45 protein-coding genes and 1 pseudogene are annotated in these 53,957 nt (G+C 60.3%); 20 read left to right on the forward strand and 26 right to left on the reverse strand.

The features are described 5' to 3' along the window. Window positions 1-331 precede the first annotated feature (331 nt). The gene (locus tag KL786_RS23740) at window positions 332-3,643 is read left to right on the forward strand and encodes a DUF8038 domain-containing protein (RefSeq protein WP_215519168.1); all 3,312 of its coding nucleotides are present in this window, start codon (window positions 332-334) and stop codon (window positions 3,641-3,643) included. Window positions 3,644-3,699: 56 nt separating this feature from the next. Here the strand turns inward: KL786_RS23740 and KL786_RS23745 are convergent, their stop codons facing one another. From KL786_RS23745 to KL786_RS23760, 4 genes are all read right to left on the reverse strand, one after another. Further along, window positions 3,700-5,370, reverse strand: coding sequence for a response regulator (locus tag KL786_RS23745; RefSeq protein WP_215519169.1), 1,671 nt, complete (start codon window positions 5,368-5,370; stop codon window positions 3,700-3,702). Continuing rightward, window positions 5,367-6,869 carry an ATPase domain-containing protein gene (locus tag KL786_RS23750; RefSeq protein WP_215519170.1) on the reverse strand — a complete coding sequence of 501 codons (1,503 nt, stop codon included), beginning with the start codon at window positions 6,867-6,869 and terminating at the stop codon, window positions 5,367-5,369. Before KL786_RS23750 ends, KL786_RS23745 begins: the two co-directional genes overlap by 4 nt. A gap of 143 nt (window positions 6,870-7,012) precedes the next feature. Continuing rightward, window positions 7,013-8,071, reverse strand: coding sequence for a tetratricopeptide repeat protein (locus KL786_RS23755; RefSeq protein ID WP_215519171.1), 1,059 nt, complete (start codon window positions 8,069-8,071; stop codon window positions 7,013-7,015). A 75-nt stretch (window positions 8,072-8,146) separates the two neighbouring features. Further along, window positions 8,147-9,040, reverse strand: a complete 894-nt coding sequence (locus tag KL786_RS23760) for a bestrophin family protein (protein ID WP_215519172.1) — start codon at window positions 9,038-9,040, stop codon at window positions 8,147-8,149. A gap of 253 nt (window positions 9,041-9,293) precedes the next feature. On the opposite strand from KL786_RS23760, the gene KL786_RS23765 reads away from it, so the two are divergent. The 6 genes from KL786_RS23765 to KL786_RS23790 all read left to right on the forward strand — a co-directional run bounded on the left by KL786_RS23765 (window position 9,294) and on the right by KL786_RS23790 (window position 15,255). Next, a complete protein-coding gene (locus KL786_RS23765) occupies window positions 9,294-10,946 on the forward strand; it encodes an AMP-binding protein (protein ID WP_215519173.1) in 1,653 nt (550 codons plus the stop codon). Between the two features lie 21 nt (window positions 10,947-10,967). Beyond that, on the forward strand, window positions 10,968-11,735 hold the full coding sequence (locus KL786_RS23770) for an SDR family NAD(P)-dependent oxidoreductase (protein WP_032860531.1): 768 nt from the start codon (window positions 10,968-10,970) through the stop codon (window positions 11,733-11,735). Window positions 11,736-11,747: 12 nt separating this feature from the next. Continuing rightward, complete coding sequence (locus tag KL786_RS23775; RefSeq protein ID WP_215519174.1) at window positions 11,748-12,941, forward strand: acetyl-CoA C-acyltransferase; 1,194 nt, start codon at window positions 11,748-11,750, stop codon at window positions 12,939-12,941. Between the two features lie 9 nt (window positions 12,942-12,950). Further along, window positions 12,951-14,078, forward strand: a complete 1,128-nt coding sequence (locus KL786_RS23780; protein ID WP_215519175.1) for an acyl-CoA dehydrogenase — start codon at window positions 12,951-12,953, stop codon at window positions 14,076-14,078. Window positions 14,079-14,092: 14 nt separating this feature from the next. Next, on the forward strand, window positions 14,093-14,866 hold the full coding sequence (locus KL786_RS23785) for an enoyl-CoA hydratase (protein WP_215519176.1): 774 nt from the start codon (window positions 14,093-14,095) through the stop codon (window positions 14,864-14,866). 194 nt (window positions 14,867-15,060) lie between these two features. After that, complete coding sequence (locus tag KL786_RS23790; RefSeq protein ID WP_032860524.1) at window positions 15,061-15,255, forward strand: hypothetical protein; 195 nt, start codon at window positions 15,061-15,063, stop codon at window positions 15,253-15,255. Between the two features lies 1 nt (window position 15,256). Here the strand turns inward: KL786_RS23790 and KL786_RS23795 are convergent, their stop codons facing one another. Further along, entirely contained in the window at window positions 15,257-15,637 is a 381-nt protein-coding gene (locus tag KL786_RS23795; RefSeq protein ID WP_154842175.1) for a fe2+ zn2+ uptake regulation protein, read from the reverse strand. Window positions 15,638-15,890: 253 nt separating this feature from the next. Between KL786_RS23795 and pvdQ the strand changes: the two genes are divergently transcribed. Further along, the gene (gene pvdQ / locus KL786_RS23800) at window positions 15,891-18,179 is read left to right on the forward strand and encodes a bifunctional acylase PvdQ (RefSeq protein ID WP_215519177.1); all 2,289 of its coding nucleotides are present in this window, start codon (window positions 15,891-15,893) and stop codon (window positions 18,177-18,179) included. Window positions 18,180-18,184: 5 nt separating this feature from the next. Here the strand turns inward: pvdQ and KL786_RS23805 are convergent, their stop codons facing one another. The 4 genes and pseudogenes from KL786_RS23805 to KL786_RS30180 all read right to left on the reverse strand — a co-directional run. After that, window positions 18,185-18,709 (reverse strand): AAA family ATPase, encoded by a 525-nt coding sequence (locus KL786_RS23805; protein ID WP_215519178.1) that lies wholly within the window; start codon window positions 18,707-18,709, stop codon window positions 18,185-18,187. Beyond that, the gene (gene pnuC / locus KL786_RS23810; protein WP_032860515.1) at window positions 18,706-19,269 is read right to left on the reverse strand and encodes a nicotinamide riboside transporter PnuC; all 564 of its coding nucleotides are present in this window, start codon (window positions 19,267-19,269) and stop codon (window positions 18,706-18,708) included. Before pnuC ends, KL786_RS23805 begins: the two co-directional genes overlap by 4 nt. Before the next feature lie 205 nt (window positions 19,270-19,474). Continuing rightward, entirely contained in the window at window positions 19,475-20,209 is a 735-nt protein-coding gene (locus KL786_RS30175; RefSeq protein ID WP_421527299.1) for a methyl-accepting chemotaxis protein, read from the reverse strand. Between the two features lie 120 nt (window positions 20,210-20,329). Then, a pseudogene (locus KL786_RS30180) lies at window positions 20,330-21,115 on the reverse strand (cache domain-containing protein); the annotation flags it as partial. Window positions 21,116-21,359: 244 nt separating this feature from the next. Here KL786_RS30180 and KL786_RS23820 point away from each other — a divergent pair. Together KL786_RS23820 and KL786_RS23825 are read left to right on the forward strand one after the other, a co-directional pair. Then, window positions 21,360-22,190 carry an undecaprenyl-diphosphate phosphatase gene (locus KL786_RS23820; protein ID WP_215519179.1) on the forward strand — a complete coding sequence of 277 codons (831 nt, stop codon included), beginning with the start codon at window positions 21,360-21,362 and terminating at the stop codon, window positions 22,188-22,190. A gap of 5 nt (window positions 22,191-22,195) precedes the next feature. After that, window positions 22,196-22,588: a DUF1294 domain-containing protein gene (locus tag KL786_RS23825; protein ID WP_050593368.1), complete on the forward strand. Its 393-nt coding sequence runs from the start codon at window positions 22,196-22,198 to the stop codon at window positions 22,586-22,588. Window positions 22,589-22,634: 46 nt separating this feature from the next. On the opposite strand, the gene KL786_RS23830 is transcribed toward KL786_RS23825, so the two are convergent. Further along, entirely contained in the window at window positions 22,635-22,985 is a 351-nt protein-coding gene (locus tag KL786_RS23830; protein ID WP_032860509.1) for an MmcQ/YjbR family DNA-binding protein, read from the reverse strand. Window positions 22,986-22,996: 11 nt separating this feature from the next. Then, on the reverse strand, window positions 22,997-23,905 hold the full coding sequence (locus KL786_RS23835) for a LysR substrate-binding domain-containing protein (RefSeq protein WP_215519180.1): 909 nt from the start codon (window positions 23,903-23,905) through the stop codon (window positions 22,997-22,999). 126 nt (window positions 23,906-24,031) lie between these two features. Between KL786_RS23835 and KL786_RS23840 the strand changes: the two genes are divergently transcribed. Next, window positions 24,032-24,643, forward strand: coding sequence for an FMN-dependent NADH-azoreductase (locus KL786_RS23840; RefSeq protein ID WP_215519181.1), 612 nt, complete (start codon window positions 24,032-24,034; stop codon window positions 24,641-24,643). A gap of 202 nt (window positions 24,644-24,845) precedes the next feature. Continuing rightward, window positions 24,846-25,883, forward strand: a complete 1,038-nt coding sequence (locus tag KL786_RS23845) for an alpha/beta hydrolase family protein (protein WP_215519182.1) — start codon at window positions 24,846-24,848, stop codon at window positions 25,881-25,883. On the opposite strand, the gene KL786_RS23850 is transcribed toward KL786_RS23845, so the two are convergent. Further along, complete coding sequence (locus KL786_RS23850) at window positions 25,877-27,049, reverse strand: MFS transporter (protein WP_215519183.1); 1,173 nt, start codon at window positions 27,047-27,049, stop codon at window positions 25,877-25,879. The genes KL786_RS23845 and KL786_RS23850 overlap by 7 nt on opposite strands. A 167-nt stretch (window positions 27,050-27,216) precedes the next feature. Next, window positions 27,217-28,803, reverse strand: a complete 1,587-nt coding sequence (locus KL786_RS23855; protein WP_082445592.1) for an ABC-F family ATPase — start codon at window positions 28,801-28,803, stop codon at window positions 27,217-27,219. A gap of 468 nt (window positions 28,804-29,271) precedes the next feature. Between KL786_RS23855 and KL786_RS23860 the strand changes: the two genes are divergently transcribed. Then, entirely contained in the window at window positions 29,272-30,084 is an 813-nt protein-coding gene (locus tag KL786_RS23860; protein WP_215519184.1) for a class I SAM-dependent methyltransferase, read from the forward strand. Window positions 30,085-30,201: 117 nt separating this feature from the next. Here KL786_RS23860 and KL786_RS23865 read toward each other — a convergent pair whose 3' ends face one another. Beyond that, window positions 30,202-30,612 carry a TIGR03067 domain-containing protein gene (locus tag KL786_RS23865; protein ID WP_215519185.1) on the reverse strand — a complete coding sequence of 137 codons (411 nt, stop codon included), beginning with the start codon at window positions 30,610-30,612 and terminating at the stop codon, window positions 30,202-30,204. A gap of 405 nt (window positions 30,613-31,017) precedes the next feature. On the opposite strand from KL786_RS23865, the gene KL786_RS23870 reads away from it, so the two are divergent. From KL786_RS23870 to KL786_RS23885, 4 genes are all read left to right on the forward strand, one after another. After that, window positions 31,018-32,361, forward strand: a complete 1,344-nt coding sequence (locus tag KL786_RS23870; protein ID WP_215519186.1) for a Wzz/FepE/Etk N-terminal domain-containing protein — start codon at window positions 31,018-31,020, stop codon at window positions 32,359-32,361. A 279-nt stretch (window positions 32,362-32,640) separates the two neighbouring features. Continuing rightward, window positions 32,641-33,540, forward strand: coding sequence for a lipid A hydroxylase LpxO (lpxO, locus tag KL786_RS23875; RefSeq protein WP_032860500.1), 900 nt, complete (start codon window positions 32,641-32,643; stop codon window positions 33,538-33,540). Window positions 33,541-33,699: 159 nt separating this feature from the next. Continuing rightward, window positions 33,700-34,017, forward strand: a complete 318-nt coding sequence (locus KL786_RS23880; RefSeq protein ID WP_215519187.1) for a hypothetical protein — start codon at window positions 33,700-33,702, stop codon at window positions 34,015-34,017. A 19-nt stretch (window positions 34,018-34,036) separates the two neighbouring features. Then, window positions 34,037-35,206: a PQQ-dependent sugar dehydrogenase gene (locus KL786_RS23885; RefSeq protein WP_215519188.1), complete on the forward strand. Its 1,170-nt coding sequence runs from the start codon at window positions 34,037-34,039 to the stop codon at window positions 35,204-35,206. 93 nt (window positions 35,207-35,299) lie between these two features. On the opposite strand, the gene KL786_RS23890 is transcribed toward KL786_RS23885, so the two are convergent. Next, on the reverse strand, window positions 35,300-35,779 hold the full coding sequence (locus KL786_RS23890; protein ID WP_215519189.1) for a nuclear transport factor 2 family protein: 480 nt from the start codon (window positions 35,777-35,779) through the stop codon (window positions 35,300-35,302). A gap of 32 nt (window positions 35,780-35,811) precedes the next feature. Next, window positions 35,812-36,375, reverse strand: coding sequence for a TetR/AcrR family transcriptional regulator (locus KL786_RS23895; protein ID WP_215519190.1), 564 nt, complete (start codon window positions 36,373-36,375; stop codon window positions 35,812-35,814). A gap of 125 nt (window positions 36,376-36,500) precedes the next feature. Here KL786_RS23895 and pssA point away from each other — a divergent pair, with 125 nt between their 5' ends. After that, complete coding sequence (gene pssA / locus KL786_RS23900; RefSeq protein ID WP_215519191.1) at window positions 36,501-37,844, forward strand: CDP-diacylglycerol--serine O-phosphatidyltransferase; 1,344 nt, start codon at window positions 36,501-36,503, stop codon at window positions 37,842-37,844. Here the strand turns inward: pssA and KL786_RS23905 are convergent. The 5 genes from KL786_RS23905 to efeU all read right to left on the reverse strand — a co-directional run bounded on the left by KL786_RS23905 (window position 37,841) and on the right by efeU (window position 43,490). Further along, window positions 37,841-39,043, reverse strand: a complete 1,203-nt coding sequence (locus tag KL786_RS23905; protein ID WP_215519192.1) for an MFS transporter — start codon at window positions 39,041-39,043, stop codon at window positions 37,841-37,843. The two genes, pssA and KL786_RS23905, sit on opposite strands and share 4 nt — an antisense overlap. 252 nt (window positions 39,044-39,295) lie before the next feature. Beyond that, window positions 39,296-40,114 (reverse strand): iron uptake system protein EfeO, encoded by an 819-nt coding sequence (gene efeO / locus KL786_RS23910; RefSeq protein WP_215519193.1) that lies wholly within the window; start codon window positions 40,112-40,114, stop codon window positions 39,296-39,298. A 26-nt stretch (window positions 40,115-40,140) separates the two neighbouring features. Then, window positions 40,141-41,430 (reverse strand): iron uptake transporter deferrochelatase/peroxidase subunit, encoded by a 1,290-nt coding sequence (efeB, locus tag KL786_RS23915; protein ID WP_215519194.1) that lies wholly within the window; start codon window positions 41,428-41,430, stop codon window positions 40,141-40,143. 17 nt (window positions 41,431-41,447) lie between these two features. After that, on the reverse strand, window positions 41,448-42,647 hold the full coding sequence (efeO, locus tag KL786_RS23920) for an iron uptake system protein EfeO (RefSeq protein ID WP_215519195.1): 1,200 nt from the start codon (window positions 42,645-42,647) through the stop codon (window positions 41,448-41,450). A gap of 9 nt (window positions 42,648-42,656) precedes the next feature. Continuing rightward, complete coding sequence (gene efeU / locus KL786_RS23925) at window positions 42,657-43,490, reverse strand: iron uptake transporter permease EfeU (RefSeq protein WP_215519196.1); 834 nt, start codon at window positions 43,488-43,490, stop codon at window positions 42,657-42,659. Window positions 43,491-43,691: 201 nt separating this feature from the next. Here efeU and KL786_RS23930 point away from each other — a divergent pair, with 201 nt between their 5' ends. Next, complete coding sequence (locus KL786_RS23930; RefSeq protein WP_215519197.1) at window positions 43,692-44,699, forward strand: AraC family transcriptional regulator; 1,008 nt, start codon at window positions 43,692-43,694, stop codon at window positions 44,697-44,699. A gap of 196 nt (window positions 44,700-44,895) precedes the next feature. Here the strand turns inward: KL786_RS23930 and KL786_RS23935 are convergent, their stop codons facing one another. From KL786_RS23935 to mexE, 3 genes are read right to left on the reverse strand one after another with little or no spacing between them, the layout of a single operon-like run. Next, a complete protein-coding gene (locus KL786_RS23935) occupies window positions 44,896-46,311 on the reverse strand; it encodes an efflux transporter outer membrane subunit (protein WP_215519198.1) in 1,416 nt (471 codons plus the stop codon). Continuing rightward, the gene (locus tag KL786_RS23940) at window positions 46,308-49,487 is read right to left on the reverse strand and encodes an efflux RND transporter permease subunit (protein ID WP_215519199.1); all 3,180 of its coding nucleotides are present in this window, start codon (window positions 49,485-49,487) and stop codon (window positions 46,308-46,310) included. The genes KL786_RS23935 and KL786_RS23940 overlap by 4 nt, the downstream gene beginning before the upstream one ends. 15 nt (window positions 49,488-49,502) lie before the next feature. Next, on the reverse strand, window positions 49,503-50,750 hold the full coding sequence (gene mexE / locus KL786_RS23945) for a multidrug efflux RND transporter periplasmic adaptor subunit MexE (protein ID WP_065943309.1): 1,248 nt from the start codon (window positions 50,748-50,750) through the stop codon (window positions 49,503-49,505). A gap of 262 nt (window positions 50,751-51,012) precedes the next feature. On the opposite strand from mexE, the gene yddG reads away from it, so the two are divergent. Further along, complete coding sequence (gene yddG, locus KL786_RS23950; RefSeq protein ID WP_215519200.1) at window positions 51,013-51,903, forward strand: aromatic amino acid DMT transporter YddG; 891 nt, start codon at window positions 51,013-51,015, stop codon at window positions 51,901-51,903. On the opposite strand, the gene KL786_RS23955 is transcribed toward yddG, so the two are convergent. Then, entirely contained in the window at window positions 51,900-52,862 is a 963-nt protein-coding gene (locus tag KL786_RS23955; RefSeq protein ID WP_215519201.1) for an arsenic resistance protein, read from the reverse strand. The two genes, yddG and KL786_RS23955, sit on opposite strands and share 4 nt — an antisense overlap. Window positions 52,863-52,883: 21 nt before the next feature. Next, window positions 52,884-53,510 carry a LysE family translocator gene (locus KL786_RS23960; RefSeq protein WP_215519202.1) on the reverse strand — a complete coding sequence of 209 codons (627 nt, stop codon included), beginning with the start codon at window positions 53,508-53,510 and terminating at the stop codon, window positions 52,884-52,886. Between the last annotated feature and the right edge of the window lie 447 nt (window positions 53,511-53,957).

Raw genomic sequence — 53,957 nt, forward strand, 5'->3', positions numbered from 1 at the left:
TAAAAGTTGCGCTAGGTGGTATGCCGGGGAAATACATGGCTACTTCAGACCATCCCAAGGCCTTCAGGAAGGAGTTAAAACAGGCACGGTAACGCAGACCCTTGATAATATTTCTAAAGACTCGATATTTGGCAAGTGGTGGTCGCACTTTAATGATGCGGTTACAAGTCCGACGTTTACCACCTGGGCAAAAACCAAAAAAATTGATCTTTCAAAGCCCATTCATATATATCCTGGCTACAACCAGATAGTTTGTACTATCAACGGCAAGCGTGAGACGTTACAGGGATCTAAGCAAGACAACAGTTGGTCGGCAGCTACGGAGTCCTTGATGCAGGCTGCTAGAGTCGTTGGGGCGCAGGGGCCGGGGTTAGCAGCACCTACCTCCAGCTCATCCGCACCTTTTTCGGTGGTGGCCCACTTCTATGGCGAACATGGGTTTAGCGCATCGCCGGAAATGCAGGCTAAACGCGTGGGCGAACTGCAACACAACAGTCGCTTTGCGGATATACCTCCCAGCGATACAACTCGTACCGCACAATCGCGTTCTGATAGTGCACTGGATTCAGCTAACACCGCTTTGCGGGATGGCCAGGATAAGCAGGCGCTGCTGGAAAAGTTGCAGGGTTTTCCCAGCAACGGATCACGGCGGCTTGATGAGTATTTGAAGAACACCACTTTGCCAGTTCATCCTCAGGGAACCTATGCCCAACTGAAGGAAGCACACGAAACCAATACCGTCAGTCTTGAGGCATTCATCGGCAACAGTGGCTGGACGGTGCCCAAAAACGAGGATGAGCTTGCCAACCTGATCCGTGTCCTGAGCACTCCGAAGTTGCCCACGGTGCGCCTTGGCAACTTCGGTGGTGCACTTTCATGGAGTGTTCCGCTTGAGAACGATAAACAAAAGCTGACCTATAGCCATGTCATTCACAATAACCTGCGACTGCCTGGCTTGGGGGACCAGTTCAGACGATCAGGAGCCCTGGGTTACCTCAGTCATAACCTGCACTGGTCCACCAATACCATGCGTAATCCTGAGTGGATCGTTGAGCAGATCATTGATTCGCCCAAGGCTAAGGCGCTGGGTAAAGCCTTGCAGGAAAAGATGGGGGCACTCTCGACCACGACGAGCAACCAGGACTGGGTTCTCGCGGCCATTGCCACTACGCTGGATAGTGAAAGTGTGTTTCACCCGAAAAAAAACCATGTGGCGGGGTTCAACCTGGCTGCGGACCAACACTACGGACGACCTCTGGCGACAATCAAACAGGGCTTGATTGATCACTTGAGCAGTACACGCAAAACCACAATGGAAATGGCCCCAGTGGCGGCTCATCTGCTGCTCTCCCGGGTGGCACCCGAACTGCTGGTCAAAGATATTCCGCAAAGCGTGACCTATGGCTCTATCGCGTGGGCCAGCCTCAAGGCTGCGGTTGCGCGGATTGAGGCGCAAAGCTCCGGTGCCAGTACTAGGATGACCTTTGTGGAGGTGGTTTCACGAGATGCAAACGATCCGATTTCAGCCGCAGACGAGTTGATTCAGAGTCAAACGCTCAAGGCCGTGCTCAGTGAGTGGGGGGAGATCAATGGGGTGCTGCCAAAGATCGAGAGAGGTAACCATTCGTCATCGGAAATTGAGTCTGCGCAAAAAATGATGGCTGAAAAACGAGACCTGTTGAGCCAGGTTCCTGCGGCGCTGAATACCGAAATGCCTACACAGAAAAGTATTGCGTTAAAAGTACTGAGGGAGACCTTTGGAGAGCACATCCCGTTTGAAAGAAAGTGCATCACCAGTCATGTTGTGACGCAAGACAGTTACAAGTTGACCCCTTCACTGACCACCGACCCCGTCGGCAACTACTCACTCCTCGATCTCTACCTGTCCGGTCGCTCTAATGATCCAGTAGGGTGGACCACAACTGACAGCGGCGTGCCTATCAATGACATGCTCAGCAAGCTTTCCAGGCTCGCAAAGCCGGACGAACTGCACATCGAAGCGTTTGCCAAGTACCGGAGCGGTATAGAGAGAGCCTACGCCATATCCACCAGGAACCTGATCTCACAGCTACCCCTGGAAGATAGAAAGAACCTTGAATATGGAGCAATCAAGGTGTATGTCGAAGGCGAGGTCAGCCGCACGACAAACACTCTGCCAACAGGTACTGTCGTCCATGGGCCGCATTTTCCCGAACAAACACTGAAAGAGCGTGCGTTACTGATCAAAGCCACGCGCAACGGTAATGATGAGTTCTATGAGATCTCGCCACAGCAAGGAAGGATTCGCAAGCGCGACGAGTTCAAGATCAATTTCAAGGAAGGCGTACAAGACCAATGGGTTGTACGTCCCAGCGATATAGGCAAGAAAGAAGTCAATAGGAGCATCGAGGAGCAAAAGCCAAAAACAACTCAGGATAAAGCTCTCAGGGCTCCCCAGTCTGAATTGAGCATTGCGCCGGAATCTTTTACCAGTCAGCGTAGTCTTTATCTTGGTGAGCTACTGTCGAAACACACCACTAATGCATTTCAATTTGACGATTTATTTGAGTCATCCAAGGCTGTTACAACCTTTGATGAGGAAGAAGCCAGGAAGAGACTGGCCACTGAGGTTTTCCTGGGGGTTATTCCGGGCGCCTCGGCAATTCGTCATCTGATCCAGGGCAAACCGCTTGAGGCGCTGGGGGATGTGATTTTCGATGGTGTCATGTATGCGACAACCCTTGGATTTGGCAAGGTTGCCGGTAGTTTCAAAGCCTTCAAGTCGGTGAAGTCCTTTGGTCGTGCCCTAGCCAAGGGCGCAAAAGTTGGATTAAGACGCCTCGGCGGTTTTTCATCGGATGTAGCACAGGCTGCAGGGCGTGGGGTAGGAGCGACGGTGGCACGTGTGCGTCAGGGCTTGCGCAACTCTGACGTGCTCAAAATCGCTAAGAGGACAGATGTTGCCGAGGGCACTATTAAGATGGGCAACAACATCGATATCATGAAGGGCACGGCAAAACTCGATGAGGCCACCGGGAAGTGGTTTCACTATGATCTGAAAACAGGTAAGTCATATGGCCTGCCCATCAACTTTACGCCCGATGATATTTCCAGTTCCAGCTTACAGAAAAACCTCGATATTTTAAGCGCCAATCCGAAAACAGATTTTATTGACAGTATCTGTTATGCGAATGCATTACTCGTTGGGTCGGCAGAGAAGAAATTGTCAAAGACTGCTGTCGATACTGTACTGCGAGCAACTAAAGAGGCACCTGGAAGTGGTACAAATTACACAGCAGGTTATAAGCGGCTGATGGGGATTACAGACGAAAGCCCTAAAAAGGCACTTGATCTCGGCGAGATCACTGAGTCTGGAATTGTCAACTTCAAGTATGGACACGAGGGCGGAAATTATTTCCATACGGCCTATATCCATAAAACCGACACTGGAGAGTTTTTTCTCTATCACAGCAATTCATTTACTCTGGATGTCGCACTTTCGGAAAAAAATACGCTACCCACCGTGGTTGGTCGCTCAAACATCTATCCGCTTGATAGGGTCCGGTTGGAGAAACTTCAGCAGTGGATCGTCGAGAACAAACATGAGGTTGTCTTCACCAAATCCAGCGTGCTGGAGGCCAATGTGCGTGCGCCCGCTGCCTGATCGTTGTGCGCTGCGCGAACATTACTTTGAAAATGCTCGCGCAGTGTTTATACGCCTCATGCTCGAATCATCTCCCGCACCTTCGCGGTCAACAGATCAAACGTAAATGGCTTGGTGATCAATTGCATCCCAGGATCCAGGAACCCCCCGCGCACCGCCGCATGCTCGGCATACCCGGTAATAAACAACACCTTCAGGTCTGGGCGAATCTGCCTGCCTATCTCCGCCAGTTGCCGTCCGTTCATCCCCGGTAACCCCACGTCACTGATCAGCAGATCAATGCGCTGGCTGGATTCAATAATCGGCAGCGCGCTGTCGGCATCCGAGGCTTCGACAAAGGCATAGCCCAATTCACTCAGCACCTGGCTGACCAGCACCCGTACCGCCGGATCGTCCTCGACGATCAGCACGGTCTCACCGCAATTGGCGAAAGGCAGCAGGGCAGGGTCTAGGGGTGTATCGGCGGTGATTTCGCCGATAAAACGCGGCAGGAACAGGCTCACCGTGGTGCCTTTGCCAACCACACTGTGGATGGTCACATGGCCATGGGACTGGCGAGCGAAGCCGTAGATCATCGATAACCCCAGGCCGGTGCCCTGGCCGATGGGCTTGGTGGTGAAGAAGGGGTCGAAGGCCCGGCTGATCACGGTGTCCGGCATCCCGCAGCCAGTATCGCTGACGCTCAGCTCCACGTAGTCGCCCGGCGTCAGGGTGCCGTAGACCGCAGTGAATACACTGTCCAGGTGACGGTTACGGGTTTCGACCACCAGCCGGCCGCCATCCGGCATGGCGTCCCGGGCATTCAGGGCCAGGTTGAGCAGGGCGCTTTCCAGTTGGTTGGGGTCCGCTTCGGCGGTCCACAGTTGCCCACTCAGTTGCATGTCCAGCACGATGCTTTCGTTCAGGCTGCGTTGCAGTAGCTCGCCCATGGCCGTCACCAGTTGGTTGATCTCCACCGGTTTGGAGTCCAGCGACTGGCGGCGAGAGAACGCCAGCAGGCGGTGGGTCAGGCCGGCGGCGCGGTTGGCTGAGGTGACGCCGAGGTCGATCAGGCTGTCGAGGTCATCCAGGCGCCCGCGCGCCAGGCGCCGACGCAGCAGTTCCAGGCTGCCGATAATGCCGGTGAGCATATTGTTGAAGTCGTGGGCGATGCCGCCGGTCAATTGGCCGACGGCTTCCATTTTTTGCGACTGACGCAAGGCTTCTTCGTTAGTGCGCAACTGTGCGGTGCGTTCCTCGACTTGCTGCTCAAGGGTTTCCAGGGTGCGTTGCAGGCGCAGTTCGCTCTGGCTCAAGTCGATCAGGCGGTCCCGGGCCTCGTACTGCCTTCGGCGGCCACGCAGGGCGGTGCTCACCAGGCTGATCAAGGTCACCGGATGAAACGGCCGCTCCAGCAAAGTGATATTGCCCAGCCTGGCGCTCAGGTGCGAGGACGCGTTCTGTTCGCAGCCGCCGTGGTGAGTCAGCAGCACGATCGGCAGGTCCGACCAGGCCGGCTGCTGGTGCAGGTAGTCCAGCAGTGGTTCCAGGCCGACCCCAAGCAAGGCTTCGGCGGCAATAATGAGCAGGCCCGCACCTTGTTCCGCCTCCTCGCAAAGCATCGGCAGGTTGGTGGCAGCGATACCACTGAAACCTGCCTCGTTGAGCATCATCAGCGCCAGCGAGCTGTCCCGTCCCAAGGGCGCGAGAATGATCGCGCGCTCGGAAACGGCCGGCAGGCTACTCACAAGCTCTCATCCTTGAGCAACGGGTTGCCAGCACCCATGTAGGTAGGGACGCCACGTAGCACGCCCTGGAAGGCTTCGAGAGGTTCGCCGATAGTCATGCCCTTGCTGGCGATGCGGTACTCGCGAATAGTCGACTCATGGCTGCCGGTGCGTTTCTTGATGATCGAAATGGCCCGTCGCACCTTGCCCAACGCTTCGAAGTAGCGCAGCAGGATCACCGTGTCTGCCAGGTAGGTGATATCCACCGGCGCCTGCATATCGCCGACCAGGCCGTGTTGGGCCACGGTCATGAAGGTCGCCGCGCCCCGGCGGTTGAGGTACAGCAACAGCTCGTGCATGTGCAGCACCAGGGCGTTTTCCTCGGGCATGGCCGCCTGATAGCCGTTGATGCTGTCGATGACCACGGTCTTGATCTGGCGTTCGTCCACACAGCGCCGCACCCGGTGGGAAAACTCGCCCGGCGACAGCTCGGCGGCATCCACCTGTTCGATCAACAGGTTGCCAGTGGCTTGCAGGGCGGCCAGGTCGATGCCCATGTTTTTCATGCGGTCGAACAACAGGCCCAGCTCTTCATCGAAGATGAACAGTGCAGCTTTTTCACCACGGGCCACAGCTGCGGCGGCGAAGATCATCGAAATCAACGATTTGCCAGTACCAGCCGGGCCCAGGATCAGGGTGCTGGAGCCGGTCTCGATACCGCCCCCCAGCAGCGCGTCCATCTCTCGAATGCCGCTGGTCAGGGTCTGGCGGTTGTAGCCGCCCCGGTGCTCGGCCGCCACCAGGCGCGGGAACACATGCACGCCGTCCTGCATGATGGTGAAGTCGTGAAAGCCGCCACGGTATTTCTGCCCACGGTACTTCACCACCCGCACACGGCGCCGCTCCGCGCCGTAGTTGGGGGTCAGTTCTTCCAGGCGGATCACCCCGTGGGCAACGCTGTGTACGGTTTTGTCCAGGGACTCGGTGGTCAGGTCGTCCAACAGCAGCACGGTGGCGTCGTAGCGCACGAAGTAGTGCTTGATCGCGAGGATTTGCCTGCGATAACGCAATGAGCTTTGTGCCAGCAGGCGGATCTCCGAGAGGCTGTCGATCACCACGCGGGTGGGCTTGACTCGTTCCACCACTTCGAAGATCTGCCGGGTGGCCTCGCCCAGCTCCAGGTCGGAGGAGTACAGCAGGCTTTGCTGATGCTCGGCATTGAGCAGGCTTTCCGGTGGGGTCAGTTCAAAAATGTGGATGTGTTCGTCCAGGTCCCAGCCATGGGACTTGGCACCCTGGCGCAGCTCGCGCTCGGTTTCCGACAGGGTGATGTACAGCGATCGTTCGCCGGCCTTGGCCCCGGCCTGGAGAAAGTGCAGGGCCACGGTGGTCTTGCCGGTGCCGGGTTCACCTTCGAGCAGGAACAGGTGGCTACGCGATAGGCCCCCGCAAAGAATGTCATCAAGACCTTCGATGCCGGTGGCCGCTTTTGCTGTGAACAGCTCTTTGGATGTAGACAAGAAGTGCCCTCGGGTCACGTATCAAATGGAGGGGCGTGCCGGCTAAGGCACGCCATATTCACTTGACCGTTGGGCTATGGGGCGGTTCAACGTTTTCTATCAAATGTGTAATCCAGCGCGCAGTTCTTAACCGCTTGAGCGCTTCAAAGCCCTTGTTGCAGCGCCGGATCGTCGGGGTTTTGCTGTTCCAGCTGTGCTAACAGCACCTGCACGTTCTGCAACTGGCCGCTTTCCTTCCAGTAGTTGATCAACAGTACCCGGGCCTTGCGGTTGGCGGGGTGGCGCTGGACGATTTCTTCCAACTGGCGCTGGGCGGCTTCCAACTCCTCCTGATCATGCAGGGTGGTGGCCAGGTCGTAGCGGTAATCCTGATTGTCGGGTTCCAGTTCCACGGCCTTGGACAGGCCCAGCAGGGCGTACTCGCGCTCGCCATGGTGCAGCAGCCACATGCCCAGGGCATGTTGCAGGTAGGCCGACTCGGGATGGGCTTGCAGTTGGGCCGCCAGCACTTGGCGCGAATCATCGACCTTGCCTTGCTTATCCAGCAACTCGATGCGCGCCACCACGGCTGGCAGGTTCTCCGGGTCCAGGCGCAAGGCCTGTTCCAGGGCATGCTGTGCCTCGGGCAACAGGGCGCTGTGGATGTACAGGCGTGCCAGCTGGATCCAGCCTTCGGGGCTTTCGGGTTGGGACTTGAGGTATTTCACATATTCATCCAGCACCTGCTGCAAGGGGCCGAAGTACAGGCCCAGGGTGTCGGGAGACAGCCCCAACAGGGCATTGGCGGCGGCAAACCGCACGCTTTGCTCGTCATCGTCGAGCAAGGGGCCGAGCAACAAGGTGCGCTGGCCGCTGGGCACCAGGCCGACGATGCTGGCAATGGCTGCCTGGCGCACCAGTGGTGCCGGGTGGCTCAGGTCCTTGTCCGCCAGTTTCAATGCCTGGGGGCTTGGGTAGTTGTGCAGCTCACTGTGCAGGGCCGCGCGGCGCACATCGGACAGGTCCGGCCGGGCCAATTGCTGATACAGCACCCGCGCCGCGCCAGGTTCACCGTTATGCGCCTGTTTCATTGCTTTGGAGTAACCGTGGGCAATAGCCGGGGGGACAGACACGCTGGGAATGCGGGAGAAATACCAAATGATCAGTACGACAAACAACAGGGCGCTCAGGCCGATGATCGCGTAACGGCGTGACTTTGACATGCAGGCGTCCGAAAGCTGGGCAGCTAGTGCAAAGTGCTCAGCTTCGGTCAGACACCGGCGAGTGTCAAACCTGTGTCACGTCAGTACGTAGTCCACGGGTTCCAGGGGCGCGGGCAGCTCGGTTTCGCCCAGCGCCGCAAGGATCTCGCGCTCCAGGGTACGCACGATGGCATTGCAGGGCAGGTCGTTTTCGTCGAAGCCGAACGGGTCTTCCAGGTCATCGCCGATCTCATCCAGGCCAAAGAAGGTGTAGCTGACGATGGCGGTGAAAATCGGCGTCAGCCAACCCAGTGGCTCGGCCATGGCAAACGGTAGCAGGATGCAGAACAGGTAGATGGTGCGGTGCAGCAACAGGGTGTAGGGAAAGGGCAGTGGCGTGCTCTTGATTCGCTCGCACGCGGCTTGCACCTGGCTCAGGCCCACCAGGCGGGTTTCCAGCTGGGTGTAGCGCCAGTCACTGATCCGGCCCTGTTGCGCAGCGTTTGAGCAGTGCGCGCCGAGAGATTGCAGGATGCTGTCGGGCAGGTTCGGGTGGCTGGGCTCAACGCGGGTCCACGGCTTGATGGCGCGGGCCTCGTCTTCGTGGCGCAGGCGGGCAACCAGGCCGTGGGCAAAACCACACAAACCACGCAACAGGCCTTCACGCTCGCCAGGCTGTGTGAACACCTGGGTTTCACGGATCAGCGAGCGGATCTCAACGATCATCTGCCCCAGTTGCTTGCGGCCCTCCCACCAGCGGTCGTAGCAGGCGTTGTTGCGAAAGCTCATGAAGATCGACAGCGACAACCCCAGCAACGTGAACGGCGTGGCGTTGACCTTGGAAAAATAGGCCGGATGCAGGGTCTCGACCAGCACGATCACCGAGGCCAGCAGCGTGACCAGTAGGCTGCGCAGGGCAATACGCTTGGCAATCGAGCCCTTGAGGGAGAACAGGATGCCGAACAGATTGGGTTTGGGGCGAACAATCATCGAGGAGCTTCTTCGGTGGCGCAGGCCCTCAGATTAGAAGCAGGCGGGCAGGGCGTCCAATCGCTTGCGTTGACTGGATGATTGTCGGCCTCTATGACGGAGCCGTTTTTGCCAGGCGTCATTGGCCAAACCAGTCAGCCACATTGAAAGCTTTGACCATTGTCCCTGTGCCGCTCTGGCGCCACTATTTGCGCAGGTTCACCCCGCAAAAGCACGCCCCCAAAAACAACAAAAGACACAGGGATTTGCCACGATGCGCGATTATTTGGCTGCTACCACCCAGTTCAACTACCAGCAAACCGTCGAGGCCGCACTGGCCGGCCACCTGCAAGGGCTCAACGCTTGCATTGAATGCTGCGACCGGCACGCGCTGCCGGGGCGGATTGCCTTGTTCTGGGAGGGCAAGGATGGCCGTAGCGCCACGTCCACCTTCAGCGACCTGCAAGACCAGGCGGCACGTTTGGCCAACTTCCTGCTGGCCCAGGGCGTCAAGCGCGGCGACAAGGTTGCCGGCCTGTTGCCGCGTACCGCCGAACTGCTGGTGACGGTGCTCGCCACCTGGCGCATCGGCGCGGTCTATCAACCATTGTTCACCGCGTTCGGTCCCAAGGCCATCGAGCATCGCCTGAACAGTTCCGGTGCGGCACTGGTGGTGACCGACGCAGGCAACCGCAGCAAGCTGGCCGAAGTCGCCGATTGCCCGACCATCGTTACCGTGGCCGGTGCCAAGGGCGAAGGTATCGTGCGTGGCGATTTCAGCTTCTGGGCCGAGTTGCCCAACTATTCCAATGTTTGCGAGCCGGTCCTGCTGGGCGCCGATGATCCCTTCCTGCTGATGTTCACCTCCGGCACCACCGGCCCGTCGAAAGCCCTGGCCGTGCCGCTCAAGGCCCTGGTCGCGTTCCAGAGCTACACCCGCGACGCCGTGGACTTGCGCCCTGAAGATGCATTCTGGAACGTCGCCGACCCAGGCTGGGCCTACGGCATCTATTTCGGCGTGGCCGGGCCGTTGTCCATGGGCCATCCGATCACCTTCTACGATGGTCCGTTTACCCTCGAAAGCACCTGCCGGGTCATCAACAAATACGGGATCACCAACCTCACCGGCTCACCCACGGCCTACCGCCTGTTGATTGCCGGCGGCGAGCAGTTCGCGCGCTCGATCAAGGGCCGGCTGCGCATCGTCAGTAGCGCGGGCGAGCCGCTGAACCCGGAAGTGATTCGCTGGTTCGCCGATAACCTGGGCGTGACCATCCATGATCACTACGGCCAGACCGAGTTGGGCATGGTCCTGTGCAACCACCATGGCCTGGAGCACCCGGTGCATGTCGGTTCCGCCGGCTTTGCCTCGCCGGGGCACCGCATCGTGGTGCTGGACGACAACTATCAAGAATTGCCCGCCGGCCAGCCGGGCATCCTGGCGATCGACCGCGAGCAGTCGCCGATGTGCTGGTTCGCCGGCTACGAGGGAGTCAAGACCAAGGCTTTTGTTGGCAAGTACTACTTGAGCGGCGACACCGTGGAGCTCAATCCCGATGGCAGTATCAGTTTTGTCGGGCGCAGTGACGATGTGATCACGACCTCCGGCTACCGCGTGGGGCCGTTCGATGTGGAAAGTGCATTGGTCGAGCACCCGGCGGTGGTCGAAGCGGCGGTGGTCGGCAAGCCGGATGCGGAACGCACCGAGCTGGTCAAGGCGTTCGTGGTCATCAACAGCCAATACCGTGCCGACGCCGAGTTGGCCGAAGAGCTGCGCCAGCATGTGCGCAAGCGCCTGGCAGCACATGCTTACCCACGGGAAATCGAATTTGTCAGCGACTTGCCCAAGACCCCGAGCGGCAAGCTGCAACGTTTTATTTTGCGTAACCAGGAAATCGCCAAGGTCCAGGCAGCGACCACGGCTTGAACCCTCTTTAAGGAAACAATGATGCAGATTGAAAACAAGGTATTTATGGTCAGCGGCGGCGCGTCGGGCCTCGGCGCGGCGACTGCCGAAATGCTCGTGGCCGCTGGTGCCAGGGTGATGCTGGTGGACCTGAATGCCGAGGCCGTGGCGGCCCAGGCCACAAAACTGGGCGCGCAGGCGCGCAGCGTGGTGGCGGATATCAGCCAGGAAGCAGCCGCCGAAGCGGCCGTGCAAGCGACCGTTGCGGCGTTTGGCGGCCTGCATGGGCTGGTCAACTGCGCAGGCGTGGTACGTGGCGAGAAAATTCTCGGCAAGAACGGGCCGCATGCCCTGGCCAGTTTTGCCCAGGTGATCAACGTCAACCTGATCGGCAGTTTCAACCTGCTGCGCCTGGCTGCGGCAGCCATCGCTGAGTCCGAGGCCAATGCTGAGGGGGAGCGCGGCGTGATCATCAACACCGCTTCGGTGGCGGCCTTCGACGGCCAGATCGGCCAGGCTGCCTACGCGGCGTCCAAGGGTGCGATTGCCAGCCTGACCCTGCCTGCCGCACGGGAGTTGGCGCGCTTCGGCATTCGGGTGATGACGATTGCCCCGGGCATTTTTGAAACGCCGATGATGGCTGGCATGACCCCAGAGGTCCGCGACTCGCTGGCGGCCGGTGTACCGTTCCCGCCACGCCTGGGCAAACCGGCCGAGTACGCTGCACTGGCACGGCATATCATTGAAAACAGCATGCTCAATGGCGAGGTGATCCGTCTCGACGGTGCCTTGCGCATGGCGGCCAAGTAAGGAGGATTTGTCATGACTCAGCTCCACGATCCGATTGTTATCGTCAGCGCCGTGCGCACCCCCATGGGCGGCTTCCAGGGCGACCTCAAGGGCCTGACCGCGCCGCAACTGGGCGCCGCTGCGATTCGCGCCGCTGTCGAGCGCGCCGGTATCGCCACTGACGCAGTAGATGAAGTGCTGTTCGGTTGCGTACTGCCCGCAGGCCTCGGCCAGGCCCCGGCCCGCCAGGCTGCACTGGGCGCCGGGCTGGATAAGTCGACGCGTTGCACCACCCTCAACAAGATGTGCGGGTCAGGCATGGAAGCGGCGATTCTTGCCCATGACTCGCTGCTGGCCGGCAGCGTGCAAGTGGTGATCGCCGGCGGCATGGAGAGCATGTCCAACGCGCCGTATCTGCTGGACCGTGCGCGCAGTGGCTACCGCATGGGCCATGGCCGGGTTCTTGACCATATGTTCCTCGACGGCCTTGAAGATGCCTATGACAAGGGTCGCCTGATGGGCACTTTTGCCGAAGATTGCGCCGAGGCCAATGGCTTCACCCGTGAAGCCCAGGACGCATTTGCCATTGCTTCGCTGACCCGTGCGCAGCAGGCGATCAAGGCTGGCAGCTTCAGTGCCGAGATCGTCCCGGTGCAGGTCACCGTGGGCAAGGAACAAAAAACCATCACTGACGACGAGCAGCCGCCCAAGGCCAGGCTGGACAAGATCGCCACTCTCAAACCAGCGTTTCGCGAAGGCGGTACGGTGACGGCGGCCAACTCCAGTTCGATCTCCGATGGCGCGGCAGCCTTGCTCATGATGCGCCAGAGTGAAGCACAGCAGCGTGGGCTCAAGCCGTTGGCGGTGATCCATGGTCACGCCGCGTTTGCCGATGAGCCTGGGCTGTTTCCGGTGGCACCGGTGGGGGCGATCCGCAAGCTGTTGAGCAAGACTGGCTGGAGCATGGGCGATGTCGATCTGTTTGAAATCAACGAAGCCTTTGCCGTGGTCAGCCTGGTCACCATGAGCAAGCTGCAAATCCCCCACGACAAGGTCAACGTTCACGGTGGCGCTTGCGCCTTGGGGCATCCGATTGGCGCATCGGGCGCACGCATCCTTGTGACCCTGCTCTCGGCCCTGCGCCAGAAAGGCCTCAAGCGCGGTGTCGCGGCAATCTGCATCGGTGGCGGCGAAGCTACGGCCATGGCTGTCGAGTGCCTGGATTAAGGAATTGATATGTTGCCCAATGACGAACAACTGCAAATCAGCGACGCGGCCCGGCAATTTGCCCAGGAACGACTGAAACCGTTCGCTGCCGAGTGGGACCGCGAGCACCGTTTTCCCAAGGAGGCCATTGCTGAAATGGCCGATCTGGGCTTTTTCGGCATGCTCGTGCCGGAACAGTGGGGCGGTTGCGACACCGGTTACCTGGCCTATGCCATGGCCCTGGAAGAAGTCGCAGCGGGGGATGGCGCGTGCTCGACCATCATGAGCGTGCACAACTCGGTCGGTTGCGTGCCCATCCTCAAGTTCGGCAATGACCAGCAGAAAGAGCAGTTCCTCAAGCCCCTGGCCAGCGGCGCAATGCTCGGTGCATTCGCCCTGACCGAGCCCCAGGCCGGGTCTGACGCCAGCAGCCTGAAAACCCGGGCCCGCCTTGAGGGCGATCACTACGTGCTCAATGGCTGCAAGCAGTTCATCACGTCCGGGCAGAACGCCGGGGTGGTGATTGTGTTTGCCGTGACGGACCCGGCAGCCGGCAAGCGCGGGATCAGCGCGTTTATCGTGCCGACCGATTCACCGGGCTACTCGGTGGCGCGGGTCGAGGACAAGCTTGGCCAACATGCATCCGATACCTGTCAGATTCTGTTTGAGGATGTGAAGGTGCCAGTGGCCAACCGCCTGGGCGAAGAGGGCGAGGGGTACCGGATTGCCCTGGCCAATCTGGAGGGCGGTCGCGTGGGCATTGCCTCGCAATCGGTGGGCATGGCCCGCGCGGCGTTTGAAGCCGCTCGTGACTACGCGCGTGAGCGTGAGAGTTTTGGCAAGGCCCTGATCGAGCATCAGGCCGTGGCGTTTCGCCTGGCAGACATGGCCACCCAGATCGCCGTGGCCCGGCAGATGGTGCATTACGCCGCGGCCCTGCGCGACAGTGGTCGGCCTGCGCTGGTGGAGGCGTCCATGGCCAAGCTGTTCGCCTCGGAAATGGCCGAGAAAGTCTGTTCTGCCGCCTTGCAAACCCTGGGCGGATACGGTTACCTGAGCGACTTCCCGCTGGAGCGAATCTACCGCGACGTGCGGGTCTGCCAGATTTATGAAGGCACCAGTGATATTCAGCGCATGGTCATTTCGCGCAATCTTTGAAGAGGAACGGATCGATGAGTTACGAAACCATTTTGCTCGACGTTCAAGGCCGTGTCGGGCTGATTACCCTCAATCGCCCGCAAGCGCTGAATGCCTTGAACGCGCAACTGGTCAGTGAAGTGAACCAGGCCCTGGACAGCCTGGAAGCCAACCCCGAGATTGGCTGCATTGTGTTGACCGGCTCGAAAAAAGCCTTTGCCGCAGGCGCCGATATCAAGGAAATGGCCGAGCTGACCTACCCGCAGATCTACCTCGACGACCTGTTCAGCGACAGTGATCGCGTGGCTAACCGACGCAAGCCGATCATTGCCGCAGTCAACGGCTTTGCCCTGGGCGGCGGTTGCGAGCTGGCCTTGATGTGCGACTTTATCCTGGCCGGTGACAACGCCAAGTTTGGCCAGCCGGAAGTCAACCTCGGCGTGCTGCCGGGCATGGGCGGCACCCAGCGCCTGACCCGCGCGGTAGGCAAGGCCAAGGCTATGGAAATGTGCCTGACCGGGCGCTTTATCGATGCGGTGGAGGCCGAGCGTTGCGGCATCGTGGCGCGGATCGTGCCGTCGGACGAACTGCTGGAAGAGGCGCTGAAGGTCGCTGCGCTGATCGCCAGTAAATCGGTGCCGATCAGCATGATGGTCAAGGAAAGCGTCAACCGCGCCTTCGAGGTCAGCCTGTCGGAAGGTGTGCGCTTTGAACGCCGGGTGTTCCACGCAGCCTTTGCCACCCAGGATCAGAAGGAAGGCATGGCAGCATTCGTCGCCAAGCGTGCGCCTGAATTCAAAGACCAATAACCTGCCGATCTTGCCCCTTGTAGGAGCGAGCTTGCTCGCGAAAAACGTCAACGATAACGCGTACTGCCTGATAAAACGCGATGTTCTGACGCTCTTCGCGAGCAAGCTCGCTCCTACAAGGGCATGTGCGCGGGTGCCAAAGCGTTTCATCGCCTGTAATATGAGCCCCAATTTTCAGGTTTCAGGAACCCGTCATGACCCAGAAGCAACGCTTGATTTACTCGATTCTGATTTCGCTGGTCGTCCTCGGTACGATGTTTGGCCTGTCCTATTTGCAGAACACCGGCGCCATCAGTGAGAAGACGTTCCAATACATCGCCATTGCCGTGGCGGTAATCGTGGTAGTGATCAACGGCATCATGCGTCGCAAGGTCAAGCCTGGCCGTTGAGTCAGGCGCCGGCGGCCAGTACCTTGGCGGCCTCTTCATGCAGGCTGTAGCTTTTGTCGCTGTTGAGGGTGATCACACCCTCGCTGCACAGGCGCTTGAGCACCTCGCGCACACTCAAGAACGATAACGGGATGCCCAGTTCCAGCAAATGGCTGTGCACACCCCGTACGCCCAGCGTGCGGCCGTTGTCGGCAGCGGTGAGCAGGGCGTCGATCACCTTCAGCCGGATCAGGCTGGTACGCAACCCAAAACACTTGAGCAAATGCCGGATGCGTTGGTTGCCTTGATGCTCGGGTGCCTTGGCGAAGGCTTGGTTACCCGGGCCAAAAGCGGCGTCGTGGGCCATAGAATGTCCGTCCGTGGGCAGTTGCGGGTTGTACATGCAAAAACTCCTTATCAGAGCCTGATCAGGAAAATGATGGTGCTCTCTAAGTAATAAGACGTATGAGCGGCGCAAATCATGAAGTCCAATGTGTATAAATTTTGTCAGTAACAGCGCTGTCACATTCCTGGCGCCTGGAAATAATCGGCACGCAGACTAAATTTCTTCGATTTTTTACGTCTCTATCGGTGGGTTGGCGCTGGCAGGCCGGCTTCGCCTTGGGCGTTTAATTTGGCTTGATGATGGGGTCTTCGTGATTATTTCCAACGGGTTGTCCAGGGTGTGCGTGGCGGGTGTGTTGCTGGGGGTGAGCCTGTGTGCGACGGCCCGGCAGGTGATCGAAGTGCAGGCGGGTGCGATGAGCGCTGATATCCGGCGCACCGCTTTTGGTATCCCGCATATCCGTGCCAGCGACGAGCGTGGCCTGGGGTATGGCATCGGCTATGCCTATGCGCAGGACAACCTGTGCCTGCTGGCCAACGAAGTGGTGACGGTCAATGGTCAGCGTGCCCGCTATTTCGGCGCCGAGCAGGCGACCCTGGAAGAGCGTAACAACTTGACCAGTGATGTGTTTTTTACCTGGCTCAACACCCCTCGGGCTGTGGCGGCTTTCTGGAAGGCGCAGACCCCGCAGGTACAGCAGCGTCTTGAGGGGTATGTGGCGGGGTACAACCGTTATCTTCAGGAGCGCGGGGCAACGGGGCGGCCGATGCAGTGCCAGGGCGCCTGGGTGCGGCCGATCAATACCGCAGACCTGGTGAAGTTGACCCGACGGCTGTTGGTGGAAGGCGGTGTGGGGCAATTCGCCGAGGCGTTGGCGGGGGCGGCGCCGCCCCAGCCTGGCGTGGCGGTGCAGGATCGTGCACGGGCGTTTGATATCGCCACGTTGAATCAGCAACGCTTCACCCTGGATCGCGGCAGCAACGCCGTGGCGGTGGGTGGTGAACGTTCGTTCAACGGGCGCGGCATGTTGTTGGCCAACCCACATTTCCCGTGGATTGGCGGCATGCGCTTTTATCAGATGCACCTGACCATTCCTGGCCAGTTGGACGTGATGGGCGCCGCCTTGCCGGGCCTGCCGGTGGTCAACATTGGTTTCAACCAGCATGTGGCCTGGACGCACACGGTCGATACGTCCAAGCACTTCACCTTGTACCGCTTGACCCTTGACCCGAAAGACCCGACCCGGTACCTGCTCGATGGCAAGTCGATCCCCATGCAGAAAACCCAGGTAACGGTGCAGGTCAAGGGTGCTAAGCCTCACACTCAAACGGTCTACAGCTCGCAGTTCGGGCCGGTGGTGCAATGGCCGGGCAAGCTTGACTGGAACGGGCAATACGCTTTCAGCCTGCGCGATGCCAACCTGGGCAACGACCGTGTGCTGCACCAGTGGTACGCGATGAACCAGGCCCGCAGCCTCAAGGACTTGCAGGCCTCGGTGCACACCCTGCAAGGCATTCCGTGGGTCAACACCCTGGCGGCGGACGACCAGGGGCAGAGCCTGTATATGAACCTGTCGGTGGTGCCCAACGTCAGTGCGAAAAAACTGCAGCAATGCAGTGACCCGCGTGCCGGTCTGCAACTGATCGTGCTCGACGGTGCCCACAGTGCCTGCGCCTGGGACATTGACCCGCGTGCGGCGCAGCCGGGGATTTTTCCGGCGGACCAACTGCCGCAACTGGAGCGCAAGGACTATGTGCAGCACTCCAACGATTCGGCCTGGATGGCCAACCCCAAGGCGCCGTTGACCGGTTACTCGCCGCTCATCAGCCAGGATCAGATTGCCCTGGGCGCGCGTGCGCGTTTTGCCTTGCAGCGTTTGCAGGACCTGGACAAGCAGCCGATCAGTATTGCTGACCTGCAGCACATGGTGCTGGACAACCAGGTGTATCTGGCCGGTCAGGTAATGCCGGACTTGCTCAAGTTCTGCGCACAACAGACGGATGCATCCTTGAACACCCTGTGTACCCACCTCAAGGACTGGGACCAGAAGGCCAATCTCGACAGCGGCCTGGGCCTGGTGCACTTCATCCACGTACTGGAGCAGATGCAGCAAGTGCCGGATGTATGGCGTGTCGCGTTTGACCCGCGCAGCGCGCAAACCACGCCACGGGGGCTCGCCATCGAGCGGCCGGAGGTGGCCAAGGCGTTGCGTGAAGCGATGCTGGCGTCAGTCGCACAGGTGACCGAGCTGGGGTTGAATGCCGGCGCTCATTGGGGCGATATCCAGGTGTCGGGCAACACCCCGATGCATGGCGGGCCGCAGGAACTGGGGATCTACAATGCGATGCAAAGCGTGCCCAGGGCAGATGGCAAGCGTGAAGTGGTCAGTGGCAGCAGTTACTTGCAGATCGTGACGTTTGACGACAAGGGGCCTAAGGCTGAAGGGGTATTGGCGTTCTCGCTGTCCAGCGACCCGGCGTCACCGCACTTCAAGGACCAGACCCAGGCCTTCTCCGAGAAAAAACTCAGCCCATTGCCGTTTACTGAACAACAGATCAAGGCTGATCCGCAGTATCAACGGCAGGTGATCCGCGAGTAGGGGATTTATTCGGCGAGCAGTTGCGTCACCGCCGCAAAGGCCTGGTCATGCCGCGCTTGCCAATCCCCCCCTAGCACCCGGTACGGCTGGTGATGCTGTTCCAGCCAGTCGCGGCTGACCTGGAAGAACGCTTGGCGGTCAGCCAGGTTCGGCTGGCAGCGCTGACCATCGGCAGTCCAGCCAATGCCTTCGGGCGACAGCAGCAGATGCAGGTCGTAATGGCGTGCCAGCAGCGCGTCGTCGAGCCACGCGGGGGCATCACCAAACAGCGTCAGGCTCCATAGCTTGTTGGTCAGCAGGTTGGTGTCGAGGATCAACAGCTCTGGCGCTTGGGCGCGGCCCGCATCCTCCCAGGCCAATTGGCCTCGGGCGATTTCGGGGATGTCTGCCAGGGTGGTATCACGCTGGTAGTGGTCGATGAAATACCGCACGTATTCCCCCACCAGCACCGCACCGAAATGCGCCTGCAACTGCTCGGCCAACCAGCTTTTGCCGCTGGACTCGGGGCCGGCCATCACCAGCACCTTCATGTGCGCAGCGCCGGGTCAGCACGCCATTCCCGCCAGCCCTGCACGGCTATCACGGTGAACAAGGCATAGAGAGCCGCTGTCAGGTACAGCCCTTTGTAGACAAACAGGCCGACAAAAATCACGTCAACCACGATCCACAGCGCCCAGCATTGCACGCGTTTTTGCGCCATCCACATTTGCGCCACCAGGCTGAAGCCGGTCAGCGCAGCATCCAGCCAGGGTTGTGCGGCATCGGTCCAGTGCGCCATGGCGGCGCCCAGCAACAGGCTGCCGGTTGCGCCAATGGCCAGGCTCAGGAGGATCGATGGGGTGCCGAGGCTGGTGACCTGCCGCCCTTGCCGTACTTCACCTGCGCGCGTCCATTGCCACCAGCCGTAGACTTGCAAGCCGGCATAGACCACTTGCAGCAGCATGTCCGAATACAGCTTCACTTCGAAGAACACCCAGGTGTACAGCAGCACCATGACCAGGCCGATTGGCCAGCACCACGGGTTCTGTTTGACTGTCAGCCAGACGGCAATCACCCCCAGCGCGGCGGCAAACAGTTCAAGCCCGGACATGGGATTCCTTGGAAGAGTCGAAGAGGAGGGCGATTGTACCCAACCTCCCGGGTAAAATCCTGTTGTGGCCGCGGCGGCTTTGGCGACATTGTGTAGGAGCGAGCTTGCTCGCGAAGGACGTCAACGATAACGCGTATTCGCAGGGTAAGCGCGGCGCTTTCAAGTTCTTCGCGAGCAAGCTCGCTCCTACAGGGCTTGCCCGCATCTAGACCTTGAATTGGCGCAGCAGGCCGTTGAGCTCTTCGCTCAAGTCCTTCAAATGCACACTGGCCACGCTTGATTGCTGTGCCGCCAGCGCGGTGCTGTGGGACAGGCCGGCCGCCTGGGTCACGTTCTGGTTGATGTCTTCCACCACATGGGCTTGTTGCAGGGTCGCGCTGGCAATCGAGGCGTTGAGGCCGTTGAGGTTGCGCAGGGCCTGGCCAATGGCGGTCAGGCTGGCGCCCGCCTGGCCGGCTTGTTCGATGGTCAGTTGCGAAGCCTGGTGACTGTCGCTGATGACCTTGACCGCGGCTTCGGAATGGCCTTGCAGGCGTTCGATCATGCTCTGGATCTCGGCGGTGGATTTCTGCGTGCGCTGGGCCAGCAGGCGTACTTCGTCGGCCACCACGGCAAAGCCGCGACCCTGTTCGCCGGCGCGGGCCGCCTCGATGGCGGCGTTGAGGGCCAGCAGGTTGGTCTGGTCGGCAATCGAGCGAATCACCTCCAGTACGCCGCCAATCTGTGTGCTTTCGGTGGACAAGGTGCGGATGACATCCACGGCCTGGCTGATGGTGCCGGACAGTGCATCGATCTGTTGCAGGCTGCCGTCGATATTCACCTGGCCCTGTTCGGCCTGGGTCTGGGCGTCGCGCATTTCGCTGGCGGCGTGTTCGGCATTCTTGGCCACGTCCTGCACGCCGTAGGTCACCTCATTGATCGCGGTGGCCACCAACTCCATCTGCTGGGACTGCTGCTGGCTGCGGTCATGGGCCTGGCTGGCGTTGCTGCCCAGTTCGGCAGATGACTGGCCCAGGGCATTGGCGCAGACCTGCAACTGGCTGACCACCTGGCGCAGTTTGGCGGTGAACGTATTGAAGTGCCGGGACAGTTGGGTGACTTCGTCCTGGCCGTGGGTGTCGAGGCTGCGGGTCAGGTCGCTTTCGCCGCTGGCGATATTGGCCATGGCGTGTACCGCTTCCTGCAGCGGGCGCACGATGCTGCGGGCAATCAGCACCACCAGCAGGGCCATGATCAGTGCAATGCCCAGGCCGACGAGGGAGGCTTGCCACACCTGGCCACGGAACTGCGCCTGCACATCATCCACGTAGACGCCGGAGCCAATGATCCAGCCCCAGGGTTCGAACAACTGGATATAGGAGGTCTTGGCTACCGGTGCATCCGCGCCGGGTTTCGGCCAGCGGTAGTCGACCATGCCGGCGCCCTTGGCCTTGGCCAGGGTGACAAATTCGTTGAACACCGCAAAGCCGTCCGGATCGCGGATAGCCGAGAGGTTCTGGCCGTCGAGCTTGGGGTTGGCCGGGTGCATGATCATTACCGGCGTCAGGTCATTGATCCAGAAGTAGTCGTCCTGGTCGTAGCGCAGGCCGCGTACCACGCTCAGGGCCTGCTTCTGCGCGGCTTCGCGGGTCAGCACGCCGGTGGTTTCGAGGCCGTGATAAAAATTCAGAATCCCGCTGGCGGTCTGCACCACATGCTGGGTCTGCTGGCTCTTGGCCTGGTAGAGATCGTCGTGGATCTGCTTGAGCATCAGCAAACCCAGGGTCAGCAACATCAACACGGCGACTATCAGGATCATCCAGAGGCGCCGGCTGATCGACATATTGCGCAAACTATTCATAGTCATGTCACTCCGCGTTCTTATAATTGTCAGTGCTGTATTGATCGGCCAGTGATAACGCGAAGCGCAATTCGGGCTTGTCTGATAGGCTTTCGGCCCGGAATCAAAAAACCTGAGTCCTGCCTGATTTTTCACACAAATTCTGCAGTTCAGCCTTGAACCTGCGCGCGGCCTTGCAGCGTGCTCATCGTTAGTGAACACCTAGAAAATATCAACGAGGCATGCCGTCGCATGACCTTTTGGGGGAATAATGGATCTTTGGACCGCCTTTCAGGCACTGATACTTGGCATTGTCGAAGGGCTGACGGAGTTCTTGCCGATCTCCAGTACCGGGCACCAGATCATCGTCGCCGACTTGCTCGACTTCGGTGGCGAACGCGCCATGGCATTCAACATCATCATTCAACTGGGTGCGATCCTGGCGGTGGTCTGGGAGTTCCGACGCAAGATCCTCGACGTGGTGACCGGCCTGCCGACCCAGCGCAATGCGCAGCGCTTCACCATCAACCTGCTGATCGCGTTCATGCCGGCGGTGGTGTTGGGGGTGATTTTCGCCGACCTGATCCACGAGTACCTGTTCAACCCGATCACCGTGGCCACCGCGCTGGTGATCGGCGGTGTGATCATGTTGTGGGCCGAGCGCCGCGAGCATGAAATCCATGCTGAAACGGTGGATGACATCACTTGGAAAGACGCCTTGAAAGTGGGCTTTGCCCAGTGCCTGGCGATGATTCCGGGTACTTCGCGTTCCGGCTCGACCATTATTGGCGGCCTGTTGTTTGGCCTGTCGCGCAAGACGGCCACCGAATTCTCGTTCTTCCTGGCGATGCCGACCATGGTCGGTGCGGCGGTGTATTCGGGCTACAAGTACCGTGACCTATTCCAGCCTGCGGACCTGCCGGTGTTTGCCGTCGGCTTCGTGGTCTCGTTCATTTTCGCGATGATTGCGGTGCGCGGTTTGCTCAAGTTCATCGCCAGCCACAGCTACGCCGTGTTTGCCTGGTATCGGATTGCATTCGGTCTGCTGATCCTGGCCACCTGGCAGTTCGGCTGGATTGACTGGGCGGCGGCCAAGGCTTGATGAACATGCCTCGCAACACAATCCAGCATCTGCGATCCAAGGCCCTGGTGTTTGTGCTGTTGTGTGCCGTGCCGCTGTTTGGCGCGGCACTGCTGGCGTATCGCGGGGTGTCGCTGATCCCGCTGGCGGCCTATGGCCTGGTCAGCGTGGTGACGTTTTGCCTGTACTGGAGCGACAAGCGCAAGGCCCAGAGCGACAGTTGGCGCACCCCGGAGAAGATCCTGCATGCCATGGAACTGGCCGGTGGCTGGCCGGGTGCGTTGATCGCCCAGCAGGTGTTTCGCCACAAGACGCGTAAGGTGTCGTACCAGGTGGTGTTCTGGCTGATCGTGCTGCTGCACCAGGTGTTCTGGATCGATCAGTTGTTTCTTGGCGGCACGCTGCTGTCAGTCTTCTAGATAACCAACCTTGTAGGAGTTGGCAAGCCAGCTCCTACAGGGAACCTTATTCTTCCAGCCTCAGCCCGATCTGCGTGCGCTTGGGCAGTTTGCTCACCACCAACTGGTGGGAGCGTTGCAACAAACCACGTAGTTCCTCGCCGCCCAGCGGGTAGGGCGCTTGCATGATGATCCACTGCGCCCGCGCCAGGTACGGCGCAGGGTGGATTCCCGGGCGGTCCACGTGGCCGAGGAACAGTTCCTTGTCGACCTTGAACGCCAGGGAATCGCCCCGCAGGTTCTGCAAGGCGAACATCTTGTTGCCGGCAATTGAGAACACCCGTACGCCGCCCCACTTGTAATCTTCCCGTGCGCCGGGCAAACCCAGGCAGAACTGGACGACGTCGGCTTCGGTCATGATCCGCGTGCTCATAGCTGTCGATCTCCACAATTGTTGAAGGCATGGGCCAGGAAGTCGATCCAGGCACGGATCGCTGGCGATACGCCGCGCCGGTGCGGGTACACCGCTTGCAGCCAGCCACCCGGCAATGACCATTCAGGCAGCAGTTGCACCAACTGGCCACTTTCCAACTCTTGCTCGCAATACATCATTGGCAGCACGGTAAAGCCCAGGCCGGCGAGGGCGCTGGCCTTGCGCACCAGGAAGTCGTCGATGCCCAGGCGCGCCTCCAGCACCAGGTCGGTGGCATTGCCTGCTGGGTCGAGCATGCGCAGGTGGACCATGCGATCGGCTTCCAGTGCGCCGAGCACGGGCAGTTGCTTGAGGTCGGCCGGGGAATTGACCGGGTGCTCACGCACAAACTCGGGGCTGGCGACCATGGCCGTCTGGGCCTGGCGCAGGCGGCGGGTTACCAATAGCGGATCTTCATCCCCCAGTTCGCGTACACGCAGGGCCACGTCTACGCCCTCGGCCACCAGGTCGACGCGGCGATTGACCAGCATCATTTCAAGTTGCACCAACGGGTGCGCCGCGAGGAATTGCGCTACGACGGTCGGTAAAACTTCGTGGGCCAGGCCCACCGGGCAACTGACCCGCAGGCGGCCCCGAGGCTCGCTGGACATGTTGGCCACGGCTTCGTCGGCCATTTCCGCTTCCAGCAGCATCGCCTGGCAATGCCCCAGGTAGCGTTCGCCGACGGCGGTCAGGGTCAATTGCCGGGTGGTGCGCTGCAACAAGCGGGCGCCGAGGCGTTCTTCCAGTTCGGCAATACGCCGCGACAGCCGTGACTTGGGGATCCCCAGCAGTCGGCCAGCCGCCGCGAAGCCGCCGGCTTCCACCACCTTGGCGAAATAGTAGAGGTCATTGAGGTCTTGCATGTTGGGCCTATTGTCCTGTCAGTGGGACGAACTATCGCATTTTAACCGGCTAATCGGCTATTGGATTGATCTGTAGGATTCTCTCCATCAGATCGCCCGGTGGCGGTCCTCACTTGGAGATCCCACATGAAACTCTTGCATATCGATTCCAGCATCTTGGGCGACAACTCGGTGTCCCGTCAGTTGAGCCGCGAAGTGGTCAAGGCCTGGCAAGCAGCCGAACCGGGTGTGGACGTGACCTACCGCGACTTGGCCAGCGAAGGGATCAACCACTTTTCCGGGATTACCCTGGGCGCCCTGGGCACCGCTGCCGAGCTGCGTGATGCGGTACAGAAGCACGAAGCCGACCTGAGCGCCTCGACCCTGGCTGAGTTCCTGGCGGCTGACGCGGTGGTCATCGCAGCGCCGATGTACAACTTCACCATCCCAACCCAGCTCAAAGCCTGGATCGACCGCATTGCCGTCGCCGGCCAGACGTTCCGCTACACCGAAGCCGGCCCTGAAGGCCTGTGCGGCAACAAGAAAGTCATCGTGGTTTCCACTGCCGGCGGCCTGCACGCCGGCCAACCTACCGGTGTGGCGCACGAAGACTACTTGAAAGTGTTGCTGGGTTTCCTCGGTATCACCGACGTAGAGTTCGTGCGCGCCCATGGCCTGGCCTACGGTGACGAAGTGCGCAGCAAGGCGCTGAACGATGCCAACACCGTGATCAGCGAGCAGCTGTTTATCGCTGCGTAAGTACGCTGTAAATTTCACTGCGGCTCGCTATCAATCTGATTCGAGACGCCTAAACTCTGTATTCTGATGGCCTGAAAGCCAGCGGAATACGGAGTTTTTTTGTTTTGAACGGGCGAATCTGGCGCAGGTTATGCAGTGCAGAGTCACACCGCCCGGGCCTGAGCCGACTCCCAGGCATCACGCAGCACAGGTGGACATCCCCATGATGCGTCTTTGTGCAGTCTTGCTGGTTTCCCTGCTCGGTGGCCTCGTTTCAGTGCAGGCTGCGGTAGCGCCGCACCCTCATTGGAGTGTGGGCTATCACCGGATGAGCTTTCTCGACCCGCTGGATTTGCAGCCGATGAAAGCCATCGCCTTTTACCCATCCACAGGCCAGGAACATACCAGTCAGGTGGGGGCGTATCGTGTTGCCGCCACGGAGGACGCCAAGGTCGCCATTGGCCGCTTTCCGCTGTTGATGCTGTCCCACGGCAATACCGGCACGCCCCTGGCCCTGCATGACCTGGCGACGTCGCTGGCGCGCAAGGGTTTTGTGGTGGTGGCGGTGCTGCATCCGGGCGACAACTACAAAGACCACAGCCGCCTGGGCACCTTGAGCAACCTGTATGGGCGGCCGATCCAGATTTCCACGGCGATTACCGCGACCCTTGGCGACCCGATGCTGTCGCCATTCGTCAATGAGGACCAGGTGGGGGTGATTGGCTATTCGGCGGGCGGGGAAACGGCGTTGATCCTGGCCGGGGCCAAGCCGGATTTCGAGCGTTTGCGCCGTTATTGCCAGGAGCGCCCCGAAGACCGTGATGCCTGTACGACCAAGGGGGAGCTGGTGGTCGACCGCGATGACCTGCAACCCCAGTCCGACCCACGGATCCATGCGTTGATGCTGATGGCACCGCTGAGCCTGATGTTTGGTCGGCACACCCTGGGCGACGTGCATGTCCCGGTGCTGCTCTACAGCGGTGATGGCGACAAGCTGGTTGCCGTGGATAAAAACGCTGCCGCCCTGGCGCGCAAACTGCCGCAGCCACCGGACTTCAAACTGTTGGCCGGGGCTGGGCACTTTATCTTCATGGCTCCGTGTGATGACGAGCAACTGGCGCTGATGCCGGCGCTGTGTACGGATGCCGACGGGGTGGACCGTGAGGGCATTCACCGCGACCTGATTTCCGAGGCTGGCCGGTTTTTCAGTCGCACCCTCGGCCAGCACTCGCGGGCCGGCATGCAGACCGCCGATCAGTAAGCCCGGCGCATCAACAGCAAGGTCAGGCCCAGGCCCGTGACGGACAGTAGGGCCGCACAGAAGAAGATCCACGAATAACCCAGGTTCAGCGCCACCGCGCCCATCAATGGCCCGGCAATCGCCAGCGCCAGATCAAAAAACACCGCATAGGCACTCAGCCCGGCGCCCCGGCTGCTGTTGGGCACCTGCTTGATGGCTTCGACGCCCAATGCCGGATACACCAGGGACAGGCCAAAGCCGGTGAGGCCGGCGCCGATCAGGGCGATGGCGGGAGACGGTGCGAGCCACAGCAGGACCAGGCCGACAGTTTCCAGGGTCATGCAGGCAATCGCTGCGCGAAAGCCGCCGAAGCGGTTGATGCTGGAGATAAACAGCAGGCGCGACAGGATAAAGCAGATGCCAAACACCGTCAGGCACCAGGCGGCGCCGATCCAGCCGCGACTGAGGTAGAACAAGGTAATGAAGGTGGTCAAAGTGCCATAGCCAATGGAGGCCAGGCACAGGCTGGCGCCAAACGGCGCAATTCGCCCGAACACCGCCCAGAACGGCAGGCGCTCGCCGCGCACCACCGGCACCGAGGGCTTTTTGTGAATCAGCACCAGGCCCAGCGCAGCCAGCAGCGCCAGGGCGATACCGAGACTGTTGTAGCCGTATTGCGCAACCATCACCACGCCCAGCGGTGCGCCAATGGCGATGGCGCCATAGGACGCAATACCGTTCCACGAAATGGAGCGAGCGGTGTGCTCGGCGCCGACCTGGCCCATGCACCAACTGATGGTGCCCACGCCGATCAAGCCCTGGGCCACGCCGAGCAGTACGCGGCCGACAATCAGAACCCCCAGGCTCAGGCTGGGCAGGCTTTGCAGCAGAGTGGCAAAAAAGGTCAAGACACCGCTGAGCAGGATGCCGCTCAAGCCGAGCACGATTGCGCGCTTGGTGCCGACGTTGTCCGACATGCGCCCGGCCATGGGGCGGCTGAGGAGGGTGGCCAGGTACTGCGAACCGATCGTCACACCCGCCACGACGGCGCTGAAGCCCAACTGTTCGTGGACGTAGCCGGGAATCACCGCAATCGGCAGGCCGATGCAGATGAAAGCAATAAAGGTATAGAAGACGATGGAGACGATCTGCAGGGTGATCGACAGGGAGCTGGGAGCGGCAGGCATGGAGGCTTATTCGCGGCAGGGCGGTAAAGGCATCATGGCAAGGGCTGGGGAGAAAAGGAAGCAGGCTAACGATCCGTTGATAGCCTAATTACCGTAAATCTAAAAAGCCCCGTCACTGCTGGCGGGGCTTTTACTTGCTGCTTGGGGCTAACCGCTATTGGCTGCCCTTAAAACACCACCCCCTGGCTACGCAGGTAGTCGTCATAGGTGCCGCTGAAGTCGATCACGCCGCTTGGGCTCAGCTCGATGATACGGGTGGCCAGGGACGATACGAACTCACGGTCGTGGCTGACGAAGATCAGCGTGCCCGGGTAGTTCTCCAGCGCCAGGTTCAGCGCTTCGATGGATTCCATGTCCAAGTGGTTGGTCGGTTCGTCCATGACCAGCACGTTGGGCTTTTGCAGGATCAGCTTGCCGAACAGCATGCGGCCTTGTTCGCCACCTGAGATGACCTTGACCGACTTGAGGATCTCGTCGTTGGAGAACAGCATGCGCCCCAGGGTGCCACGGATCACTTGTTCGCCCTGGGCCCACTGGCCCATCCAGTCGAACAGCGTGACGTCATCTTCGAAGTCGTGAGCGTGGTCCTGGGCGTAGTAGCCCAGCTCAGCCGCGTCGGTCCATTTCACACTACCGGCATCCGGGGTCAGTTCGTTGACCAGGGTGCGCAGCAGGGTGGTCTTGCCGATACCGTTCGGGCCGATGATTGCCACGCGCTCGCCGGCTTCAACCTGGAAGCTGAAGTCCTTGAACAGCGTCTTGCCGTCAAAGCCTTTGGCCATGCGCTCGACGATGACCGCCTGGCGGTGCAGCTTCTTGGTCTGTTCGAAGCGGATGAACGGGCTCACACGGCTCGAAGGCTTGACCTCGGCCAGTTGGATCTTGTCGATCGCCTTGGCGCGGGAAGTGGCCTGCTTGGCTTTCGAGGCGTTGGCCGAGAAACGGCTGACGAACGATTGCAGTTCGGAGATCTGCGCCTTCTTCTTGGCGTTGTCCGACAGCAACTGCTCGCGGGACTGGGTCGCCACGGTCATGTACTCGTCATAGTTGCCTGGGAACAGGCGCAACTCGCCGTAGTCCAGGTCAGCCATGTGCGTGCACACGCTGTTCAGGAAGTGACGGTCGTGAGAGATGATGATCATCAGGCTGTTACGCTGGGTCAGGACGTTTTCCAGCCAGCGGATGGTGTTGATGTCCAGGTGGTTGGTCGGTTCGTCGAGCAGCAACACTTCCGGATCCGAGAACAGCGCCTGGGCCAGCAATACGCGCAGCTTCCAGCCTGGAGATACTTCGCTCATCGGGCCAAAATGCTGCTCGATGCCGATACCCAGGCCCAGCAGCAATTCGCCGGCACGGGATTCGGCGGTGTAGCCGTCCATTTCAGCGAACTCGGTTTCCAGCTCGGCCACGGCCATGCCGTCTTCTTCACTCATTTCTGGCAGCGAGTAGATGCGATCGCGCTCGGCCTTGACCTTCCACAGCTCTTCGTGACCCATGATCACGGTGTCGATCACGTTGAATTCTTCGTAGGCAAACTGATCCTGGCGCAGCTTGCCCAGGCGCACGTTTGGCTCCAGCATGACCTGGCCGCCGGACGGATCGAGGTCGCCGCCGAGGATTTTCATGAAGGTCGACTTGCCGCAACCGTTGGCACCGATCAAACCATAACGGTTACCGGCGCCGAACTTGACCGAGACGTTCTCAAACAGTGGCTTGGCGCCGAACTGCATGGTGATGTTAGCTGTGGAGATCAATTACTTTACCTATCAATAGCTTGGAGTGCGCTTATTTGGGCCGGGACCCATTCGGAGCCCGGGCCAACGGGCATGCGTCAACAGCGACATCAAGGCGTGAAGCCCAGTCGCCGAGCAGAAAATATGGGGTGCATGTTGGAATTTGGCGCGCATTGTCGCATATGTGAAGCGTGAGTTATATGACAGGCAGGCGTGTCGGTTGGCGACAAGTGCCCGGATTGTCTGTTTTGGCGATAAATTCTACAAAATTCATCGAGTTGTATCGAAATTGTATTGATTGTCCGATACACGGTTGATAACAGTTGAACATCCAATGGCCGTGGATTAAGTTTTCAGCGTTCGCCCTGCAGTGATGGCTCTTTACCGGTTCAAGGATGGCGAGGCTATCGGTGCGGGGCGAACTACCTTCTGTTTTCTGACGGCGCTCATTGCCATCCTGTCGCGCACGTTCAATGGTTTGGAGACGCAATGGACACGCTGTCTGCTCAACAGGCTATCGCCAGTAACAAGGCGGCCTGGAACGAATCCGCCGAACTCCATAAAGCTACCGATCACTGGCAAAGCCTGCTGGCTGCTGTTGGCGAGCCTGGCTTCAGTTGCCTGGATCCCACGCTGACCGCGCTGTTGCTACAGGTCGGGGTCAAGGGGCGGGATGCGGTGCAACTGGGATGCAATAACGGTCGTGAGAGCCTCTCGCTGTATGGCCTTGGCGCCAATAGCGTGGTCGGGGTCGATCAGTCCGATGCGTTTCTGGCACAGGCGGCGCAGTTGGCCAGCCGCTCACCTCATTCGCCTGAGTTTATCGAAGCCGATATTCATCATTTGCCCGAGCGCCTGCAAGGGCGGTTTGACCTCGCCCTGATCACCATCGGCGTACTGAGCTGGATGCCGGATATCGCGCTGTTCATGCGCCATGTTGCCAGCACCCTGAAAGAAGGGGGCACGCTGGTGATCTACGAGACCCATCCGTTTCTGGAGGTGTTCGACCCCGAAGCGGCCAATCCGATGCTACCGGTCACCTCATACTTTCGCCGCGAGCCTTTTGTGCAGCATGAGGCGATTGTCTACGAGGGGGCGAGCAATAGTGCAGTCGCGGCGTCCTACTGGTTTGTATACACCCTTGGGGAGATTGTCAGCGCGGCCATCGCGGCAGGGTTGCAGATCAACCATTTGCAGGAGTACCCCCACTCCAATCGCGAAGAACTCTACGATCAGTACGAGAACCAGTCGGCGCAGTTGCCGATGTGCTACACGCTGACAGCCATCAAGCGCTCGGCCTGAAGGCAAAAAAAAGGCCCGCTGGGGCGGCGGGCCAAGGTATTCACTTGAGGAGTTGGGTCTAACCTATCGCGCCAGAAGTGAAGACTTTGTGAAAATCCTGTCGCAAAAACCTGCCCCTCAAGATTTGCGCACGAAGGTGCGCATGGTTTGCCCAGGTGTCGTACTGAAATGCGTCGGCCGAGGCATGCCTTCATCTGCTGCGATAAATACAAAGTGCTCGTCGTCCAGGGTGTAGCTGGCGGGTAGGCTCTTTCCGGCGTCAGCCCCTATGGCGTCGATCCAAGTGATGCTTTTGGGTGTGGTGCTGGCATCCAGGGTAAAACACCCTTGCAGTAATACCTCGCCATCCAGGGTCATGACCCGGAATTGATCCCCCTCAATCGTGGTTAGCGCACCGGGCGCACTGTGCTCATCCGGTGGGTTGGCGATGCCGCTGTCTTCCAGGGCGATTTGCTCCCAGGTGCCTTGCAGGGCCTGGCTATCCAGTTCGGTCGGGCACGGTGTGGAGCGGGAAGGGGGCAATGGCATGCAAAAACTCCTTTTTTGATGAGGCATGAATGGCGGGCCCGTCAACAGCAAGAAATCTTTCCTATCAAGCTTTGTTAAAAGGCTTTGCAGGAAATTTCCTAAAGTTGTGCACCTGTCGGGTTTTTTCCTTTGCCAGCAGATATTTAAAACGATTCTGACATATCGTGAGAGCGATGTTTCTCGATATGTCGTCTACGCTGATCAATGCCGTATATGACATTAATCTTTCTGAAGGAAAACAATCTTGATGCTGTGGGGATTTTTTCAGTGACTGAATGGTCGGATGACCGTTGCTTTGTATCGTATTAGCCATGTCCGGGGCGTTGTCCCTGTGTTTTCAGTTGGTTCTTCAGGTCTATCGTGTAGTGGGCAGCCAGCGTCCACTTTTTGAAGGGTGTCTCCATTTTGAATAAAACTCCCCAGGTCCAACCTCCCTTGGTGTCTGACGAAATTGATTTATTTGACCTGTTCCACGCGATCTGGCGACAAAAGAAACTAGTAATCGGCTGTACCCTTTTTGCCGGCCTGGTTGGTGTGGGTTATGCATTGTTTGCTCCCCGCGAGTACCAGGTCAGCAGCGTGCTGCGCCCAGCAGCCATCAACGAGTTGGACGCGCTTAACCGCTCCGAGGTCTATAAGTTGCCGCCGGCGGACGCGCTGGCCAAAGTGGGCGCACAGCTGGACTCGTACGACGCGCGATTGAGCTTCTTCAAGGCCAACCCGACATTGTTCCAGGCGTTTCAGGAGCCGGGGCGCAGCCTTGAGCAGAATTTCGAAGCGTTCAACCGCAATTCGATCAAGCTGATTTTGCCTGACGCGAAGAAAGCGGACTCCCTGAGCAGCTATATTCGCCTCGAACTGCAATATCCCTCGGACATGGACGGCGTCGCGATACTCAACGGTTTTGTCGACTATGCCATTGCCGCAGAGCGCGAGCAGGTGGGCGCCGATCTCAAGGTGATCGTCAACAACCGCCTCACCGAGCTCAAAGGCAAGATTGATGCGGCGCGCGCCAATTACGACACCGACAAGGAGTCGAAAATCGCCAAGCTGCTGGAGGGTGACAAGCTCAAGCGCGCGCAGCTTGAAGATGAACTCAGTGGCTTGCGCCTGCAGATGAAAATGCAGCGCTCCAACCGCCTGGCCGAGTTGAACGAAGCCATCTCGATTGCCAAGTCCATGGGCATCAAGAACCCGACCACACCTTCGTCCATGGCCGATGCAGGGCGCAGCGGTTCCAGCCAGGTGATGCGCACCGAGGTCAACAACCAGCAGATTCCACTGTACTTCCTCGGCACCGACGCTCTGGAAGCCGAGCGTACGGCCCTGCAACAGCGTACCAGTGATGATTTCACCAACAACCGCGTGGCGGAAATCGGCAAGGAACTGCAATTACTGGAGGTCAATCGCCAGGTCGAAGTCATGAAACGGCGGGGCAATGAAGATATTTTCCTGCAGGATGTCGAGCCCTTGCGTGCTGAAGTGGCGCGTCTACGTGGCCTGAATATCGATATGAGCGCCTTGAAACTGGTGACGATTGACCGGCGTGCCCAGGAGCCGCTGAGCCCGGTCAAACCGAAGAAAGTCCTGGTGGTTGCGTTGAGCCTGGTGGGTGGTTTGCTGCTGGGGATATTCATTGCGCTGGCTCGCCATCTGATCCTGACGCACCGCAAGACAGTCGCATATTCCGCCCTGGACGATGACCGTTTTAGCCGGCGTGAACGCAAGGATGACCAGCCACTGGGCTGAGGCAGACCACTCCTTTCCCGGGCTGCGTCGCAGCCCGGCATACCCGCCACCGCACTTTCGAGGTGGCGCGGCTACACAGTTGGAAGACACCTTTTCACAATTCTTAGTTAACTTTTGGTTACAAACTGTGGCTAAATTAACTGCCATTGGCCACTATCCGAATGGTCTCCAAGACACTCGTGGGCCTGTTAATGAATTGTGATTTCAGGTGCTGCATTTTCCCTCCCTGGCCAGGCCTGGAGGAGCAGCCTGTACTCTTCTGACATGTGACGAATTCCCGTGAAACTCATCATTGTTGCTCTCTACGTTGTCTCCATTGCGTATGTACACCTGCGTGGCCGGGTGCGACATAAGCTGGGCCGTCAATTAAGCGACCACTCGACCTTTCTCGCACCGGTCAATTGTTTCCTCTACCTGTTCTCCAAGTTGCCTGCCCGCCCGTACCTTTCGCCCAGCGACTTTCCCGACCTGAGCCCACTGCAGGCGCATTGGCAGGAGATCCGCGAGGAAGGCCAGAACCTGATGCGGGCCGGGGAGATCAAGCGTTCAGACCAATACAACGATGTGGGCTTCAACTCGTTTTTCAAATCGGGCTGGAAGCGTTTCTACCTCAAGTGGTACGGCGACAGTCATCCGTCGGCCATGAAGCTGTGCCCGCGCACCACCGAGCTGGTGCAAAGTATCGGTTCGATCAAGGCCGCAATGTTTGCCGAACTGCCGCCAGGCTCCAAGTTGGTCCGCCATCGTGACCCTTATGCCGGCTCCTATCGCTACCACCTGGGGTTGGATACACCCAACGATCCGGGCTGCTACATCAATGTGGACGGTGAGAACTATTACTGGCGTGACGGCGAGGCGGTGATGTTCGATGAGACGTACATCCACTATGCCGAAAACACCACGGCGCAGAACCGCATCATATTGTTCTGCGATATTGAACGGCCGATGAAGTATCGCTGGGCGGCGGCGTTCAATCGCTGGTTCAGCCGCAACGTCATGGCAGCCGCCGGCTCGCCCAATGATGCCGGGGACAAGACCGGTGGGCTGAACCGTGCCTTTACCCGCCTGTACAAGATCCGCCTGCGGGGCAAGGAACTGAAAAAACGTAACCGCACCCGTTACTACCTGGAAAAGTGGGCGATCTTCGCCGGCCTGGCAGTGATTTTCGTGTTGATCTGAGGTTCAGTCCTTTCTAGGGCGAGTACGGAGCTGGGCTGCATCAGGGGTGTTGGAAAAGCCGTGTTACACCTGCCTGGAAACTATTTAGTTACCAAAGCCGAACCCAGCGCGTAGCGTGGTATCGAATGCAGGTATTCCTCGCCCCAGAGAAACTTCGTCATGAACAGCCGCACGCGCAGCCTTTTGGTGCTGGTCCTGGGCCTTGCCTTGAGTGGTGGGGCGCAGGCGCAGAACCTGCCCGGCAACAACAACCCATACAACAGCCCGATCAAACGGGCCAATCCCAACAGCATGCAGGGTACACAGCCCAATACGCCTGCCACTCGCGGCACCTATACCGCGCCAGTGCCTCGGCCGCCGACCCTGGAAAACGGTGGCATCGGCAATCGCTATCCGCAGCGTGATGCCACTCCCGCCCGTCCTGCCACCCAACCTTCAGCCCCGACCCGAGATGCCAATGGCAATCGCCGGCCCTGAACGAAAGGAATTCCACGGTATGTTTCTACGCCAAGCCTTTTTAGCGACCTGCTGTGCCAGTGCCCTGGCAACGGCGTTTCCCGCGTTTGCCGCCGATACCCGGCAGTTCCCCAGCGAACAAGGCAGCATCACCGCGACCCCGATTGTCAGTGGCCTGGACCATCCATGGGCGGTGGCGTTTTTGCCGGACAAGCAGGGCTTCCTGGTCACCGAGCGCCCTGGTGCGCTGCGCTTTGTGAGTGCTGACGGCAAATTGTCTGCGCCGCTCAGTGGTGTGCCGCAAGTGTGGGCCAAGGGGCAGGGTGGTTTGCTGGATGTGGTGCTGTCGCCTGATTTCAAGCAAGACCGTATGGTCTACTTGTCCTACGCCGAAGGTGGCGGCAAGGGCGGTACGGCCGGCACCGTAGTAGGACGTGGGCGCCTGAGTGAGGACTTGAGCGGCTTGAAGGACTTCCAGGTGATCCTGCGTCAGGAGCCCAAGCTGTCGACCAGCAATCACTTCGGTTCGCGCCTGGTGTTTGACCGGGATGGCTACTTGTTTGTGACCCTGGGCGAGAACAATGATCGCCCCACGGCCCAGGATCTGGACAAACTGCAAGGCAAGGTCGTGCGGATCTACCCGGATGGCCGCGTGCCGGATGACAACCCATTTGTCGGTCAGCCAGGGGCCAGGCCAGAGATCTGGTCCTATGGCCAGCGCAACCCACAAGGTGCGGCGCTCAATCCCTGGACCGGCACACTTTGGGAAAATGAACATGGCCCGCGCGGCGGCGATGAAATCAACATCATCGAGCGTGGCAAGAACTACGGCTGGCCACTGGCGACCCACGGCATCAACTATTCCTTGCTGCCGATTCCCGAGGCCCAAGGCAAGACGGCCGAAGGCACCGTCGGTCCCCATCATGTGTGGGAAAAGTCACCGGCCATCAGTGGCATGGCGTTCTACGACGCCGATCGCTTCAAGGCCTGGCAGCACAACCTGTTTATCGGCGCGCTGGCCAGCCAGGAGCTGATCCGCTTGCAGATCGATGGTGACAAGGTGGTGCACGAAGAACGCCTGCTGGGCGAATTGAAGGCACGCATCCGCGATGTGCGCCAAGGTCCGGATGGCTTCCTGTATGTGCTGACGGATGAGGCTGATGGCGTGTTGTACCAGGTGGGGTTAAAGCAGGATCGAGTGTCATTGTAGGAGTTGGCTTGCCAGCGATGATCGTTAACGCTCACGCTGGCTACCTGACACCCCAAGATGTTCTTGCTGGCCTCATCGCCGGCAAGCCGTCTCCTACAACCCCAGCTCGGACAGTCCCGGATGCTCGTCCGGGCGCCGCCCCAGTGGCCAATAGAATTTGCGTTCGCTTTCCTTGATCGGCATGTCATTGATGCACGCATGTCGGTTGGACATCAGGCCGTCCTGGTCAAACTCCCAGTTCTCGTTGCCGTAGGAGCGGAACCAGTTGCCGGAATCGTCGTGCCATTCATAGGCATAACGCACGGCGATACGGTTACCGGTAAAGGCCCACAATTCCTTGATCAAGCGGTAGTCCAGCTCCCGGGCCCATTTGCGGGTGAGGAAGTCCTTGGCTTGTTCGCGGTTGTGGGCGAATTCGGCGCGGTTACGCCACTGGGTGTCCAGGGTGTAGGCCAGTGACACGCGCTGCGGGTCGCGGGAGTTCCAGCCGTCTTCGGCGAGGCGGATCTTTTCAATGGCCGATTGTTCGGTAAAGGGCGGCAAGGGCGGACGCACGTGTGCATTAGCGGTCATTTGACTGCTCCTTTGGAATGTTAGTCGTTACTTCAAAGTGCCAATAACAATTGCGCCATGCATTGCGCATTATCAGCGGCGGTGACATCGCCCATTATCAAGGCGATGGTAATGGCGCCATCGACCAGGATCAGCAGTTGCGCGGCCTGTTGTTCCGGGGTCGGGGTGCCATGTGCGTTACACAGTTCAAGCAGGTATTCGAACAGTTTCTGTTTGTGTGCCCTGGCCAGCAAACGTACCGGGTCTTGCGGGTTACCGGTCTCGCCGCTGGTGTTGATAAAGGCACAGCCGCGAAAGTCGGCGGAGCCAAACCAGGTCTTGAGCGCGCTGAATACGCCAAGCAAGCGGGCGCCGCTGCCAGCGTGTTGCTCGACCTCACTGCGCAGCCACTGCAGCCAACGTTCGTCGCGACGTTGCAGGGCGGCGATCACCAGTTCGTCCTTATTGGCGAAGTAGCGGTAAATGCTTTTCCTGGAGACACCGGCGGTTTTCACCAGCAGATCCATGCCGGTGGCTGCGATGCCGTGCCGGTAGATCAACTTTTCGGTGACATCCAGGATAATGTCGCGGGTTTCACTGCTGGTCATGTCGTTCATGTCGCAAACAGTAGAACGATCGTTCTTCTTGGTCAATAAATTATTTTAAGCGGCTTGTGGGCAGACCTGGGCACCCCCCATGGTGTAAGCTCTCGGGCTCTTCGGATTCGATCATTGCGAGCCCTATGCCGTCGTTCTTCAAACGTTCCCTGTTGCCCAAGTTGCGCGGTTTCCCCCTGGCCACCGACGCGATCGAGGTGCTGTCCGGTGCCGCCGAGTTTCGCCGTTGCCTGTTGGAGAAAATCGCCCAGGCCCAACACCGTATCTACATCGTCGCTTTGTACCTGCAACAGGACGAAGCGGGGCAAGAAGTGTTTGACGCGCTACATGCCGCCAAGGCTGCACGGCCCGGGCTGGATATCGTGGTGATGGTTGACTGGCTGCGGGCCCAGCGCGGGCTGATCGGCGCGGGCAAGCAGCCAGGCAACAGCGCCTGGTACCAGGCGATGACCCAGTCACACCCGACGCAAGTGCCGGTGTACGGCGTACCGGTGCAGACCCGCGAGCTGTTTGGCGTGCTGCATCTAAAGGGCTTTGTGATCGATGACAGCGTGCTCTACAGCGGCGCCAGTCTCAACAATGTGTATTTGCACAAGTTCGACAAATATCGCTTTGACCGCTATCACCTGATCCACAACAAACCATTGGCCGACTCCATGCAGCACCTGGTGGAACACGGCCTGGTCGCCTCCAAGGCGGTGCACCGTCTCGACCTGCCCAACCTGCCCAGCACCCGCAGCCTGCGCAATGACATCGGCGACTTGCGCAGCCGGCTCAAGCACGCGACCTATGACACCACGGCCGGCCAGGCTGGCATTGGCGGGTTGTCGCTCAGCCCGCTGCTGGGGGTGGGCAAGAATAACCCGCTGAGCCGGGTGATCTGCGAACTGATCGCCAGCGCCCAGCAGCAGTTGACCATCTGCACCCCGTATTTCAACCTGCCGCTGCCGGTCACCCGGGAAATCAATCGTGCACTGGCCCGTGGGGTGAAGATCGACATCATCGTCGGCGACAAGACGGCCAACGACTTCTACATCCCGCCCAGCGAGCCGTTCAGGATCATCGCCGCGCTGCCATACCTCTACGAAATCAGCCTGCGCCGCTTTGCCAAGCGCCATCAGCGCATGATCGACAGCGGCCTGCTCAACCTGCACCTGTGGCGCGACGGGGACAACACCTACCACCTCAAGGGCATGTGGGTCGACGCGCGCTATACCTTGCTCACCGGCAACAACCTCAACCCCCGGGCCTTCCGCCTGGACCTGGAAAACGCCTTGCTGATCGACGATCCCCAGGGCCAGTGGCTTGCGCCGCGGGGGCGCGAGCTTGAGGAGGTTTTCCGGCACACCACGCGGATCCAGGGCTACCAGCAGTTGCAGACGCTGGTGGATTACCCCGAAGCCGTCGGCAAGTTCCTGCGTCGGGTCAGTCGGGTACGGGTCGAGCGCTTGCTGTATCGGATCCTCTAGCGGCGCGGTGCTGGCCAGAGTGCAATGAGCAGCAGCAGGGCGGCGGCGACCAGGTAGGGCAGCCGTGGCTCGATGGCATAGATCAGGGTCCCGGCCAGCGGCCCGACCACTACGCCCAAGCCTTGCGCCGCACCGACTGAGCCGGCAGTGGCACCTTGTTCCGAGGCTTCCACCGCGTTGGCCGCCAGTGCGGCGAACGACGGGAAGATCCAGCCCATGCCCGCTGCCGAGACGAAGAAACACAGCCAGAGAATCCACGCCGTATCCGCGAACATGCTGCCGGCAAAGCCCAGTGCCGAGACAATGGCGCCGACGCGGATCATCCGCAGCGGTGGCCATTCGAGTTTGCGCACCAGCAATTGCGAGCAGATCAAGGCCAAGCCCACCATCGTCAGGGCAATCCCGGCGGTTTGTGCGGCGTCGGCGGGGTTCATCTTCAGGCGGTCCAGGGCGAAAAAGCCCACGGTGATCTGGGCGATGGATACACACAGCATGGCGGCAAATGCCACCACCAATGGGCGCCGCAAGCGCGGGTCCGAAAGGTTGACGGCCTTGGGCGGTTGCTTGAGGTGCAGTTCCTGGCGCGGCAGTTTCACCAGCAACACCAAAAAGCCCAGCATGGGCAGCAGCGCCATCGCATAAAACGGCAGGCTCAGGCTGTAGCGGGCCAGCAGCGCTGCAATCGCCGGGCCCAGTACCAGGCCGCAGGCGTTTGCCGCCCCGAGCGAGGCCATGGCCTTGGCGCGGTGGGCCGGCTCGATATTGTCCGCGATCAGCGCATAGCCCCCCACCGGGATCGCGGCGTAGAACACCCCGATCAACCCGCGCCCCAACACCAGCCCGATAAAAGCCAGCATGGCTGAGGGCAGCAGTTGCAGGGAGGCGTCGATAAACACACACAGCGCCCAGTACGCCAGGGTGAAACCACCGGTACCCAACAGCAGCACTCGCCGCCGCCCCAGGCGATCACTGGCCTGGCCCCAGGGCCGCGCCAGCAGCATCCAGATCACCCCGGACACGGTCACCGCCGCACCCGCTTGCCAGGTCGCCAGCCCCAGCACCCGGGCGATGGGACCGATCAGCGAGACAAACGCCATCATCGCCATGGTGCAGGCCATGTTGGCGATCAGCAGGGGGCGCAGGTTGAACGAAGCAGAGGTGGGCAAGGCAGCATCAATGCTGGCGGCCGAATCGGGCATGGGAAATCTTCCGTGAGTGGGATCGATTGAACGTTATAGGTAAGACGGTTAAACGCAAAGCGCGATTAGCGGCAATGATGAAGATCTACAGCTGCTCTGCGCCCTAATGTCGATCAGTAAGCGAACGCAATGCTCAAAGCAGCGAAGATCCCCTGAGGGAGCGGGTTTGCTCGCGAAAGCACGGGGTCAGTCAACATCAATGTTTGCTGGGCCGACGCCTTCGCGAGCAAGCCCGCTCCCACAGGGGTTCTGTCAGTTCAGGCCCAGCTTGCCACGCAGGCTCGACAGGTCTTCGGCCAGGGTGTTGACCGGGCCGACCAGGGCCTTGCGGTCATTCTCCTTGACCTTGTCATAGGTTTCAAAGCCGCCATCGGCCGTTTTGTATTTGGCCAGGATCGTGTCCACCGTGGCAAAGTTCTTGTCGACCTTGGCCAAGAACGCCTTGTCCTGTTGCTCGATCTGCCCGCGGAACAGGTCGACGATCTTCTTCGCCCCGTCGATATTGCCCTGGAAGTCATACAGGTCGGTGTGGCTGTAGCGGTCTTCTTCGCCGGAGATCTTGGTAGCAGCCACTTCTTCGAGCAGTGCGGCAGCACCGCCGACGACTTTTTCCGGCGGGAAGGTCAGGCCGGCGACGCGGGCTTGCAGGTCTTTGACGTCCTTGTTCAAACCATCGGCCAGGGCGCCCAGGCCCTGGGTGCTGTTCTCGGCAAACAGACTGTATTCAATACGGTGGAAACCGGTGAAGTCCTCGGCCTTCACGCCTTTTTCGTGATCGTCGACCCGTGAGTCGATCGCGGCATCGAGGTCGCTGAACAACTCGGCGATCGGCTCGATGGCTTCATAGTGCACGCGGGTGGGCGCGTAGAGTTTTTTCGCGGTGGCCAGGTCGCCTTTTTTCACCGCATCGGTGAAGGCCTGGGTCTGGGTCACCAGTTCATCGATCTTGTCGGTGACATAGATCTTGTAGTCCGAAACCGGGCCCACCAGATCCAGGGGCGCCGTCGCAGCCATGGCCGCGAGTGGCGAAAGGGTCAACAACAACGACAACGCAAGAGACGACTTTTTCATGGGGCGGTTTCCGCTGTGGAGTGGGTTCAAGTGTTGGCAGTGGCTTGCAGCAACGTGCGGCCGATGAAGTCCTGCGGCCCGGTGATGCCCGGCAGGGTGAAGAAGTAGCCGCCGCCCACTGGCTTGAGGTACTCCTCCAGGGGCTCGCCATTGAGCCGGGTTTGTACGGCGATAAAGCCTTTCTCCAGGTCCGCCTGATAGCAGATAAACAACAGGCCCATGTCCAGCTGACCGTTCTTGTTCACGCCGTTGGAGTAGTTGAAGGGCCGGCGCAGGATCAGGCTGGCCTGGGTCGCGGCGGTGCGCGGGTTGGCCAGGCGGATATGCGCATCGAGCTTGGTCAGTTTGCCTTCTGGATCCTGGCCGTAGTCCGGCACCTGGGTTTCGCTGTGGCCGCCCATGGGCGCGCCACTGGTCTTGATCCGGCCGATGATGCTTTCCTGTTCCTGCAACGGCGTGCGGTCCCAGCGCTCGACGAAATTGCGGATGATCCGCACCGCCTGGTAGCTGCCATTGGCGGCCCAGGCCGGTTCGTCACTGCCTGGCTGCACCCACACAATCTGGTCCATGGCCTGTTTGTCGTTGGAGTCAGGGTTGGCCGAGCCGTCGCGAAAACCGAGGAAGTTGCGCGCACTTTGCGCCGGCTCGCCAGTACGGGCAGGGGCCTGGGGCGGCACGCTGCCTTCCTGTTTCCAGCGCACCAGCAGCAGGTCCGGCAGGTTTTTCACAATATCGCGCAGGGCGTGGATATTGGTGTCGGGGGTGTTGGAGCTCAACTGCAGGCTCAAGTCACCATGGCACTGCGCAGGGTCCAGCGCATCATTGGGGAAGCCGATCATGCGGCTCAGGCGCCTTGGCTTGGCGCCTGCCAGCCCGAAACGCTCATCGAACAGCGACTCACCCACCGACACGGTAATCGTCAGGTTGTCCGGGGTGACCACCGGGCCGAGGATTCCGGAGTCGGTGGGCGGCAGTTTTGGATCGACCTGTGGCACCGTACCGCCGGTCATCAGGAAACCAATGCGCTCGTTGAGGGTGCGAAACAGCCGCTCCAGATCCTCGCGATCGCTGGCCAACACATCGAACGCCACCAGCATGCCGCAGGCCGGGCGTGGGGTGACGATGCCGCTCTGGTGCTTGCCGTGGAAGGCATGGTGGTCCTGGGTTTTCTCGCTGCTGGGCGCGCTGGTGACCTGGGCCGCGCCGGCCGCCAGCGCCGGGCAACTGAGGCTGCTGCCGGCAATCGCCGCACCCGTGGCGGCCATGCCCAGCAACACACGGCGGCGCTGGGTGTTGAACTGTTCTGAATCACTCATCTATTCGGTCGTCTTCACTAAAGGCCAGAGAGGCCAAGGGCTGGGTCGATTCCATCGAGTGCGGCGGCCAGAGCCTTGGCCTTGTCGGCGATCTGCTGACGCTGATCGGCGGTAACGCTGTCATAGGTACGGTAGTGGCCATCGACCTTCAGGCCGTCGAGTTGCGCCGCGAAGGTGCTGATCGCGCTATCGATCCCCGGCAACAGGTCGGCGGCGGACTTGGCCAGTAGCGGTCGCATCAGGTCTACCACCTTGCGCGCCACTTCAAGGTTGGCGGCAAAACCATTGAGGTCGAGGTGGCTGTAGCGTTCTTCCTCGCCACTGGCAGCGCGCACGTCGGCCAGGCTGTTGAGGTTGCGCACCACGATGCTCACCAACTGCTCGGGCGGCAGCGACTGCGCCAGCAATTGCTGCTTGAGGGTGGTGACATCGCCAACCAGGCGTTGGGCAATCGGCGTCAGGCCGTCGAGACTGTGTTGCGCGAACAGGCCGTATTCCAGGCGATGGAAGCCGCTGAAGGCCGGGTCCTGTTCGCGCTTTTCGAAGTAATCGGCACGGGCGTTGATCGCGTTGTCCAGCTCAGCCAGGCGCTGGGCCGCCGGGGCCAGGTGCTGGTAAGCCTCGCGTGCCGGCAGGTACAGGGCCTGGGCTTGCGTCAGGTCGCCAGCAATCATCGCTTGCTCCAGGGCCGTGACGGCTTTGATCAAGGCGCCACTTTGGCTGCTCAGATACACGCGAAACTCCGACAGCGGGCCGATAAAGGCAATCATCGACGGCTTGGCTTTGGCCTGGGCGTCGGACTCGGCGGTGGGTGTCACATGCAGGGTGCCGCGCGGGTTACTCAACAGGCCACAGGTAATGGCGTAGTCGCCCGGCAGCAGGTTGGCGTTGATCACCTGGCTCAGGCCCGGGGCGATGTTTTCACGCTCTTCGACGACCAGTACGCCGTCGAGGATCTCCCACTCAACCGCGCGATCCGAACGGTTGATGATGCGAAAACTCGCGCGACCGGCCGGTACTGTCAGGGCATTGGGTTCGCAGGCGTGAGCGTGGATGATCACGGCAATTTCATTGTGATTGATCTGACGCTTGGCGGCGGCCAATTGCGCGGCGTAGTAGAACAGGCCACCGGCGGCGATCATCACGATCACCGAGCCGGCTAACGCCCAACGCAAGGCGCGGGGTGGCGAGGCGGGGGCAGGGGCTTGGTTTGGCAAGGGACAACCTTACTGGCTGGAGACGGAAGAGGGGTTGGCTGGCGCGGCGGGCAGGAAGAACATCAGCAACGCCAGCACCAGGTAAATCAGATAGGCGCCCAGGGTGCTGACGGTCGGCGCGTCCTGATAGCCGAACATGCCGGCCAGCACCGAACCCAGCGGGCCATCCATCGGCAGGGTTGCGCTGAAGTCGAACAGTACGTTTTGCAGGTGGTTCCACACCCCGGCTTCATGCAGGGCCTGCACCGAATTGGCGAGGATGCCGGCGGCCACCAAGAGGATGAACAGCCCGGTCCAGCGAAAGAACGCAGCGAGGTTCAGGCGCATGCTGCCGCTGTAGATCAGGAACCCCACGACAATCGCCAGCACCAGGCCGAGCAGGGCGCCGATGGGCGCAGCCGGGCCTTCGCTCTGCTGGAACACGGCCAGGAGGAAGAACACCGTTTCCAGGCCTTCGCGGGCCACGGCGAAAAACACCATGGCAATCAGCGCGATCACCTGATTGCGCGAGCCCGCCAAGGCATGATCCAGGGATTGGTGCAGGGAGTGCTTGATCGAGCGTGCGACCTTGCGCATCCAGAACACCATGGAACTGAGAATGGCCACGGCCACCAGGCCGACAATGCCTTCGAACAGTTCTTGCTGCTTTTGCGGGAACTCGGCGCTGACCAGCTCCAGGCCGCCACCGACCAGCAGGGCCAGGGCGGCGGCGAGAAACACGCCAACCCATACGGCCGGCATCCACTGGCCACGACCGGTCTGTTGCAGGTAGCTGGCGATGATGCCAACGATCAAGGCGGCTTCAATGCCTTCGCGCAACATGATGAGAAAGGGGACGAGCATCGGACACCGCAACGTAATTAGTTAGGGTGCTAAGTTGTAACATAATGATACTCATTACTAAACAGAGGATCTTGACGTTTTCTGAACGCTGCCTGAACAGAGGTTCATACCCCGGCGGCTACGGTGAGTGACGTTAATTTGAGTTCCTCACAAGCCAACACGCTCCTACAATGGCCGACTTACAAGATTGAGCCCTGGTCCATGTCGGAAAAAGACACCATCTCTATCCATCTGGTGCATGAAGCGCTGTTGCAGAGCTGCGCCCCCGGTGCGGCGACGCGCGAGGCGCTGGTCAAGGTCGGGATTGATCCGGTTTTGCTGGAGCAGCCTGATGCCAGGGTCCCGGCGTTGGCTTATGCACGGCTGTGGCGTTTGCTGGCACGGCGCAGGGATGACGAATTCTTTGGTATGGACCCGCGCAAGCTCAAATCCGGCAGTCTGGAATTCCTCTGCCGTGCGTCCATGGCCCAGCCGACCCTGGCCGACGCCCTGGAAACCGGCCTGAGCTTCCTGTCGCTGATGCTGGAAAACCTGCCGGCCGCACTGGTGCGCCAACAAAGCCTGGCAGAAATCGTATTGCTGGAGCCCGAAACAGAACCGCGCCGGGCGTTCACCTATTTTTGCTACTGGATGATCGTCCACGGCGTCGCCTGCTGGCTGGCCGGGCGGCGCATTCCGATCCTGGCCATCGAGTTGCGGGGTGCGCAGCCAGGATTTTGTGATGATTACCAGGTGATGTTTTCCGACAACCTGCGCTTCGACCGGCCCCGTACCCGGATGATCTTCTCGGCCGACTGCCTCGACCTGCCGATCAAACGCAGCCCCGAGGAGCTCAAGCGCTTTCTGGCCCTGGCCCCGGCCAATATTCTGGTCAAGTACCGTGATCCGGACAGCCTGGCAATGCGCATCAAGCACGACCTGCGCCAGCGCCCGGCCCAACAGTGGCCGGAAACTGAAAGCCTGGCCCACGACCTATGCATGTCCGCTTCCACCCTGCGCCGGCGCCTGGCCGAAGAAGGGCAGACGTACCAGGGCCTCAAGGACAGCGTGCGCAAGGAGCTGGCGGTTGTCTGGCTGGCCGAGGCCGATATCAGCTTCGCCGAGATCGCCAGCCGCCTGGGCTTTGCCGATGTGAGTTCGTTCTACAAAGCCTTTCGCAAATGGTCGGGTTCCAACCCTGGGCATTACCGCAGCTTGATCCTGACTTAAGTCAATTGTAGGAGCGAGCTTGCCCGCGAAAGACGTTAACGATAACGGCGCGCGTGCAGGGCGAACGCGGCGTTCTCAAGTTTTTCGCGAGCAAGCTCGCTCCTACCCGATAAGCAGGCAAAAAAAAGCCCCGTGGCCGAATGGACCACGGGGCTAAAAATTGGCTGGATGCGACCAACCAAAGGAGCTCTTTACTTCACTTGAGGCTGGCGACCGTTGTCTCTGGCTGCCAACCACCACCCAGCGCCTTGTAGATCGCCACGATGCCGCGATACAGGTCCACTTCGGCCAGGGCCTGGGCGTCTTCGGCGAGCAGGCGCTCGCGCTGGGCGTCGAGTAGCACGAGGAAGTCGGCAGTGCCTTCGCGGTAGCGAATCTCGGCCAGGTCGGCTGCTGCACGGCTCGATTCGCTCTGGCGGATCAGCGAGACCAGGCGTTGCTGGCGCTTGCCGTAGTCGCTGAACGCGTTCTCGGATTCTTCCAATGCCAGCAATACTTGCTGCTCGTAGGTGGCCAGGGCGCCGTCGGCTTCGGCGTCGGCACCGCGCAAACGGGCGCGCACGCTGCCCAGGTCAAAGGCGGCCCAGGTGATGCTCGGGCCCAGGGCCCAGGCATTGGCGGCGGATGAGCCGATCTGCGAGCCACGGCCAGCGGTAAACCCAAGGAAGCCACTGAGGCTGACCCGTGGAAACAGGTCGGCCTTGGCCACGCCGATACGCGCGGTGGCCGCTGCCAGTTTGCGTTCGGCGCTGAGAATGTCCGGGCGCCGTTGCAGCAATTGCCCCGGGTCGCCAATCGGCAAGGCTTTGGCAATCGCCGGCAGGTTGGCCGGGCTCAGGTCCACCGTGAGTGTGTCCGGGCGCTGGCCGAGCAGGGTGGCGATGCGGTTGCGTTCGCGCACTTGTTCAGCCTGCAATTGCGGCACGCTGGCTTCGACTGCCGCCAGGCGCGCATCGGCACGTACCACGTCCAGTTGGTCGCCGACGCCGGCATCGCGCAGGCTTTCGGTGATGGTGCGCGAGTCCTGCTGGTTCTTCAGGTTGGCCAGGGCGATTTTTTCCCGCAGTTGCGCACCGCGCAGTTGGCCGTAGGCATCCACCAATTCGGCAATCAGGCTGACTTGCAGTTGATAGAGGTCGGCTTCGGCGGCCTGCTGGTCGGCGTCGCTGGCTTCCAGGTTGCGCTGGATACGGCCGAACAGGTCCAGCTCCCAGGCCATGTCCAGGCCCAGGTCATAGCGTTCGCTATTGACCCGGCGCGTGGTTTGGCCAGGGATCTGGCCCTTGGCCAAATCGCTGCTGACGCGGCTGGTGATGGTGGGCATCGCGTCATTGCTGGCGTCATCACGAATCGCCCGGGCGGCCCGCAGGCGGGCAAATGCAACGCGCAAATCGCGGTTGCCTTGCAACGATTGCGTCACCAACTGGTTGAGGGTCGGATCTTCAAACTGCTGCCACCAGATACCTTCGAACTTGGCGTGGTCGTATTGCTTGGCATCGGCGGCGGCCGTGATAGTGGCCGCCTCCAGTGGCTGGGTTTTATAGTCCGGGCCGACGGCACAGGCGCTGAGCGCCAATACCAGCAGGCTCGGCAGGAACACTTTCACACTCATTGCTGTGTCTCCAGCTTCAAGGCCTTGGCCGCTTTGCGTGCATCGCTGCGCTCCACATAACGGCGGATCAACACGTAGAACACCGGCGTCAGCAACAGGCCGAAGAAGGTCACCCCGATCATCCCGGAGAATACCGCCACACCCATGGCATGACGCATCTCGGCACCCGCACCGCTGGAGAGCACCAGGGGCACCACGCCCATGATGAAGGCGAACGAGGTCATCAGGATCGGCCGCAGACGCAGGCGGCAGGCTTCCAGCACCGCAGCCAGCGGGTCGAGGCCTTCTTCCTGCTTATCCTTGGCGAACTCGACGATCAGGATCGCGTTCTTACAGGCCAGTCCCACCAGTACGATCAAGCCGATCTGGGTAAAGATGTTGTTATCGCCACCGGACAGAATCACCCCGGTAATGGCCGACAGCAGAGTCATCGGTACGATCAGGATCACCGCCAGTGGCAGGCTCCAGCTTTCGTATTGGGCGGCCAGTACCAGGAACGCCAGCAGTACACAGAGCGGGAACACGAACAGCGCGGTATTGCCCGAGAGGATTTGCTGATACGTCAGGTCAGTCCACTCGTAGGTCATGCCGTTGGGCAGTTCTTCCTTGAGCAGTTTCTCGATCGCCGCTTGGGCCTGGCCCGAGCTGTAGCCCGGTGCGGCGTTGCCGTTGATCTCGGCAGTGATAAAGCCGTTGTAGTGCATCACGCGGTCCGGCCCCGAGGTGTCGCTGACCTTGATAAAGGTCGCCAGCGGGATCATCTCGCCCTTGTTGTTGCGCACTTTCAGCTGACCGATCTGCTCGTCTTCAAGGCGGAACTGCTGCTCGGCCTGGACGTTGACCTGATAAGTACGGCCAAAGCGGTTGAAGTCGTTGGCATACAGCGAACCCAGGTAGATCTGCAGGGTGTCGAAGATGTCGCTGATCGCCACGCCATGGGTCTTGGCCTTTTCACGGTCGATAGCGGCATCGACCTGGGGCACGTTGACCGTGTAGCTGGTAAACAGGCCGAACAGTTCCGGCACGTTGTGGCTCTTGGTGATGATGTTCTGTACTTCTTTGTACAGTTCCTCATAGCCCAGGTTGCCGCGGTCTTCGACTTGCAGGCGGAACCCGCCAATGGTGCCCAGGCCCTGTACTGGCGGCGGCGGGAAGATCGCCATGTAGGCTTCCTGGATATCGGCGTACTTGCCGTTCAGGGCACCGGCGATTTCACCTGCGGACATGCCCACGGCCTTGCGCTCGTCAAACGGCTTCAAGGTCACGAACACGATGCCGCTGTTGGGGCTGTTGGTAAAACCGTTGATCGACAGGCCAGGGAAGGCCACGGCACTTTCGACGCCCGGTTGCTTGAGGGCGATATCCGACATGCGCTTGATCACGTCTTCGGTGCGATCCAGGCTGGCAGCGTCCGGCAGTTGGGCGAAAGCCACCAGGTATTGCTTGTCCTGGGCCGGGACGAAACCGGTCGGGGTGTGGGCAAAACCGAACCAGGTCAGCACCATCAGGCCGGCGTACAGGAACAGCGCAATGCCGCTGCCACGGATTACCCGGCGCACGGTGCTGACGTAGCCACCACTGGCGCGTTCGAAGAAGCGGTTGAACGGGCGGAACAACCAGCCGCCAAACACCTTGTCGAGGACCTTGGAGAAACGATCCTTCGGCGCATCATGGCTGCGCAGCAACACGGCGGCCAGGGCAGGGGACAAGGTCAGCGAGTTGAAGGCCGAGATCACGGTGGAGATCGCGATGGTCAAGGCGAACTGCTTGTAGAACTGCCCTGTCAGGCCGCTGATAAAGGCTGCCGGAATGAACACCGCACACAACACCAGCGCCGTGGCAATGATCGGCCCGGTCACTTCGCTCATGGCTTTTTCGGTGGCCGGGAATGGTTCCAGGCCCAGTTCGATATTACGTTCGACGTTCTCTACCACCACGATGGCGTCGTCGACCACGATGCCGATGGCCAATACCAGGCCAAACAGTGACAGGGCATTGAGCGAGAAGCCAAACAGATGCATCACCGCAAAGGTACCGATCAACGATACCGGCACCGCTACCAACGGAATGATCGAGGCGCGCCAGGTCTGCAGGAACAGAATCACCACCAGCACCACCAGGATCAGTGCTTCGAACAGGGTGTGTACCACGGCCTCGATGGAGCCACGCACGAAGATGGTCGGGTCATAGACGATGCTGAAGTCCATGCCTTCGGGGAAGCTCTTTTTCAGCTCCGCCATCTTGTCGCGCACTTCATTGGAGATCTGGATCGCGTTGGAGCCAGGGCGCTGGAAGATCGGGAGCGCCACCGCCGGCTGGTTGTTGAGCAGCGAACGCAAGGCGTATTGGCTGGAACCCAGCTCGACCCGGGCAATGTCCTTGAGGCGGGTGATTTCACCGTTATCGCCTGCGCGAATAATGATGTTCTCGAACTCTTCCTCGGTGACCAGGCGCCCTTGGGTGTTGACTGACAACTGGAAGCTGGTGGCCGTCGGCGCAGGCGGTGCACCGAGGGCACCGGCCGCTACCTGGCGGTTCTGCTCGCGAATCGCGGTCACCACATCGGTGGCGGTCAGGTTGCGTGAAGCGGTCTTGTTCGGATCCAGCCAGACGCGCAACGAGTAGTCGCCCATGCCGAACAACTGCACATCACCGACACCGCCCAGGCGCGCCAGCTCATCCTTGATATTGAGGATGGCGTAGTTGGACAGGTAGAGCATGTCGTAACGCTGATCCGGCGAGGTCAAGTGCACGACCATGGTCAGGTCGGGGGAGGCCTTGTCCACGGTAATACCGATGCGCGTCACTTCTTCCGGCAGCTTGGGTTGGGTACGGGTCACCCGGTTCTGCACCTGCACCTGCGCGTTATCCAGGTCGGTGCCCAGGGCGAAGGTGATGGTCAGGGTGATCTTGCCGTCGGCGGTCGATTGCGAGGACATGTAGAGCATGTTCTCGACACCGGTGATCGCTTGTTCCAACGGCGCGGCCACGGTTTCACCGATGACTTTGGGGTTGGCGCCCGGGAAGCTGGCACGTACGACAACGGTCGGCGGCACCACTTCCGGGTATTCACTGATCGGTAACTGGAACAGCGAGATCGCGCCGGCGATCAGGATCAGCAGCGATAACACTGCTGCGAAGATCGGCCGCGAAATGAAGAACTTGGAGAAATTCATCTTGTGTGTAGTCCCTTAACCGCGTGGAGTCGCGACACTGGCGAGCTTGGGTGCGGCTTTGTTGTCCGGCGCCACTTGCTCAAGGTTGCTGGCTTCAAGCGCTTGTCGTTGTTGTGCCAAGGCGGCGAGGGTGGCCTGGCTGGCCATCGGGATGGTCTCCGGTGCTACCGGCGATCCCGGACGCACTCGCTGCAGGCCCTTGACAATAATCGTGTCGTCCTTGGTCAGGCCGCTGCGCACGATGCGCAAGCCTTCGATCTTTGGCCCCAGTTCGACGGCGCGGTAGGCGGACTTGTTGTCGCCGTCCATGACCAGTACGAACTTCTTGCCCAGGTCGGTGCCCACGGCCTCGTCGGTGATCAGCACGGCGGAGTAGGTGCCGCTGCCCACCAGTTTCAGGCGCGCATACAGGCCGGGGGTGAAGCGCCCGTCTGTGTTGTCGAACACGGCGCGCCCACGAATGGTGCCGGTGGCCGGGTTGACCTGGTTGTCGACAAAGTTCATCTGGCCCAGGTGCGGGTTGCCGTCTTCGTTGGACAGGCCCAGGTACACCGGGGTGGTGGCGCCGCGACGGCCCTGGCGCGCCAGTTCGGTGTACTTGAGGTACACGCGTTCATCGGCGTCGAAGTAGGCATAGACCTTGTCGGTGGAGACCACGCTGGTCAGCTCGGTGACATCGGCGGTCACCAGGTTACCGGCGGTGATCGCCGCGCGGCTGACGCGGCCGCTGATCGGTGAGATGACGCGAGTGAAGCTCAGGTTCAGCTTGGCCAGGTCCAGTTGTGCCTGGATTCCGGCCACGGCAGCACGGGCTTCCTGGGCGGCAGTGGTCCGTGAGTCGGCCAGCTCGGCGGAAATCGCATTGCTCTGGCGCAGGCGCTCGCCACGCTGGGCTTCGTTGTCACTGCGCGATGCGGCGGCTCTGGTTTGTTGAAGTTGGGCTTCAAGGCGACGCACTTCAGCCTGGAACGGACGCGGGTCGATCTGGAACAGCAGGTCGCCTTTCTTCACCAGCGCACCTTCGGTAAACGCTACCTGGTCGATCTGGCCTGATACGCGCGGGCGTATCTGCACGGTTTCCGGGGCTTCCAGGCGGCCAGTGAACTCATCCCATTCATTGACCGGTTGTTCCAGGACCTTGGCAACGCTGACTTTGCTGGCGGGCATGGCGGCCGCTTGCTCGGGGGCCTTGCCGCATGCGCTCATCACCAACACGGCCAACAGGGCCAGGGGATAGCGCAAATGTTTGAGTGACTGTTCCATGAGGTGCATCCGCCAATGTATTTGAGATGGGCGGATCATGCTCGGCGGGCTGCTATCTCACGAATCGAATGAAGCAAAGGTAACTATCATTCGGAATGATATAAGCGCCGGGAAAGCTCTCTAGCATGGGGTTTTCGTTAGGGGGCTATCAATCTCATTGATAACAAAACACTGTTGCGCAAACCGCAACCAAAACCCCAGGCTCCTACAGGGTGTGATTTACCTGTACCGTTGCAGCTTTTTAACGCTCAGAGAGTCAGCAATGCAGATCAGGGGTGAACGGGCCGCGACGGCGTGTGGTTTGGTGGCAATCCTTTTGTGGAGTACCGCCGCCGGGCTGATCCGCAGTGTCAGCGAACTGTTCGGGCCATTGGGCGGCGCGGCGCTGATCTACACGTTGGGTGCCGTCCTGCTGATGGCGTGGCTCGGGCGACCACGCCTGCGCGCCACGTCCTGGCCGTACCTGATCATGGGCAGCGCACTGTTTGTCGCGTATGAGGTGTGCCTGTCCCTGGCCCTGGGTTTTGCCAGCAGTCGCAACCAGGCCATCGAACTGGGCGTGGTCAATTACCTGTGGCCGTGCCTGACGGTGTTGCTGGCGATTGTCATGAACGGGCAAAAGGCTCGCTGGATCATCGTGCCGGGCAGTGTATTGGCGCTGTTTGGCATCCTGTGGGTGGTCAGCGGTGACGGTCTGGCATTGGCAACCATCGTCGCCAATGTGCAATCCAACCCTCTGAGCTACAGCCTGGCCCTGGGGTGTGCGATCACCTTCGCCTTGTATTGCAATGTCACGCGGCGCTATGCCGGCGGGCAAAACCTGGTGGTGCTGTTTTTCATCCTGACGGCAGCGGTGCTGTGGGTGAAGTACGGCTTGAGTGCCGAGGTCTTGCCGGCCGTGACCCTGGGCAACAGCCTGGAGTTGCTGGCCACGGGTATTGCGATGGCGGGCGGCTATGCCTTGTGGAATATCGGCATCCTGCGCGGCAACCTGACCTTGCTGGCGACCGCGTCCTATGGCGCGCCGGTGCTGTCATCGGCATTCGCGGCGCTCTGGCTGGGCGCCCACCTCACCCCACAGTTCTGGCAGGGCGCGGTATTGGTGACCGCAGGCTCGCTGCTGTGCTGGCACGCCACGCGCGAGCAGTCCTAACGGCTGCGCCAGACTAGGGCCGGGATGACACGGATGTAGATCAGCTCACAGACCAGTTCGATCAATGTCTGGGTAATGATCGCCGCGGCGGCCAGCATGCGCATGTCTTCGGGCAAGGCCAGCGCCAATGGCAGGACCACCAGCGAGTTGCGCGTGGCACTGCTGAAGGTGACCGAGCGCGCCGTGGCGGCGGGCAGGCGCAAAGCCCAGGCCGTCATGGCGCCAAGCACCGGGGCGAGCACCATGAAACCGAGGTACACCGGGATCACCGGCAACAACTGCTCGATCTCCCGCACCACGAATGCGATCTGTGAACCAATCACCACGATCAGCACCGCCGCCATGGCGGGCACCGGCATCCACGCCCAGCCCGCGTTCCAGCGCGCAACCTGTGGCGAACGCCTGGCCCCGGCACACGTCAGTACCGCCAGCAGCAACGGCACCGCGATCAACATCACGAATGCCTCGACAAACGGGCCGATGGCAATCGCTACGGCTGTCTCACTGCCTGGAATCAGTGCCAGGTACAACGGCAGCAGCGCCAGTTGCAGTAACAGCAGCAAGGGCGTGGCGGCCAGCGTCAATCGGGCATCGCCTTTGCCAATATGGGTAAACACCACCACGTAGTCGATGCATGGCGTCAGCAGCACCAGGAGTGCACCGATCAGGATCGCCGGTTGATCATGCAGGCCCAGGGTAATGACCCATACAAGCAGAGGGATCAGCACGAAATTGGCCACCACCAATGCCGCGATAAAGCGTTTGTTGACCAGGCCCTGGCGCAGTTCAAGAAACGGGATTTGTAGGAACATCGCATACATCAACCCGGCAATCGCCGGGGTGACGAGGACGCCCAGGCTCTGCGCTGCCTGAGGCGCGAGCAGGCCACCGACAGCGGCGATGATGACCGCCACGAAGTAGATTGGGATCTGGTTATGCTCAAGCTGGTCTTTGTTCACGAGGGTCCTTGGGAGGCCGGTTTATTTTTGGCTGAGTGCCGCCACCGAAAGCCCGGACGCGACGAAGGTCAGTCCGGCGCCCACATTCAGGCCATTGACGACTTTTGGCTTGCGTTGCAGCCAGGTCGACAGGCGTGTCGCAAAAACGCCCATGAGCGCAAAGCCCAGGGCGGTCAATGCGGCGAACCAGGCGCCGTAGACCATCATTTGCAACGTGACCGAGCCCAATGCCGGGTTGACGAACTGTGGAATGAACGCCAGCACAAACAGCCCAGGCTTGGGGTTCAGTGCCGCCGACAGGAAACCGGTGAGGAAGATGCTTTTGAGCGGTTGCCGTGCCGCCGGCTTGAAGTTGATCAGGCTGCGCGAACGCAAGACCTTGATGCCCAGCCACACCAGGTAGCTGGCGCCGATTACTTTAACCACCCAGAACGCCACGGCGGATGTCTGCATCAACAGGGTCAGGCCCAGCGAGGCGGTGGCCACGTGAAACAGGATCCCGGTGCCCGAAGCCACCCCCGAAACGGCCGCTGCCATGCGCCCCTGGCTCAGCCCCCTGGCGATGGCCAGCAGGTTGTCCGGGCCGGGGGAGAGCACCAGCAACAGGCAGGCGGCGGTATAGGTCAGCCAGATATCCAGTGGGAACATAACGATACTCCTTTCGTCAACGGTGCAAGGCAGCCATCGTGTTCCAACCGAGCCTCCAAGATCAAGGTCAATCCCGCGATGCATCAGCACCGCATGGGACTCAAGGCAGGGCGTAGGCGATCACGTAGTCGCCACGGTCGGTGGATTGGCGCGCGCCACCAGCGGTGATGACTACGTATTGTTTGCCGGTTTTCGGCGAAACGTAGGTCATCGGCCCACCCTGGCTGCCCACGGGCAGGGGGCTTTCCAGGTTTCTTCGACGTAGCGCTGTCGCGCAGCAAACTGGAGGCGCCTACGAAATATCAGCTTTTAGAGGTGATTTTTAACCCTTTAAAATCAGTAATTTATTTTATGTTTGATAGGAGCTGCCAAGCCCCGTCGAGGCTGCGATGGCGGTGGATCAGGCGACATCTTCGCTGCCTGTACCGCCGCCATCGCAGCCTCGCT

Source organism: Pseudomonas sp. TAE6080 (assembly GCF_018732265.1).
Classification (GTDB): Bacteria; Pseudomonadota; Gammaproteobacteria; order Pseudomonadales; family Pseudomonadaceae; genus Aquipseudomonas; species Aquipseudomonas brenneri.

Coding starts and splice junctions, on each gene's coding strand:
- KL786_RS23785 (WP_215519176.1), top strand. CDS start 14,093: ATGAGTTACGAAACCATTTTGCTCGACGTTCAAGGCCGTGTCGGGCTG.
- KL786_RS23820 (WP_215519179.1), top strand. CDS start 21,360: ATGGATCTTTGGACCGCCTTTCAGGCACTGATACTTGGCATTGTCGAA.
- KL786_RS30175 (WP_421527299.1), bottom strand. CDS start 20,209: ATGGAGTTGGTGGCCACCGCGATCAATGAGGTGACCTACGGCGTGCAG.
- KL786_RS23840 (WP_215519181.1), top strand. CDS start 24,032: ATGAAACTCTTGCATATCGATTCCAGCATCTTGGGCGACAACTCGGTG.
- efeB (WP_215519194.1), bottom strand. CDS start 41,430: ATGAGTGATTCAGAACAGTTCAACACCCAGCGCCGCCGTGTGTTGCTG.
- KL786_RS23905 (WP_215519192.1), bottom strand. CDS start 39,043: ATGCCCGATTCGGCCGCCAGCATTGATGCTGCCTTGCCCACCTCTGCT.
- KL786_RS23860 (WP_215519184.1), top strand. CDS start 29,272: ATGGACACGCTGTCTGCTCAACAGGCTATCGCCAGTAACAAGGCGGCC.
- KL786_RS23790 (WP_032860524.1), top strand. CDS start 15,061: ATGACCCAGAAGCAACGCTTGATTTACTCGATTCTGATTTCGCTGGTC.
- KL786_RS23895 (WP_215519190.1), bottom strand. CDS start 36,375: ATGAACGACATGACCAGCAGTGAAACCCGCGACATTATCCTGGATGTC.
- KL786_RS23805 (WP_215519178.1), bottom strand. CDS start 18,709: ATGAAGGTGCTGGTGATGGCCGGCCCCGAGTCCAGCGGCAAAAGCTGG.
- KL786_RS23935 (WP_215519198.1), bottom strand. CDS start 46,311: ATGAGTGTGAAAGTGTTCCTGCCGAGCCTGCTGGTATTGGCGCTCAGC.
- KL786_RS23940 (WP_215519199.1), bottom strand. CDS start 49,487: ATGAATTTCTCCAAGTTCTTCATTTCGCGGCCGATCTTCGCAGCAGTG.
- KL786_RS23825 (WP_050593368.1), top strand. CDS start 22,196: ATGCCTCGCAACACAATCCAGCATCTGCGATCCAAGGCCCTGGTGTTT.
- KL786_RS23755 (WP_215519171.1), bottom strand. CDS start 8,071: ATGTCAAAGTCACGCCGTTACGCGATCATCGGCCTGAGCGCCCTGTTG.
- KL786_RS23845 (WP_215519182.1), top strand. CDS start 24,846: ATGATGCGTCTTTGTGCAGTCTTGCTGGTTTCCCTGCTCGGTGGCCTC.
- KL786_RS23835 (WP_215519180.1), bottom strand. CDS start 23,905: ATGCAAGACCTCAATGACCTCTACTATTTCGCCAAGGTGGTGGAAGCC.
- pnuC (WP_032860515.1), bottom strand. CDS start 19,269: ATGTCCGGGCTTGAACTGTTTGCCGCCGCGCTGGGGGTGATTGCCGTC.
- KL786_RS23780 (WP_215519175.1), top strand. CDS start 12,951: ATGTTGCCCAATGACGAACAACTGCAAATCAGCGACGCGGCCCGGCAA.
- KL786_RS23775 (WP_215519174.1), top strand. CDS start 11,748: ATGACTCAGCTCCACGATCCGATTGTTATCGTCAGCGCCGTGCGCACC.
- KL786_RS23960 (WP_215519202.1), bottom strand. CDS start 53,510: ATGTTCCCACTGGATATCTGGCTGACCTATACCGCCGCCTGCCTGTTG.
- KL786_RS23830 (WP_032860509.1), bottom strand. CDS start 22,985: ATGACCGAAGCCGACGTCGTCCAGTTCTGCCTGGGTTTGCCCGGCGCA.
- KL786_RS23885 (WP_215519188.1), top strand. CDS start 34,037: ATGTTTCTACGCCAAGCCTTTTTAGCGACCTGCTGTGCCAGTGCCCTG.
- KL786_RS23880 (WP_215519187.1), top strand. CDS start 33,700: ATGAACAGCCGCACGCGCAGCCTTTTGGTGCTGGTCCTGGGCCTTGCC.
- KL786_RS23795 (WP_154842175.1), bottom strand. CDS start 15,637: ATGTACAACCCGCAACTGCCCACGGACGGACATTCTATGGCCCACGAC.
- pssA (WP_215519191.1), top strand. CDS start 36,501: ATGCCGTCGTTCTTCAAACGTTCCCTGTTGCCCAAGTTGCGCGGTTTC.
- mexE (WP_065943309.1), bottom strand. CDS start 50,750: ATGGAACAGTCACTCAAACATTTGCGCTATCCCCTGGCCCTGTTGGCC.
- KL786_RS23765 (WP_215519173.1), top strand. CDS start 9,294: ATGCGCGATTATTTGGCTGCTACCACCCAGTTCAACTACCAGCAAACC.
- efeU (WP_215519196.1), bottom strand. CDS start 43,490: ATGCTCGTCCCCTTTCTCATCATGTTGCGCGAAGGCATTGAAGCCGCC.
- KL786_RS23930 (WP_215519197.1), top strand. CDS start 43,692: ATGTCGGAAAAAGACACCATCTCTATCCATCTGGTGCATGAAGCGCTG.
- KL786_RS23890 (WP_215519189.1), bottom strand. CDS start 35,779: ATGACCGCTAATGCACACGTGCGTCCGCCCTTGCCGCCCTTTACCGAA.
- KL786_RS23850 (WP_215519183.1), bottom strand. CDS start 27,049: ATGCCTGCCGCTCCCAGCTCCCTGTCGATCACCCTGCAGATCGTCTCC.
- yddG (WP_215519200.1), top strand. CDS start 51,013: ATGCAGATCAGGGGTGAACGGGCCGCGACGGCGTGTGGTTTGGTGGCA.
- KL786_RS23865 (WP_215519185.1), bottom strand. CDS start 30,612: ATGCCATTGCCCCCTTCCCGCTCCACACCGTGCCCGACCGAACTGGAT.
- efeO (WP_215519193.1), bottom strand. CDS start 40,114: ATGAAAAAGTCGTCTCTTGCGTTGTCGTTGTTGTTGACCCTTTCGCCA.
- KL786_RS23760 (WP_215519172.1), bottom strand. CDS start 9,040: ATGATTGTTCGCCCCAAACCCAATCTGTTCGGCATCCTGTTCTCCCTC.
- KL786_RS23770 (WP_032860531.1), top strand. CDS start 10,968: ATGCAGATTGAAAACAAGGTATTTATGGTCAGCGGCGGCGCGTCGGGC.
- KL786_RS23740 (WP_215519168.1), top strand. CDS start 332: ATGCAGGCTGCTAGAGTCGTTGGGGCGCAGGGGCCGGGGTTAGCAGCA.